Source organism: Streptomyces paludis (genome assembly GCF_003344965.1).
Classification (GTDB): domain Bacteria; phylum Actinomycetota; class Actinomycetes; order Streptomycetales; family Streptomycetaceae; genus Streptomyces; species Streptomyces paludis.
On sequence record NZ_CP031194.1, the window covers coordinates 3,899,685 to 3,956,051 of the forward strand.

Annotated in this window: 50 protein-coding genes and 1 pseudogene (2 of these 51 running past the window's edge); 24 read left to right on the forward strand and 27 right to left on the reverse strand. The window is 69.7% G+C overall.

Features of this window, described 5'->3' with window-relative positions; translation table 11 throughout:
* The 3 genes from purL to DVK44_RS17205 all read left to right on the forward strand — a co-directional run.
* A protein-coding gene (gene purL / locus DVK44_RS17195; protein WP_114660457.1) for a phosphoribosylformylglycinamidine synthase subunit PurL crosses the window boundary here: on the forward strand, window positions 1-1,863 show its 3' portion. It extends 396 nt beyond the left edge of the window; the window shows 1,863 of its 2,259 coding nt (coding positions 397-2,259); its start codon lies beyond the left edge, outside the window; the stop codon is at window positions 1,861-1,863.
* 1,097 nt (window positions 1,864-2,960) lie between these two features.
* A complete protein-coding gene (locus tag DVK44_RS17200) occupies window positions 2,961-3,548 on the forward strand; it encodes a winged helix-turn-helix domain-containing protein (protein WP_114660458.1) in 588 nt (195 codons plus the stop codon).
* Between the two features lie 43 nt (window positions 3,549-3,591).
* Window positions 3,592-4,443 carry a M23 family metallopeptidase gene (locus DVK44_RS17205; RefSeq protein WP_228447209.1) on the forward strand — a complete coding sequence of 284 codons (852 nt, stop codon included), beginning with the start codon at window positions 3,592-3,594 and terminating at the stop codon, window positions 4,441-4,443.
* Between the two features lie 77 nt (window positions 4,444-4,520).
* Here DVK44_RS17205 and DVK44_RS17210 read toward each other — a convergent pair whose 3' ends face one another.
* Both DVK44_RS17210 and DVK44_RS17215 read right to left on the reverse strand, forming a co-directional pair.
* Window positions 4,521-5,552, reverse strand: coding sequence for a medium chain dehydrogenase/reductase family protein (locus DVK44_RS17210; protein ID WP_114660459.1), 1,032 nt, complete (start codon window positions 5,550-5,552; stop codon window positions 4,521-4,523).
* Between the two features lie 199 nt (window positions 5,553-5,751).
* Window positions 5,752-6,627 (reverse strand): glycosyltransferase family 2 protein, encoded by an 876-nt coding sequence (locus tag DVK44_RS17215; RefSeq protein ID WP_228447210.1) that lies wholly within the window; start codon window positions 6,625-6,627, stop codon window positions 5,752-5,754.
* Between the two features lie 308 nt (window positions 6,628-6,935).
* On the opposite strand from DVK44_RS17215, the gene DVK44_RS17220 reads away from it, so the two are divergent.
* The 3 genes from DVK44_RS17220 to DVK44_RS17230 are packed head-to-tail and all read left to right on the forward strand — an operon-like array spanning window position 6,936 to window position 8,702.
* Window positions 6,936-7,796, forward strand: coding sequence for a helix-turn-helix domain-containing protein (locus DVK44_RS17220; protein ID WP_114660461.1), 861 nt, complete (start codon window positions 6,936-6,938; stop codon window positions 7,794-7,796).
* A 57-nt stretch (window positions 7,797-7,853) separates the two neighbouring features.
* A complete protein-coding gene (locus DVK44_RS17225; protein WP_228447211.1) occupies window positions 7,854-8,480 on the forward strand; it encodes an ArsR/SmtB family transcription factor in 627 nt (208 codons plus the stop codon).
* Between the two features lie 12 nt (window positions 8,481-8,492).
* Complete coding sequence (locus tag DVK44_RS17230; protein WP_114660462.1) at window positions 8,493-8,702, forward strand: hypothetical protein; 210 nt, start codon at window positions 8,493-8,495, stop codon at window positions 8,700-8,702.
* 104 nt (window positions 8,703-8,806) lie between these two features.
* Here the strand turns inward: DVK44_RS17230 and DVK44_RS17235 are convergent, their stop codons facing one another.
* The 8 genes from DVK44_RS17235 to DVK44_RS17270 form a co-directional block, all read right to left on the reverse strand.
* On the reverse strand, window positions 8,807-10,186 hold the full coding sequence (locus DVK44_RS17235) for a DUF3500 domain-containing protein (protein WP_114660463.1): 1,380 nt from the start codon (window positions 10,184-10,186) through the stop codon (window positions 8,807-8,809).
* 118 nt (window positions 10,187-10,304) lie between these two features.
* Window positions 10,305-11,291 carry an AraC-like ligand-binding domain-containing protein gene (locus DVK44_RS17240; protein WP_114665206.1) on the reverse strand — a complete coding sequence of 329 codons (987 nt, stop codon included), beginning with the start codon at window positions 11,289-11,291 and terminating at the stop codon, window positions 10,305-10,307.
* An 88-nt stretch (window positions 11,292-11,379) separates the two neighbouring features.
* Window positions 11,380-12,942, reverse strand: coding sequence for a sensor histidine kinase (locus DVK44_RS17245; RefSeq protein ID WP_114665207.1), 1,563 nt, complete (start codon window positions 12,940-12,942; stop codon window positions 11,380-11,382).
* A gap of 302 nt (window positions 12,943-13,244) precedes the next feature.
* A complete protein-coding gene (locus DVK44_RS17250) occupies window positions 13,245-13,997 on the reverse strand; it encodes a response regulator transcription factor (RefSeq protein ID WP_114660464.1) in 753 nt (250 codons plus the stop codon).
* Window positions 13,998-14,181: 184 nt separating this feature from the next.
* Entirely contained in the window at window positions 14,182-15,645 is a 1,464-nt protein-coding gene (locus DVK44_RS17255) for a flotillin family protein (protein ID WP_114660465.1), read from the reverse strand.
* Between the two features lie 156 nt (window positions 15,646-15,801).
* Entirely contained in the window at window positions 15,802-16,317 is a 516-nt protein-coding gene (locus DVK44_RS17260; RefSeq protein WP_114665208.1) for a hypothetical protein, read from the reverse strand.
* Between the two features lie 231 nt (window positions 16,318-16,548).
* Window positions 16,549-17,550, reverse strand: a complete 1,002-nt coding sequence (locus tag DVK44_RS17265) for a PucR family transcriptional regulator (RefSeq protein WP_114665209.1) — start codon at window positions 17,548-17,550, stop codon at window positions 16,549-16,551.
* A gap of 411 nt (window positions 17,551-17,961) precedes the next feature.
* Window positions 17,962-20,151, reverse strand: a complete 2,190-nt coding sequence (locus DVK44_RS17270) for a transketolase family protein (protein ID WP_408055327.1) — start codon at window positions 20,149-20,151, stop codon at window positions 17,962-17,964.
* Between the two features lie 193 nt (window positions 20,152-20,344).
* Between DVK44_RS17270 and DVK44_RS17275 the strand changes: the two genes are divergently transcribed.
* The 6 genes from DVK44_RS17275 to DVK44_RS36755 all read left to right on the forward strand — a co-directional run bounded on the left by DVK44_RS17275 (window position 20,345) and on the right by DVK44_RS36755 (window position 27,732).
* Window positions 20,345-21,073 (forward strand): GntR family transcriptional regulator, encoded by a 729-nt coding sequence (locus DVK44_RS17275; protein ID WP_114660466.1) that lies wholly within the window; start codon window positions 20,345-20,347, stop codon window positions 21,071-21,073.
* Window positions 21,074-21,191: 118 nt separating this feature from the next.
* On the forward strand, window positions 21,192-21,650 hold the full coding sequence (locus DVK44_RS17280) for a PTS sugar transporter subunit IIA (protein ID WP_114660467.1): 459 nt from the start codon (window positions 21,192-21,194) through the stop codon (window positions 21,648-21,650).
* Window positions 21,647-21,928, forward strand: a complete 282-nt coding sequence (locus DVK44_RS17285) for a PTS sugar transporter subunit IIB (RefSeq protein ID WP_114660468.1) — start codon at window positions 21,647-21,649, stop codon at window positions 21,926-21,928. Before DVK44_RS17280 ends, DVK44_RS17285 begins: the two co-directional genes overlap by 4 nt.
* A gap of 301 nt (window positions 21,929-22,229) precedes the next feature.
* The gene (locus tag DVK44_RS17290) at window positions 22,230-23,636 is read left to right on the forward strand and encodes a PTS ascorbate transporter subunit IIC (protein ID WP_114660469.1); all 1,407 of its coding nucleotides are present in this window, start codon (window positions 22,230-22,232) and stop codon (window positions 23,634-23,636) included.
* Between the two features lie 138 nt (window positions 23,637-23,774).
* Window positions 23,775-24,302: a hypothetical protein gene (locus DVK44_RS17295; RefSeq protein WP_162793891.1), complete on the forward strand. Its 528-nt coding sequence runs from the start codon at window positions 23,775-23,777 to the stop codon at window positions 24,300-24,302.
* A gap of 313 nt (window positions 24,303-24,615) precedes the next feature.
* On the forward strand, window positions 24,616-27,732 hold the full coding sequence (locus tag DVK44_RS36755) for a scabin-related ADP-ribosyltransferase (protein ID WP_181957475.1): 3,117 nt from the start codon (window positions 24,616-24,618) through the stop codon (window positions 27,730-27,732).
* 181 nt (window positions 27,733-27,913) lie between these two features.
* Here the strand turns inward: DVK44_RS36755 and DVK44_RS17310 are convergent, their stop codons facing one another.
* On the reverse strand, window positions 27,914-28,540 hold the full coding sequence (locus tag DVK44_RS17310; RefSeq protein ID WP_114660472.1) for an NADPH-dependent F420 reductase: 627 nt from the start codon (window positions 28,538-28,540) through the stop codon (window positions 27,914-27,916).
* Window positions 28,541-28,585: 45 nt separating this feature from the next.
* Window positions 28,586-29,023: pseudogene (locus DVK44_RS17315) on the reverse strand (SDR family NAD(P)-dependent oxidoreductase); the annotation flags it as partial.
* Here DVK44_RS17315 and DVK44_RS17320 point away from each other — a divergent pair.
* Complete coding sequence (locus DVK44_RS17320) at window positions 28,920-29,558, forward strand: TetR/AcrR family transcriptional regulator (protein ID WP_114660474.1); 639 nt, start codon at window positions 28,920-28,922, stop codon at window positions 29,556-29,558. The pseudogene DVK44_RS17315 and the gene DVK44_RS17320 sit on opposite strands and share 104 nt — an antisense overlap.
* Window positions 29,559-29,619: 61 nt before the next feature.
* Here the strand turns inward: DVK44_RS17320 and DVK44_RS36420 are convergent, their stop codons facing one another.
* The 4 genes from DVK44_RS36420 to DVK44_RS17335 all read right to left on the reverse strand — a co-directional run bounded on the left by DVK44_RS36420 (window position 29,620) and on the right by DVK44_RS17335 (window position 34,878).
* Window positions 29,620-30,660: a hypothetical protein gene (locus DVK44_RS36420; protein WP_162793893.1), complete on the reverse strand. Its 1,041-nt coding sequence runs from the start codon at window positions 30,658-30,660 to the stop codon at window positions 29,620-29,622.
* 43 nt (window positions 30,661-30,703) lie between these two features.
* Window positions 30,704-33,079 carry a hypothetical protein gene (locus DVK44_RS17325; protein ID WP_228447212.1) on the reverse strand — a complete coding sequence of 792 codons (2,376 nt, stop codon included), beginning with the start codon at window positions 33,077-33,079 and terminating at the stop codon, window positions 30,704-30,706.
* 95 nt (window positions 33,080-33,174) lie between these two features.
* Window positions 33,175-33,555 carry a hypothetical protein gene (locus DVK44_RS17330; RefSeq protein WP_114660475.1) on the reverse strand — a complete coding sequence of 127 codons (381 nt, stop codon included), beginning with the start codon at window positions 33,553-33,555 and terminating at the stop codon, window positions 33,175-33,177.
* A gap of 192 nt (window positions 33,556-33,747) precedes the next feature.
* Window positions 33,748-34,878, reverse strand: a complete 1,131-nt coding sequence (locus tag DVK44_RS17335) for a TetR/AcrR family transcriptional regulator (RefSeq protein WP_114660476.1) — start codon at window positions 34,876-34,878, stop codon at window positions 33,748-33,750.
* Between the two features lie 117 nt (window positions 34,879-34,995).
* Between DVK44_RS17335 and DVK44_RS17340 the strand changes: the two genes are divergently transcribed.
* The 6 genes from DVK44_RS17340 to DVK44_RS17365 all read left to right on the forward strand — a co-directional run bounded on the left by DVK44_RS17340 (window position 34,996) and on the right by DVK44_RS17365 (window position 39,993).
* Window positions 34,996-35,952, forward strand: coding sequence for an ATP-binding cassette domain-containing protein (locus tag DVK44_RS17340; protein WP_114660477.1), 957 nt, complete (start codon window positions 34,996-34,998; stop codon window positions 35,950-35,952).
* Complete coding sequence (locus DVK44_RS17345) at window positions 35,949-36,755, forward strand: ABC transporter permease (protein ID WP_114660478.1); 807 nt, start codon at window positions 35,949-35,951, stop codon at window positions 36,753-36,755. Before DVK44_RS17340 ends, DVK44_RS17345 begins: the two co-directional genes overlap by 4 nt.
* A 6-nt stretch (window positions 36,756-36,761) precedes the next feature.
* A complete protein-coding gene (locus DVK44_RS17350; RefSeq protein WP_114660479.1) occupies window positions 36,762-37,067 on the forward strand; it encodes an AsnC family protein in 306 nt (101 codons plus the stop codon).
* Window positions 37,064-37,690, forward strand: a complete 627-nt coding sequence (locus tag DVK44_RS17355) for a transcriptional regulator (protein WP_114660480.1) — start codon at window positions 37,064-37,066, stop codon at window positions 37,688-37,690. Before DVK44_RS17350 ends, DVK44_RS17355 begins: the two co-directional genes overlap by 4 nt.
* Window positions 37,687-39,336, forward strand: a complete 1,650-nt coding sequence (locus DVK44_RS17360) for a pyruvate, phosphate dikinase (protein ID WP_114660481.1) — start codon at window positions 37,687-37,689, stop codon at window positions 39,334-39,336. Before DVK44_RS17355 ends, DVK44_RS17360 begins: the two co-directional genes overlap by 4 nt.
* A 69-nt stretch (window positions 39,337-39,405) precedes the next feature.
* Window positions 39,406-39,993: a histidine phosphatase family protein gene (locus DVK44_RS17365; protein WP_114660482.1), complete on the forward strand. Its 588-nt coding sequence runs from the start codon at window positions 39,406-39,408 to the stop codon at window positions 39,991-39,993.
* Window positions 39,994-40,109: 116 nt separating this feature from the next.
* Here the strand turns inward: DVK44_RS17365 and DVK44_RS17370 are convergent, their stop codons facing one another.
* From DVK44_RS17370 to DVK44_RS17385, 4 genes are all read right to left on the reverse strand, one after another.
* Complete coding sequence (locus tag DVK44_RS17370; protein WP_114660483.1) at window positions 40,110-41,309, reverse strand: Gfo/Idh/MocA family protein; 1,200 nt, start codon at window positions 41,307-41,309, stop codon at window positions 40,110-40,112.
* A 54-nt stretch (window positions 41,310-41,363) separates the two neighbouring features.
* The gene (locus tag DVK44_RS17375) at window positions 41,364-42,695 is read right to left on the reverse strand and encodes an ABC transporter substrate-binding protein (protein ID WP_114665212.1); all 1,332 of its coding nucleotides are present in this window, start codon (window positions 42,693-42,695) and stop codon (window positions 41,364-41,366) included.
* Between the two features lie 99 nt (window positions 42,696-42,794).
* Window positions 42,795-43,781 (reverse strand): carbohydrate ABC transporter permease, encoded by a 987-nt coding sequence (locus DVK44_RS17380; protein ID WP_114660484.1) that lies wholly within the window; start codon window positions 43,779-43,781, stop codon window positions 42,795-42,797.
* A 91-nt stretch (window positions 43,782-43,872) separates the two neighbouring features.
* On the reverse strand, window positions 43,873-44,838 hold the full coding sequence (locus DVK44_RS17385; protein WP_114660485.1) for a carbohydrate ABC transporter permease: 966 nt from the start codon (window positions 44,836-44,838) through the stop codon (window positions 43,873-43,875).
* 194 nt (window positions 44,839-45,032) lie between these two features.
* Between DVK44_RS17385 and DVK44_RS17390 the strand changes: the two genes are divergently transcribed.
* Window positions 45,033-46,190: an ROK family transcriptional regulator gene (locus DVK44_RS17390; protein WP_114660486.1), complete on the forward strand. Its 1,158-nt coding sequence runs from the start codon at window positions 45,033-45,035 to the stop codon at window positions 46,188-46,190.
* A 41-nt stretch (window positions 46,191-46,231) separates the two neighbouring features.
* On the opposite strand, the gene DVK44_RS17395 is transcribed toward DVK44_RS17390, so the two are convergent.
* Complete coding sequence (locus DVK44_RS17395; RefSeq protein WP_114660487.1) at window positions 46,232-46,636, reverse strand: cupin domain-containing protein; 405 nt, start codon at window positions 46,634-46,636, stop codon at window positions 46,232-46,234.
* Window positions 46,637-47,806: 1,170 nt separating this feature from the next.
* Window positions 47,807-48,625: an IclR family transcriptional regulator gene (locus DVK44_RS17400; RefSeq protein ID WP_228447213.1), complete on the reverse strand. Its 819-nt coding sequence runs from the start codon at window positions 48,623-48,625 to the stop codon at window positions 47,807-47,809.
* 105 nt (window positions 48,626-48,730) lie between these two features.
* Here DVK44_RS17400 and DVK44_RS17405 point away from each other — a divergent pair, with 105 nt between their 5' ends.
* From DVK44_RS17405 to DVK44_RS17420, 4 genes are all read left to right on the forward strand, one after another.
* Window positions 48,731-49,522, forward strand: coding sequence for an SDR family oxidoreductase (locus DVK44_RS17405; protein WP_114660488.1), 792 nt, complete (start codon window positions 48,731-48,733; stop codon window positions 49,520-49,522).
* Window positions 49,523-49,581: 59 nt separating this feature from the next.
* Window positions 49,582-50,664 (forward strand): L-idonate 5-dehydrogenase, encoded by a 1,083-nt coding sequence (locus DVK44_RS17410; protein WP_114660489.1) that lies wholly within the window; start codon window positions 49,582-49,584, stop codon window positions 50,662-50,664.
* A gap of 94 nt (window positions 50,665-50,758) precedes the next feature.
* Complete coding sequence (locus tag DVK44_RS17415; protein ID WP_162793580.1) at window positions 50,759-50,938, forward strand: hypothetical protein; 180 nt, start codon at window positions 50,759-50,761, stop codon at window positions 50,936-50,938.
* 177 nt (window positions 50,939-51,115) lie between these two features.
* Window positions 51,116-52,624: an alginate lyase family protein gene (locus DVK44_RS17420; RefSeq protein WP_114665214.1), complete on the forward strand. Its 1,509-nt coding sequence runs from the start codon at window positions 51,116-51,118 to the stop codon at window positions 52,622-52,624.
* Window positions 52,625-52,693: 69 nt separating this feature from the next.
* On the opposite strand, the gene DVK44_RS17425 is transcribed toward DVK44_RS17420, so the two are convergent.
* The 5 genes from DVK44_RS17425 to DVK44_RS17445 all read right to left on the reverse strand — a co-directional run.
* Window positions 52,694-53,269 (reverse strand): phosphatase PAP2 family protein, encoded by a 576-nt coding sequence (locus tag DVK44_RS17425; RefSeq protein ID WP_114665215.1) that lies wholly within the window; start codon window positions 53,267-53,269, stop codon window positions 52,694-52,696.
* 62 nt (window positions 53,270-53,331) lie between these two features.
* Window positions 53,332-54,612: an MAB_1171c family putative transporter gene (locus DVK44_RS17430; protein WP_114660491.1), complete on the reverse strand. Its 1,281-nt coding sequence runs from the start codon at window positions 54,610-54,612 to the stop codon at window positions 53,332-53,334.
* A gap of 80 nt (window positions 54,613-54,692) precedes the next feature.
* On the reverse strand, window positions 54,693-55,304 hold the full coding sequence (locus DVK44_RS17435; protein WP_114660492.1) for a toxin: 612 nt from the start codon (window positions 55,302-55,304) through the stop codon (window positions 54,693-54,695).
* Window positions 55,305-55,338: 34 nt separating this feature from the next.
* Window positions 55,339-55,857, reverse strand: a complete 519-nt coding sequence (locus DVK44_RS17440) for a hypothetical protein (RefSeq protein WP_228447214.1) — start codon at window positions 55,855-55,857, stop codon at window positions 55,339-55,341.
* A 435-nt stretch (window positions 55,858-56,292) separates the two neighbouring features.
* On the reverse strand, window positions 56,293-56,367 hold the end of the coding sequence (locus DVK44_RS17445; protein WP_181957476.1) for a glycoside hydrolase family 9 protein. The gene runs 1,758 nt beyond the window's last position; the window shows 75 of its 1,833 coding nt (coding positions 1,759-1,833); its start codon lies off the right edge, out of view — the gene reads right to left on this strand; it ends in the stop codon at window positions 56,293-56,295.

The following is a 56,367-nucleotide window of genomic DNA, read 5'->3' on the forward strand; positions in this document are numbered from 1 at the left end:
ATGGGCGCCCGCCCGGTCGCCGTCGTGGACCCGCTGCGCTTTGGCGCGGCCGACCACCCCGACACCAAGCGCGTCCTGCCGGGCGTGGTCGCGGGCGTCGGCGGCTACGGCAACTGCCTGGGCCTGCCGAACATCGGCGGCGAGGTCGTCTTCGACCCCTGCTACCAGGGCAACCCGCTGGTCAACGCCGGCTGTATCGGGGTGATGCGGCACGAGGACATTCACCTCGCGCAGGCGTCGGGCCCCGGCAACAAGGTGATCCTGTACGGCGCCCGTACGGGCGGCGACGGCATCGGCGGTGTCTCGGTCCTCGCGTCCGAGACCTTCGAGTCGACCGGTCCGGCCAAGCGGCCGGCCGTGCAGGTGGGCGACCCGTTCCAGGAGAAGCTCCTCATCGAGTGCACCCTGGAGATCTTCGCGGAGAAGCTCGTCGCGGGCATCCAGGACCTCGGCGGCGCGGGCCTGTCCTGCGCGACGAGCGAGCTGGCGTCGGCCGGTTCGGGCGGTATGCGGGTCGAGCTGGACACCGTACCGCTGCGGGACGCGACCCTCTCGCCCGAGGAAATCCTCATGAGCGAGTCGCAGGAACGCATGTGCGCGGTCGTGGAGCCGCAGCACGTCGAGCGCTTCATGGAGATCTGCGAGAAGTGGGACGTCATCGCCACCGTCATCGGTGAGGTGACCGAGGGCGAGCGGCTGGAGATCTTCTGGCACGGCGAGCAGATCGTGGACGTACCGCCGCGCTCGGTGGCCCACGACGGCCCGGTGTACGAGCGGCCCTACGCGCGCCCGGAGTGGCAGGACGCGCTCCAGGCGGACGACGCGAACAAGCTGCCGCGCCCGGCGACGGCGGCGGAGCTGCGCGAGCAGGTGCTGGCGCTGGTCTCCTCCCCGAACCAGGCGTCGAAGGCGTGGATCACCGACCAGTACGACCGGTTCGTGCAGGGCAACACGGTGCTCGCGCAGCCCGAGGACGCGGGCATGGTCCGTATCGACGAGAACACCAACCTCGGTGTGGCCATGGCGACGGACGGCAACGGCCGGTACGCCAAGCTCGACCCGTACACGGGCGCGCAGCTCGCGCTGGCCGAGGCGTACCGCAACGTCGCGGCCTCCGGCGCCACGCCGCTCGCCATCTCCGACTGCCTGAACTTCGGCTCGCCCGAAGACCCGGCGGTCATGTGGCAGTTCGCCGAGGCGACGCGCGGACTGGCCGACGGCTGCCTCCAGTTGGGCACCCCGGTCACCGGCGGCAACGTCTCCCTGTACAACCAGACGGGCGAGACGGCGATCCACCCGACGCCGGTCGTGGCCGTGCTCGGCGTGATCGACGACGTCACGCGCCGTACGCCGATCGCGTTCGCGGAGGAGGGCCAGCTCCTCTACCTGCTGGGCGACACCCGCGAGGAGTTCGGCGGCTCGGCCTGGTCCCAGGTCGTCCACAACCACCTCGGCGGACTGCCGCCGGCGGTCGACCTCGACCGCGAGAAGCTGCTCGGCGAGATCCTGATCTCGGCCTCCCGCGACGGCATGATCGACGCGGCGCACGACCTGAGCGACGGCGGCCTGATCCAGGCGGTGACGGAGTCCTGCCTGCGCGGCGGACACGGCGCGCGACTGGTCGTCCCGGACGGCCTCGACGCGTTCACCTTCCTGCTGAGCGAGTCGGCGGGCCGCGCGATCGTCGCCGTACCGCGCAGCGAGGAGCTGCGCTTCACGGACATGTGCGGCGCACGCGGCCTGCCGGTGACGAGGATCGGCGTGGTGGACGGCGACGAGGTCGAGGTCCAGGGCGAGTTCTCCATCCCCCTGCCCGAACTGAGGACCGCACACGAGGCAACAATCCCGGCGCTTCTGGCGTAGCGGCGCGGATGCGGATGCGCGGGCCCTTGAGGTAGGGGCCCGCGCTTTTGCGTTGTGTTGTGTTGTGTTGCGTTGTGGGTTGTTATCTGCGGGTCAGTACCAAGAGGTAGACCGGGGTGGGCCGGGGGCGAGGTGCTGGGCGCTTGGTGCGGGGTGGGCCGCCCCTCCTCCTGTCAGTGTCGCGCCTCCAGGGGAGGTGTAAAGGGCGCTCCTTCGTCGCGTCGGCTGCGCCGACTCCGCTGCGCTCCGCCCTTGACACCTCCCCTTCCGGCGCGTGTACGGGAGAGGGGGGGGCGGCCGGGGGGAGGGGGCCCGGGGGGTGGTGCCGTGCTGCCACTCGGCTTAGGGGCTGGCGGGCGGGTGGGCCCTGCGGGGCGCGCGGTAGAGGAATGGGGTGACTCGGCCCCGTCTCGGCGGCTGACGGTCCGCTGTTTGCTGAGACTCAAGCCCCGCTGGTCACCGGGTGTGGGTTGTGGGATTTCTGGGACGCGGGTGGCGGCAAGTGGGCCTCTGAAGGCCGTCCATGCGTCCTGGAGTGCCGCTAACGCACCTGAGGACACATATGCCGCCCGAGAAGACCCCCAACGGGCTTCCAAACCGCCCCATATGGGGCGGATTGGCGGGAGTATGGCCCGCAGACCCGAACCGGACAGCAGGACCCGTCCGCCTTCCGGGCACCACAACGCAACGGTGACCAGCGGGGCTTGAGTCGCAACCAGCAGCGGACGGTTGGCCGCTGAGCCGGTGTGGGGCCGCCCCATTCCTCTGCTGCGCGGCCCCGCAGGGCCCACCGGCCTGCCAGCCCCTGAGCCGGCCGGCAGTGCGGCGCCACCCCTTGGGCCCCCTCCCCCCGGCCGCCCCCCCTCTCCCGTACACGCGCCGGAAGGGGAGGTGTCAAGGGCGGAGCGCAGCGGAGTCGGCGCAGCCGACGCGACGAAGGAGCGCCCTTTACACCTCCCCTGGAGGCGCGACACTGGCAGGAGGAGGGGCGGCCCAGCCCGCACCCGGCGTTCAGCTGCTCGCCCCCGTACACCCCCGTCTGCTTCTCATCGCTGGACCCTTGCAAAGGGATTACGTAATTACGTAAAGTCGTTCGTATGGAGCTTGTTGAGCGGGTCGCTGCTCTGGAGCGGCGGCTTGCCGCGTTGGAGGCCGTGGGGTGTGGCGGTGGTCGGGAGTCAGAGTCCGGGGGAGGTGAGGACGGGCCTGGGGAGGGTAGGGCCTTCTGGGCGTTGCAGGGGCTCAAGGAGGAGCTGGCCGCTAGTGATGCCGGTGAGGTGGCCGGTGGGGGCGTCCTCTATACGGGTGCCGTGCGGCTTGCGACGGGGGAGCGGTACGAGTGGCAGTACGGCGCGTTCACCGACGCGCTTCTCGACGCGGGAGCGGCCGGCGTGACGGCCGGGGGCGCGGATGACGGCGGGGCCGGCTGGGGTGTGGCCGCTGAGTCGTTTGCCGCGCTGGGGCATGTGGTGCGGTTGCGGTTGCTGCGGGAGATCCTCGGCGGCCGGCGCACCGCCGCCGAACTGGCCGAGCTGGACGGGCTCGGTACCACCGGGCAGATCTACCACCACCTGCGCCAACTCACCGGCGCGGGCTGGCTGCACCCGGCCGGGCGCGGCCGGTACGAGGTGCCGGCCGCTCGGGTCGTACCGCTGCTGGTGATGTTCAGCGCGGCGCGCCCGTAGCGCGTGGAAGTACCGCAATGACAAATGGGGGAAGGTGACGGCAATGGCCGTTCGCAGTGTGTCCGTTCGCAAGCTGATGATGGTGGCCCTCCGGCTTACCTGGATGGTCTACGCCGGGCTGATCGTGGGCCGGCTCGCCGGGCTGCCCCTCTCCTGGTGGGTGGTCCTCTCTCCTCTGGTCGTCCTGCTCGCCCTGAGCCTTGGTCAGAGCAGCGGCAGGGGACGAGGGAAGCGGGGTCTGCGGGCGGGGCCGCCCCCGGCCGTCGAGGTGGCCGTGCCGGTCGCCGGGCGGTGGTCGGTGCTCAACAGCCCGGCGGACAAGGTGCCCAGCCACGGCACACACGGCTACGGCCAGACCTACGCCATCGACATCATCGCCGAACCCGCCCCCGGCGCCCGCCCGGCCTTCGCGTGGTTGTGGCCGGTCGCCCGCCGCAATGAGGACTTTCCCGCCTTCGGGCAGCCGCTGTACGCGGTGGCCGACGCGACCGTGGTCCACGCGGACGACCACCGGCGTGACCACCTCAGCCGTAACTCCCTTGCGGGCGTGGCTTATCTGCTGCTTCTGGAGAGCGCCGTGCGCGAGATGGGCGGTGCCGGTCTCATCGTCGGCAACCATGTCGTCCTCGACCTCGGGGACGGTACGTACGCGATGTACGCCCACCTCCAGCGAGGCTCTCTCCAGGTGCGGGCGGGGGACCGGGTGCGGGCGGGGCAGCTCCTGGCCCGCTGCGGGAACTCCGGCAACTCCTCCGAGCCCCATCTCCACTTCCAGCTGATGGACCACCCGGACCTCGATGTGGCAAGCGGGATCCCGTTCAGCTGGCGTGGCATCGGTGTTCCGGCGAACGGTGAGGTCTTCCGGGCCGGAGACGCGTCGCTCAGCCCACCTTGAGCTGGGTGAGCAGGTCCAGTGTGTCGCTGTTGACCCAGTACTCCACGAACTTGCCGTCCATCATCGCTGGGCCTGGGTTACGGGTTCAGCACGATCTTTCCGGCCACCGTCCCGGACTCGGCCAGCGTCATCGCCTCGGCCACGCGGCTGAGCGGCAGTTGGGCCGCGATCCGGGCGCTGATCTCACCGCGCTGGACGGCCTCGAAGACCTGGGTGAGGTCGGCGTGCAGCCGGGCCCGGAAGCGGTTCTTGGCGAGGCCGCGGCCGGCCCAGAAGTTGTAGAAGTAGGCGCGCCGGCCGTTGGGCAGTGTGTTCCACAGCCACACCTGGCCGAGGATCTTCATCACGGGCCACTGCTTCGAGCCCTCGTCGTCCCGGGTGGAGGCGCTGCCGTACGAGACGAGCGTGCCGCCGGGGGCGAGGAGGCGCCAGGAGTCGGTGGTGCTCCGGCCGCCGAGGTGGTCGAAGACGGCGTCCACGCCGCCGGGGGCGAGTTCGCGGACGCGGGCGGGGATGTCGTCGGTGCGGTAGTCGACGGGGGTGACGCCCTGGGCGCGCAGGGTGTCGTGGTGGCGTACGGACGCCGTGCCGATCACCTTGACGCCCGCGAGGTGGGCGAGCTGGACCAGGACCGAGCCGACGCCGCCGTTGGCGCCGTGCACCAGGATCGTCTGGCCGGCGCGGATCCGTGCCTTGCGGTGGAGCATCTGCCAGGCGGTGATGCCGTTGACCACCATGGTCTCCGCCTCCGCCGCGCCGATCCCCTCGGGGACCCGTACCGCGTCCGCCGCGTCGACGCGTACATGGCTGGCCCAGCCGCCGACCTTGACCACCGCCGCCACCCGGGCCCCGGTCAGGCCGGGCTCGACGCCCGCGCCGACCGCCGCCACCCGGCCGACCAGGTCGTAACCGGGCACGAAGGGGAACGCCGGCTGGTCGTAGTACCGGCCGCGGCGCATCTGCTGCTCGGCGAACGAGACGCCGGTCGCTTCCATCCGGATCACGATCTCCCCGGGGCCCGGTACGGGGACGGATCCGTGCCGGAGCTGAAGCCCCTCCGGCGCCACCTTGCCCGGCAGGACGACCTCGACGAGTCCCTCGGCGTTCATGACTACCTCCGCTTGTCCGATTGTTACGCGTCCTCGTGTTCGTTATAAGTTCTAACGCACGGGCGGAGTGAGTGTCAATACTTTTCGCTATACCCTCTAACTAGTGGGCGCGGTGGTCGGCAACGTGAAAAAGCCGGTGCCGACGTCTCTAGCGACGTCAGCACCGGCAACAACGCAGGGCCGTCAGCGGCGGGCGGGGTCAGATGACCGGCGGCCTGCCCAGCCGCGTCATCCGCCACACCGTCCGCCACCGCATCGGCCGCCGCGGGCCGCACGGTGTCCGTACGCCCTCGAAGAACCCGCCGAACCACGCCTTCAGCCCGCTCACCGAGCGCGTACGGGCCAGGGTGAGCAGGATCCACGTACCGAGGTACGCCGGTACGAGCGGCGCGGGGAGGTGGCGGCGGGCCAGCCACACCCGGTTGCGGGCGGTCATCCGGTAGTACTCGGCGTGCCGGGCGGGTGATGTACGGGGGTGCTGGAGGACCAGCTCCGGCGTGTAGAGGATCCGCCAGTCCGCGTCCAGCGCGCGCCACGCGAGGTCGGTCTCCTCGTGCGTGAAGAAGAACGCGTCGGGCCAGCCGCCGGTGCCCTCCAGCATCCGCATGGACAGCGCGTGTCCGCCGCCGAGGAAGGTGGTCACCTCGCTGCCCTGCATCGGGTCGCCGACGCGCAGCCGGGGGACGTGCCGGCGCTGGGTCAGCCCGGTCTCGTCCGCGATCCGGAAGCTGACGATGCCGAGGCGGGGGTCGGCCTCGTACAGATCGGCGATACGGGTGATCACATCGGCCTCGATGAGCAGCCCGTCGTCGTCGAGGTCGACGAGCACGTCCACGTCACCGCTCTCCCGGAGCCTCTCCATGGCGACGTTGCGCCCGCCGGAGACGCCCAGGTTCTCCGGCAGTTCCACGCCGATGACGCCCTCGGGCAGTTCGGGCAGCGGCGCGCCGTTGCCGACCACCACGACCCGTGTCGCGGCCTCCTGCTGCTTGGCCACGGAATCCAGCAGGGCCCGCAGCTCCACGGGCCGGTTCCCCATGGTCAGCACGGCCACACCCACACGCGGTCGGGACACGTCCAGATCACTCCAGCAATCAGTAGGGCGCTGTCGGCGGGGCGGAGAGCGGTGCCACAGCGGGAAATCGATGCTATCCGGCGGTTGTCGCCCTCTTGTCATCGGAAGATGTCCGGGCGGACGTCCGTGGTTCATCTCGGGCCGCGTGTTTTGCCCGGACGCCTTGCCCGGACGCCTTGCCCGGGGCCGCGATCTTTGCAAAGGACACACGATTCCGTGATCGGTACGCGACCCAGAGCTATGTCCGAGAGCGCTTTCCCTGTGACACACTGCGGCGCATGCTGGTGCACGGGGGACAGGTGTGAGGTGTGAGTGAACCGCGGCCTGCCGCGACGATCGGCCAACTGGTCCTGAGCAGACAGCTCCAGGCCCTTCGCGAGCGCGCCGGGTTCAGCCGCGGCCAGGCCGCGAAGCTGCTGCGGGTGGCCCCCGCGACCGTACGGAGGATGGAGACCGCCGAGGTCGGCCTGAAGATCCCGTACGTGGGGGTGCTGCTGCGGGCGTACGGTCTGCCCGAGGACGAGGCGGCGGTCTTCCTGCGGCTCGCGGACGAGGCCAACAAGCCGGGCTGGTGGCAGCGGTTCCACGATGTGCTGCCGGACTGGTTCGGCGGCCATGTCAGCCTTGAGGAGGCCGCCCGCACGATCCGGGGGTACGAGCCGCACTTCGTGCCGGGGCTGCTCCAGACCGAGGACTACGCGCGCGCGATCCTCACGTACGGCGAGGTCGGCCCGCATGACCCGCGGCGGATCGAACGCCTGGTGGCGCTGCGGATGGCGCGCCAGGCGCTGCTGACGGGAGCGGACGCGCCCAGCTTCTGCGCGGTCCTAGACGAAACGGTTCTGCACCGCCGGGTCGGCACGCCGGCCGTCATGCGGGCGCAGCTGGACCGGCTGCTGGCCGCCGCCGAACTGCCCAACGTGACGCTCCGGATAGCCGAGTTCGCCGCCGGCCACCACCCCGGCACGTACGGCCCCTTCGTCCTCTTCCGCTTCGCCGTGCCCGAACTCCCCGACATGGTCTACGTGGAGCACCTGACCGGCGCGCTCTACCTCGACCGGACGGCGGAGGTGGCGGCGCACGCGGAGGTGATGGACCGCATGGTGGCGCACGCGGGGTCGGTGGGCCGGACGAAGGAGATCCTGACGGCCTTCCGCGACGCGTTGTGAGTGGCGGGGAGGAGCGGGGCTCGTTTCGCAAAGAAGTCGTTGCAAAGGTTTCTTTGCATGGCTACTCTTGTGTACATGAACGCGCCCAACGACCCGGACCAGGACCCGCGGGTCCGTAGTCTCGATGCCCGCTCCCTGCGCGGGCTCGCGCACCCGCTGCGTATGCGGCTGCTCGACGCGCTGCGCTTCGGCGGTCCGGCCACCGCGTCCCGACTCGCCGAGAAACTCGGTGAGTCGAGCGGTGCCACCAGCTATCACCTAAGGCAGCTCGCCGCCCATGGCTTCATCGAGGACGCCCCCGAGCAGGGCACGGGGCGGGAGCGGTGGTGGAAGGCCGTTCACCAGGGGCTGCGTTTCAGCGACACCTTGTTCGCCGACGACAACCCGGAGGTGCGCGGCGCCGCCGATATGTATCTCCACCAGGTCGCGACCGCTCATACCCGGGACCTGTCGACCTGGCTGGGCAACCGTCAGGCGTGGCCGGCGGAGTGGAACAGCGCCTGGGACATGAGCAGCGAGACGCTGCGGCTGACTCCGGAACTCACCCAGGAACTGGTCGCGAAAATGCACGCGCTCATGGAGTCCTACCGCGATCGGGCGCTGGACGAGGGCGCGGGCGCGGACGGTACCGGCGCCGAGCAAGTGCGTTTCCATACCCATGCGTTCCCCCTCATCACGGAGTGAGAGGCCCAGTCCATGCACGCCGAGAGTTACTTGGCCCTGCACCATGTCCACGCCGCCGGACTCCGGGCCGAAGCCCACGCCCACAGCCTCGCCGCCGACGCCGCCGCGGCCGGCACACCGCCCCGGCGGCCCCGCGGCCGTGGCCTCCGCGCGCGGTTGGGGTGGCGGCTTGTGGAGGTCGGTCTGCGGCTGGCCACCGCGCCCGGGGCCGGGGCCGCCTGAGCGGCAGCAGTCGCGGCGAAGGCCGCGCCTGGGTGGGTGCGGCCTTCGCCATGACAGAGAAAACGCGGTAGTTGATGTGTCGCCTCAGTGCCGCTTCAGCGCACTCAGCGGTGGTGGGGCGACGTCAGCAGGTGCTGTCGAAGAAGCTCCTTCCCGTAGTCGTTGCCGTTCGGCGTGCGGACCACGCAGTGGAGGTGCTGCTGCGTGGGCGCGCCACCGTTCTGTTCGCCGTACAGGGATCCGAACGCGAACGGGGACTGGCAGTCCACCTCGATCCAGATGACCGGGCTCTGGACGCGGCAGTAGAACGCCGACGTGGCGGCCGTACCGCCCATCCAAGCGAAGTGGGTGTCCTGGAGGTGCTTGCGGACCTCGGACATCTGGACCTTGGCGACGTCGTTCTTGGCCTTGCCCACGAACAGCTCGATGAGCGCGAGCAGTTTGGTCCGCTGTACGGACGTCAGCCGGTTCGCCCGGATGCCCGTGTACTCCTGGACGGCGTTGTCGGAGAACGCGCCCGCTATCAACTCCTCATTGTCCTTCGTCGACTTGAGGATGGCGGCGGAACGCTGAGCGGTGTCGAGGGAGTTGACGGCGGCGAGCGCCGCCTTGATCTCGTCCTGCATGACGTCGACGGTCTTGTTGTCGATCTCCATCGACGTCGGCTCGCAGCCCCAGAAGCAGGGGCTCATCACGACCTGGTCGCCGAGGACGAAGTAGTTGATGACCAGGTGGTGGCCGTCGAACTGGAAGCCCCAGGGCTCGGTGGCGGACGGGGTGCCCATCACCGTCCAGTAGTACGCCTCCGCGTACTGCGTCTGGTTGATCGCCTCGCACGCCGCCTTGTTGATCCGGCGGGTGAGCTGGGTGGTCTCCAGCCCCTGCGCGCTGAGCGCGGCGGTCAGCAGGGCCTCGCCCAGCGCGTTCTGCTCGGCGGAGAGGTTCTCGATGGACACGCCCTGGCGGGTGTACGCGTCGATGTTGCTCCACAGCCGCCACTCGGTGGAGTGCAGGGAGAACTGCGCGTCGGACCGCTCGGTGTCGCTGAGCCCGGCGAGGAACGCCGTGGCGGCGGCGATCACCGGGGCGGTCTTCACGCCCTGGGAGTGGACGGTGTAGAGGTCGTCGATCCGCTTGCCGTCCGTGGTGACGCCGAAGAACTCCTCGGTGATCCCCTCGTTGCCGGGGCCGCCGGCGCCGCCGCCCGGGCCTCCCGGGCCGCCGCCGGGCGCGCCGCTCGGGTCGGTGGTGGCCGTGTCGGTGGCCGAGGGGTCGGGGGCGGCCGTACCGGTGTCGTCGTCGGCGAGCGCGGTCCACGCGCCGGCGCCGCCCATGGTCGCGACGGCCGTCGCACCGCCGGCGAGGAAGACCTTGCGCATGAACGTACGGCGGCTCGCGTGGGCGCGGCGTCCGGTCTCGGCCCGTACGGCGGTGTCCTGTGTGGCCCCTGCGGTCCCTGCGTCCCCGGTGTCGAGTTCGGTCATCGTCGCCGGCTCCTCTCGTCATGGGCACGTCCCTCGTGGACGGCCGTGCGAGACGACTGTGGGGCAGCAACCTGAGTCCCACCTGAAGCCGGTGGAGTGGAGAGCGGGAAAGCGGCGTTCAGCTCGGCTCGGACAGTGCCCGCAGCCGGTGCTCCTTCGGCGAGAGCCCGTACGCGGCCCGGAACGCGTGGGTGAGTACGGAGGCGTCGACGATGCCCCAGCGGGCGGCGACGGCGTGGATCGGGGTGGTCCGCAGCGCGGGGTTCTCCAGGTCGCGGCGGATACCGGCCAGCCGCTGGCCGCGGATCCAGGCCGCCACCGTCTCGCCCGGCGCGCGCTGCTCGAAGAGCCGGTGCAGATAGCTGAGCGAGATGTGGTGGGCGGCGGCGATCACGGGCGGCTTCAGCTCGGGGTCGTGCAGGTTCTGCCGGATGAACGCCTTGACGCGTTCCGTCATGGCCTGCTGGCGCGTCTCCGGCGGCAGGGCGGCCTCGGCGTCCAGCGCGCGGGCGAACCACGCCGCCACCAGGTCGAGTACGACCGTACCCAGCCGTGGCGCGTCGGACGGCTGGAGGGTCTCGGCCTGCCGCTCCAGACTGATGAGGAACTCCGAGAGCAGGGCGCCCATGCCCTCGCGCCCCGACAGCCCCCGGCCCAGCAGGTCCCGTACCCGGTGCGGTGGCAGGGGCAGCAGCGCCTTGGGGAAGTCGACGCCCACTCCTCGTATGACACGGCACCTCCCGTCGTCCGCCGACCGGACATCGTAGGGCGCCGAGCTGTCGGCCATATGCAGGTCACGGGGACCGAACGTATTCGTCCGCCCGGCGCTGTCGATCGCCAGTCCGCCGTCGAGCAGCAGCGTCAGGTGGTACAGCTCGGGGTCCGACTGGCGCACCATCTTCGGGCTCCGCCGGTAGCGGGTCGGCAGGAAGGACGTCGGCCATACGGTCACCGGCCCCAGCTCCATCAGCCGTATCTCCGCGCGGAAGTCGGAGTGATGGACGCTGATCATGTCGCTCGACCGGGTGCGACCGACCAGTTCCCGCCAGTAGTCGAACCTGTCCGCCGCAGGCAGGTCCTCGCTCCGGAACACGGTTCCGATCATCATCGTGCCCACTCTCCGTCGTGCCACCGAGTACTGCTTCGCCGACGGCCTCGCACTGGTTCCTGCCGTTTTACCGTCCGCAGCGGGATTAAAGCTCAAGCGGGGAGTCGGTCATGGCCCCGGGGGTGGGGTGAGGGACGGACCGGGGAGCGGACCGGCGAGCGGACCGGGGAGGGCCGGAAATCGCTGGGTGAGCCAACGTCGTTTCCGTACAGGGAAGTTCGTTGCGAGGTGCTTCGGCGCTGGGTGCTTCGATGGCGGGCAGGTCGATGCCGGGCAGGTCGGTACAGGGCAGGTCGACCGTGAACGCCGTACGGCCCGGTTCGCTCTCCACGCCGATCCGGCCGCCGTGCGCCGCCGTGATGGCCGCGGCGATGGCGAGACCGAGGCCGGCGCCGCCGCCCGCGCCGCCCGAGGTACGGGAGCGAGAGGCGTCGGCGCGGGTGAAGCGTTCGAAGACGGTGGGGAGCAGCCCCGGCGGGATGCCGGGGCCGTCGTCCCGTACGCGGATGACGCAGCGCCGTGGCGCGGCCGTCTCGACGGAGGCGACGACCGTGGTCCCGGCGGGGGTGTGGGCGCGGGCGTTGGCCAGCAGGTTGGCCACCACCTGGTGCAGGCGCGCCTCGTCGCCGGTGACGAGGGCCGGGCCGTCGTCGAGGAGCAGCACGAGCTGCCAGTCGTGTCCGTCGCCCGCCGCCCGCGCGTCCCACACCGCCTCGGAGACCAGGGCCGCGAGGTCCACCTCCGCGGACTCCAGCGGCCGTCCGTCGTCGAGCCGGGCGAGCAGCAGCAGGTCCTCGACGAGCCCGGTCATCCGGGCCGACTCGGCGGAGACCCGGCGCCAGGCGAGGCCGGGTTTGATCTTGTGGGTGCCGCGGTTCATGAGTTCCGCGTATCCGGCGATCGAGGCGAGCGGGGTACGGAGTTCATGGCTGGCGTCGGCGAGGAACCGGCGCATCCGCTCCTCGCCGCGCTGGCGTCGGGCGAGCGAGGACTCGACGTGGTCGATCATCCGGTTGAGCGCGGCGCCGACCTGGCCGGCCTCGCTGCCGGGGTCGGTGTCGCGCTCGGGGACCCGGAGGAGGCCGGTGACCTCGCCGCTGCCGAGCGGCGAGCGCGACACGGCGACGGCGGTCGCGGCGACCCGGCCCAGCGGGCGCAGCTGGCGGCGGATGACGACGGCGCAGACGCCGCAGGCGAGGGCGAGCCCGGCGGTGGCGACCGCCGCCTCGACCACGACCAGACCGTTGAGCATGGTCCGTACGTCGTCCATGGGGAGCCCGATGAGGACGTAGAGCCCGTCACCGCCGAGGACGGCGATCCGGTACGTGCCCAGGCCGGGGACGGTCCGGGTGTGCAGGGAGCCGTCCGCGCCGATACCGGCGAGGGCGGCCCGCTGGTCGGCGGTGACGGCCCGCGGCCGGCCGTCGGGCCCGATGACCTCGGCGGCGGTGACGGTCCCGTCGGTGGCGTCGAGCCGGGCGGCGAGCGTACCGGCGGCCTGCCCCTGCTCGTTGAGGAACGCCAGGTCGGTGTCCGTACGCGGGCCCACCTTGACGCCGCCGAGGCCGCGCTCGGCGGCGTTGGTGACGCGCTCGTCCAGATTCCCGAGGAGGTAGGCGCGCTGTACGCAGATGGTGGTGAGCGCCATCGCCGCGCACACGACGACGAGGGCGGCGCCGATGGAGAGCACCAGCCGGACGCGGAGCGAGCGCCCGCTCGACGGGTGTACGCGACGACGACGGAGCGGCCAGTGTCCGCGCGGCCAGTGCGCACGCGGCCAGTGTCCGGGCGGCAAGTGTCCCTGTAGCCGTAGCCGTAGCCGTAGCCGCAGCCGCTGAGGGCGCGTACGTACCCAAGGCCGTTCCCAGGCCCGTGGCCGGGTCGGGGGCCTCGGGTGCGGTCCGGCCGGGGGGCGGCCCGGGGGCCGGGTCGGGTCGCCGCCGGGGGCCCTCATCTCGCCTCCTCCGCCGCGCGGATCGCGTACCCCACACCGCGCACGGTGTGGATCATCGGTGCCCGGCCCCTGTCGATCTTCCGGCGCAGGCTGGAGATATAGACCTCGACCAGATTGCCGCCCCCGTCGAACGAGCTGCTCCACACCCGGTCGAGGATCTGCGCCTTGCTCAGCACCTGGCGCGGATGGCTCAGCAACAGGCTGAGCAGGTCGAACTCCTTCGCGGTGAGCCCGACGCGGGCGCCGTCGCGGTGCACCTCGCGGGTCCGCTCGGTCAGCACGAGTCCGCCGAGCACCCGCACCGGGTCGTCCGTCCGTATCTCCTCGGCGCCGGTCCGGCGCAGCAGCCCGCGCAGCCGCAGCACGACCTCCTCCAGGGAGAACGGCTTGGTCACGTAGTCGTCGGCGCCCGCCGAGAGTCCGTCGATGCGGTGTTCCAGCGCGTCGCGGGCGGTGAGCATGAGGACGGGCAGCTTCGGGTTCTCGGACCGCAGCCGGCGCAGCACCTGAAGTCCGTCCAGATCGGGGAGCATTCCGTCGAGGACGACGACATGCGGTGCGCAGCCGCGTGCGGCGCGCAGCGCGCTCTCGCCGTCACCGGCCGGGTACGGGCGCCAGCCGGCCTCGGTGACGGCCACGGACAGCAGCTCGGTGAGTCCGGGCTCGTCGTCGACGATCAGGACGCGGACCCGCTCGCGGGTACGGGCCCCGGTGCTGCTGGGCGTGGCGCGATCCGTATACCGGTCCATGTACGGATCGTGTCCCGGTCGGCTGGGTGAATCCTGTGTTCCACCTGGGTCCTGGCCGTGGGTCGCGGAAGCCGGAAGCCGGAAGCCATGAGGCGGACACGCGGAGGGCCCGCCCGGTGTCCGTCACCGAGCGGGCCCTCCGTCGTACAGGCGCGCGTTTACGTGCGTGCGTCCGCCGGACCGGTCAGTCCGTGACCTCGACCCGGCCGTTGTTGACGGTCGTGCCGCTGGTCGTGCCGTTCGTCGTCTCGGCCGCCGGCGCGGGGACGACCGCCGTGCCCTTGCCCGCGGTGATGCCCTTCAGCAGCTCCGCCAGGTCGACACCGGTGGTCGAGCTGAGCAGCTCGACGCCCTGCGCGACGTTGTCGGTGACCGTACGGGCCAGCTGGCTCGCGCCGTCCGTGGAGATGACCGTCAGCTTGTCGATGGCGCTCAGCGGCTCCGACGCCTTCGCGACGACCGACGGGAGCACCTCGACGAACATCTGGAGAACGGCCGCGTCGCCGTAACGGGCGAAGGCGTCCGCCTTCTTGTGCATGGCCTCCGCCTCGGCCGCGCCCTTGGCGCCGATCGCGGCGGCCTCCGCCTCACCCTCGATCTGCACGGCGGCGGCGAGCGCGGCGCGGTGCGCCTTCTCGCCCTCACCGGTCAGACGCGAGCGCTCGGCGTCCGCCTCGGCCTCCTTGACCAGGGCGACACGACGCGCCTCGGCCTCCTGCTCGGCCTGGTAGCGCGCGGCGTCGGCGGGCTTACGGACCTTGGTGTCCAGCTCGCGGTCGGTCAGCGCGGCCTGGCGCTCGGCGACCTTCTCCCGCTCGATGAGGACGTCCTGCTCACGCGCGGCCTGGGCCAGCGGGCCGGCGGCGGCGGCGCGGGCCGACGCCTCGTCCGTCTCGGCCTTGATCTCGGCCTGCTTGAGCTGGAAGGTCCGCTGCGCGATCGCGATCTCTTCCTCGGCCTTCAGGCGCGCCTGCTCGGCGGCCCGACGGGAGACGGCCTCCGCGATGTCGGCCTCCTGCTTGGCCCGAGCGGCCTCGGGACGGCCGAGGTCCTCCAGATACGAACCCTCGGTGGTGATGTCCTGGATCTGGAACGCGTCGAGCACCAGGCCCTGCCCGGAGAGGCTGGCCTCGGCCTCCTCCGCGACCTGCCCGGCGAACGCGGCACGGTCACGGATGATGTCCTCGACCGACATCCGGCCGACGATGGAACGCAGCGCGCCCGAGAGCACTTCCTGCGTGAAGCCGACGATGCCGCCCTGCTGCTGGAGGAATCGCTGGGCCGCCGCGCGGATGGAGTCGTCCGTGCCGCCGACCTTGACGATGGCGACGCCTTCGAGGTTGGCCTTCACCCCGCGCAGCGTCACCGCGCCGCGCACGGCGATCGGGATGTGCCGGCTGGACAGGTCCAGCGTGAACTTCTGCTGGACGAACGGGACGACGAAGACGCCGCCGCCCACGACGACCTTCTGGCCGCTGTTGTCGACCGAGACCTGACCGGTGGTCGGGTCGGTCGACTTCTTGCCGCGCCGTCCGGTGACGATGAACGCCTCGCTGGGCCCCGCGACCTTGTAGCGCGTGATGACGACAAGGGCCAGCAGGACGACGAGTACGACGACCCCCAGCACTGAGATGACAACTGGACTCATAAGGCTCTCTCCCTTGCCTCCCGGGGGGATGGCAGTTGGAACGGTTCGCGCGGGATCCCCCGCGCAACGTGCAGGTCGATGTGTCGGAGCTGTCGAGAAGGAAGAGGGAAAAGGGAAGAGGAGACAGGGATACGCGATCCCCGGGCCCGCGTTCCGTCAGCGTTCTACCTTGCGCACCCTGACGGAGCTTGCCGACAGCGTCTCCTCGACCCAGATCTCCGTGCCGTACGGCACGGCCTCCGCGCTCTTCGCCGAGAACTTCATCGGCTGGCCGCCCAGCCGCAGCAGCACCTCGCCGTACCCGGAAGCCGGAATCGCCGTGACCACGGTCCCCGCGCTGCCCACCAGGTCGGACCCGCGCGGGGTCGTCGCCGTCTGGTCGCGCATCAGGACCTTGCTGAACTTCCAGGTCAGCCACCCGGCTCCGACACCTGCCGCCACCCCCGCGGCGGTGGCCGGCGCGGTGCCGAGATTCGTGGTCCCGAGGACTATCGCGGCACCGAAGCCGAGCATTGACATGAAGCCCGCGATCACGGGCAGCGAAAACAAGCCGTCGAACAGGCCGTCCAGCACATTCACACCACCGAAGAGCCCCTCGATCACCCCGTCGAAAATCAGTGACAGGACGAGCAGGACAAGCCCCGCGATGCCGATTCCCAGAAACAAGGTCATCGGATCCACCTCCCCCTACGCCGCAGCTTCCTCGGCCAGGACTCCATAGTGACATCCCGGTCTGACATTCGGCACTGCCGATTCCCGGCAGTCTTAACGCGCTCTTGATGCCGACCCGCCACGGGACCTCCACGGCTCCGCCGCGTGACCGGCCCGGGACCTGCGCCGAATCCGATACCAGATCGGCGCGGGCGCCGGGCCGAGTCTCGGCGCGCAGGCCGAAATCCGTTGTCAGAACGTTTTTTCGGGCCAGCCCATCAGCCTCGCCCCGATCACGGCCGTCTGCAAGGTGTAGCGGTGTGTGGGATCCGCCGGATCGGCCCCGGTCAGCTTGTGGATCCGCTCAAGGCGGTACGTCAGGGCCCGTACGCTCAGTGACAGCCGCCGCGCCGCCTCCGCCGCCACGCACCCCGCGTCGAAGTAGACCGTGAGGGTTTCGAGCAGCGGCTGGGCGCCGCCCCGGGCGGACTCCAGCGGGCCCAGGGTGTTGAGGACCAGCTCCGTCATGGCGTGCCGGTCCCGGGTGAGCACCGGATAGACCAGCAGATCGGCGGCGCGCAGCACCGGTTCGTCCATGCCGAGCCGCTCGGCGAGATCGAGGACGTTCAGCGCCTCCTCGTACGACTGGACGACCCCGCCCACGCCGGGCTGCGGCCGGCCGACCGCGACCCGGCCGCCGTCCGTCGCCGCGTACGCCCGCTTCGCGAAGTACGAGAGCACCTCGGCCTGGTCGCCCGGCGCGACGCACACCATGCGGCCGGCCTTCGTGGTGAGCAGCACACTGCGGTCGCCGAACCGGCCGAGCAGCGCCTGCTCCACGGCGCGCGGCACGGCGTCCTCCTCGTCGTACGCGACGAAGCCCTCGGCGACGGCGACGGCGTGCTCGTACGAGAGGCGCAGCCCGAACCGTTCGGCGCGCTCGGCCAGCCGGCCGAGGTCGCTGCGGCCGTACAGCAGGTCGTCGATGAACTCCCGGCGCGCGGCGGTCTCCTGCCGTACGGCGAGGCGCTGCGCGCGCTCGTACCCCTCGGCGAACGCGTCGACGGCCTGCTCGACGGCGGCCAGGACGCTGTCGGGGTCGCCGGCCTCGGGCCAGTCGGCGCGGGCGGCGGCGAGGTGCGCGCCGACCAGCGCGCGCAGTTGGAGGCCGGCCTCGGCGGCCTGCTCGCCCAGGGTGCGGCGGGAGAGGATCTCCGCGCGGGTGAGGCGGCGGCCGGTGAGCGAGGCGGCCATGAGGATGGAGGCGTACCCCTCCAGATACTCCCCGGGTATGCCGTGCTCTCCCGGGGAGCCGCCGTTCGGCCCGCCGCCCGGCCCGGTCCCGCCCGCTCCGGCGCCGCTCGGTCCGCCGTTCCCCGTGCCTCCAGCGCTTGCTGTGCTTCCCGTGCCGCCGTCTGTACCTCCCGCGCCGGCGGCGCCGCCGCCGCTGCCGTTGCCGCTGCCGGTTCCGACTGCCACGCGTACGCTCCCGGTCGCTGGTCGCCGGCCCCTGGTCGGACCGGTCCCGCCGAACGTAACCCATGGCGCGCGGGGTCCCGTCCGCCGCACGCGTTCGGGCTGCGGGCACGGTCGCGAACCGGACAGCGCGGCCGGACGGGACTCAGCGACTCGGCAGCTCAGGGACCATCAGGCACACGCGGCCGATCAGTGGGATCCCACCGCGCCGAGCGATTCCAGCGCCGCCGCGACCACCGCGTCCGCCGTCATCCCCTTCGCCGTCATCGCGTCCGACGCCGACGCCGACAGCCCGAACCCGTCGATCGTCACGGCGCGTCCCGCGTCGCCGATCAGGTCGTGCCAGCCGAAGACCGACGCCGCCTCGACGACCACGCGCGCGCGGACCGACGGCGGGAGCACCGCGTCCCGGTACGCCGCGTCCTGCTCGGCGAACCAGTCCTTGCACGGTACGGAGACGACGCGCGCGCCGATCCCGCGCTCCGCGAGCGCCGCCCGCCCGGCGAGTGCCAGGGCCACCTCGCTGCCGCTGGCCAGCAGGATGACATCGGCCGTCTCACCGGCCCCTGCCACCACATACGCCCCGCGCGCCACACCCTCCCGTACCGCCTCGGCGGGTGTCGGCAGCACCGGCAGACCCTGGCGCGCCAGCACCAGCCCGACCGGCCCGGGGCGGCCCGCGCCCGGCCGCGCCAGGGCGCTCAGCCAGGCGGCGGCGGTCTCGGCGGCGTCGGCCGGGCGGACCACGGAGAGGCCCGGCATCGCGCGCAGCGAGGCGAGGTGTTCGATCGGCTGGTGGGTCGGGCCATCGGCGCCGAGCGCCACGGAGTCGTGCGACCAGACGTGGACGACGGGCAGCCGCATCAGGGCCGCGAGGCGCAGCGACGGACGCTCGTAGTCGCTGAAGACGAGGAACGTGCCGGCGAAGGGGGTGTCGTAGCCGACGATGGCGATGCCGTTGAGCGCGGCGGCCATGGCGTGCTCGCGTACGCCCCAGTGAATGTTGCGCCCGGCGGGACCGCCGTTCTGCTCCTCCCCTACGGGGAGGAAGGAGCCGCCGTCGGCGATGGTCGTACGGTTGCTGTCGCCCAGGTCGGCGCTGCCGCCCCACAGGCGCGGCAGCCGCGCGGCGAGCGCCTGGATGACCTGGCCGGACGCGTCGCGGGGCGCGATCGAGGCGCCCGTCTCGAAGGCGGGCAGCGCGGCCTCGGCGCCGGCCACCTCCGCCGCGTCGAGCGGCCGGATCGCGCGCTCGCGCGCGGCGGCCCGCTCCGGGTGCGCCGCGCTCCACTCGGCCAGCGCCTTGTCCCAGGCGCGGTGCAGCTCGGCGCCGCGCCCCAGGGCGGCCCTGGTGTGCTCCAGGACGTCGGCCGGTACGGTGAACGGCTCGGCGGCCACGCCCAACAGCGCCTTCGTGGCGGCGACTTCGGCCGCGCCGAGCGGCGCGCCGTGCGCGGCGGGCGTGTTGACGGCGTGCGGCGCGGGCCAGGCGATCTGCGACTTCAGCACGATCAGGCTGGGCCGGCCCTCGGTGGCGTGCGCGGTGGAGAGCGCGCCGTCGAGCGCGTCGGTGTCGATGTCGCCGTCGGCGCCGAGGCCGACGGTCTGGACGTACCAGCCCTGCGCGGCGAAGCGGGCGGCGGTGTCCTCACGGGTGGTCAGATCGGTGGAGCCCTCGATCTGGATGCTGTTGTCGTCCCAGACGACGACGAGGTTGTCGAGGCGGTGCCGCCCGGCGAGCGCGCCGGCCTCGTACGAGATGCCTTCCTGGAGGTCGCCGTCGGAGCAGAGCACCCAGACGGTACGGGCGGGGATCCCGGTGCCGTCGCCGGCATTGTCCCCGCTGCCGCTGCCGCTGCCGCTGCCGCTGCCGCCGCTGTCGCCCGTGAACCGGCCCTCGTCCCGCTTGAGCGCCATGGCCATGCCCACGGCGGTGGCGACGCCCTGCCCGAGCGGCCCGGTCGTCATCTCGACGCCGGTGGTGTGCCCGAGTTCGGGGTGACCGGGCGTCAGGGAGCCGAGCTGCCGGAAGCTTCGCAGGTCGTCGAGGTCGAGCCCGTACCCCGTGAAGTAGAGCTGGGTGTACTGGAGGATGCTCGCGTGCCCGCAGGAGAGCACGAACCGGTCGCGCCCCTCCCACGCCGCGTCCGCCGGATCGTGCCGTATGTGCCGCTGGAACAGCAGATGCGCGACGGGCGCGAGCGCCAGCGCGGTGCCGGGGTGGCCGGATCCGGCCGACTCGACGGCGTCCATGGCGAGGGCACGGGCCACGGCGATGGCGCGGCGGTCGTTCGTGCCGAGCGCGGGGCTGGTCGTACCGGGAGCGGGGCTGGTCGTACGGGGAGCGGGGCTGGTCGTACCGACGGCGGGGAGGGTCACGGCGGGCTCCTAAGAGATCATGTCGTCATGATGACTCAGGACAACGTAACCCACCGCTGATTCCGCGCCAGGGGCCGATCTCATGGGCCTGAGGGAGGCCGGAGTGTTACAAGCGAATTGCCTATTGACGTCTTCTGGGGTTGTGGTCATTATGACGTCTTGATGACACAAGGACTCGACGAGGAGACCCCGGATGGCCGAGCACAAGTACGCCCAGGTGCGCGACCATCTGCTGCGCCGGGTCAGTGATCTCCCCGTGGGGGGCCAGCTTCCTCCGGAGGCGGCGCTCTGCGAGGAGTACGCGGTGAGCCGCATCACACTGCGCCGCGCGGTGGAGGAGCTGGTCAATGACGGCCACCTCATCCGCGAGCACGGCCGGGGCACCTTCGTCACCCGCCCCCGTTACGCGCTGAAGCACCGGGAGCGGTTCGTCAGCGAGGTCACCGGCTTCTTCACCCAGATGAGCCGGCAGGGGCACACCGTCACCTCCGAGGTGCTCGCCCAGAAACGGGTGCGGGCGGGCGCGCGGCTCGGCGCCGCGCTCGACATCAGCCCGGCCGCGTCCGTCATCCGGCTGGAGCGGCTGCGCCGGGTGAACGGGGTGGTGCACCACCTCGCGGAGTCGTATGTGGAGGCGGAGCGGTTCGAGTCGGTTCTGACCGCGGACTTCTCCTCCACCTCCCTCTACGCGTATCTGCGCGCGCACCACGATGTGCTGCTCGCGCGGAACGAGATCGTCGTCGGTCTGCACGCGTGCGACCGGCGAGAGGCGGAGCTGCTGGGGGTGGAGGGGGGCTCGCCCCTGCTGCTGGCGACGTCGAGGGTGTTCGACCTCAACCGGAAACCGGTGATCCACGGGACGTCGAAGTTTCTGCCGCAGACGGCGGAGCTGTCGTTCGACATCATCGCGGACGCCGAGTAGCGGTCGTCAGCGAGCCGCGGTAGTCCATGGCGCCGCGGTAGTCCATGGCGCCGCGGTAGTCCATGGCACCGCGGTCGCCCACGGAGTAGCGGTCCTCTTCAACCTACGGAGAACAGAAATGCTCAGCGAACTGCTGACGGCGGAGAAGATACGTTTCTCCAGCGACAGCCTGACCTGGCGGCAGGCCGTGACCCAGGTCGCGGAACCCCTCCTCGCCGCCGGCGACATCACGGCCGGCTATGTCGACGCGATGATCGAGTCGATCGCCGCGGGCGGTACGTACATCCACCTCGGTTACGGGATCGCGCTGGCCCACGCGCGGCCCGAGGCCGGTGCCGTACGGACGTCGCTCTCGATGCTGCGGCTCACCGAGGGTCCCGCCCCGCTGCTGGACCTGCCGGAGCACGCCGTCGACCTCTACTTCTGCTTCGCGGCGGTCGACGCCACGGCGCACACCACGGCGATGTCGTCGCTCGCCCGCATTCTGTCGGACACGGAGACCCGCGAGGCGCTGCGCGCGGCGGGCTCGGCGGCCGAAGTCACCACGTTGATCAAGCGATTCGAGGAGGACCGATGAAGTTCCTGGCCATGTGCAGCACCGGGCTCGGCAGCAGTTTCATGGTGCGGATGAACATCGAGGACATCGTCCGTGAGCTTCAGCTCCCGGATGTCTCGGTGGAGCACTGCGACATCAGCTCGGCCGGTCCGGACAGCGCCGACGTCTTCTTCGTCGCGAAGGATCTGGAGGAGGCGGCGGCCGGGCTCGGTGATGTCGTCGTACTGAACAGCATCATCGACAAGGACGAGCTGCGCGAAGCGGTGAAGGCCGCGGCGGTGAGGCACGGGGCGCTCTGACCGTGCGCCCGGCGCGCTCGGGCGCCCTCCCCGACCCTCCCCGTCCCCCCTTATTACGTACGTCCCCATCAACACCCCCGTCCCCATCACTACCCCCGCACCACCCCCTTCAAGGAACGTCCTGACCCGCCCCAGCGTCCGACCCTCTCGCCAGCGCCAGCTGTACGAGGCCGACGGAGACGGGGGGCGGGAGCGCGGATCCCCCTGCCCGCCGACGTCCTGCCCCCAGTCGTGCCCGTAGACACACGCCCACGCCCGCGCCCCGTCGGGCGCAGTCGTGCCCGCAGAGAGGCGTATCCCCGTGAACAGCGTTCTGAATACCTTCGTGGACATCTTCCGCGAGCCATCCGTGATCATCGGACTGATCGCCCTGCTGGGGCTCGTACTCCAGCGCAAGTCCCTGTCGGACACCCTCAAGGGCACGATCAAGGCGTTTGTCGGCTTCCTGGTGCTGGCCGCCGGCGCGGGGGTGGTGTCCGACGCGCTGACGCCGTTCGGCGAGATGTTCCAGCACGCCTTCGGTGTGCAGGGCGTCGTACCGAACAACGAGGCGATCGTCGGCAAGGTGCTGACGGACTACGGCTCGCAGGCCGCGTTGATCTTCTTCTTCGGCATGGTCGTCAATGTGCTGCTGGCGCGGTTCACCCGCTTCAAGTACATCTACATGTCCGGCCATGTCGCGCTCTACCTCGCCGCGATGATCGCCGTCATCCTCATCGCCAACGGCTTCAGCACCTGGCAGGCGATCCTCTGGGGCGCCCTGGCGCAGGGCCTGGTCACCACGCTCTCCCCGGCCCTCGTACAGCCCTGGATGCGCAAGGTCACCAAGCAGGACAACGTGGCGCTCGGTCACACCGGCAACTTCGGTATCGCGACCAGCGGTCTGGTCGGCAAGCTGGTCGGTGACACGAAGAAGTCCACCGAGGACCTCAAGATCCCCAAGAACCTCGGCTTCCTCCGTGACACCACGGTCGTCATCGCGGTCTCGATGGGCATCATCTACCTGCTGGTGACGCTGGTGGCGGGCCCGGGTTACGTCGAGTCCGAGCTGAGCGGCGGCCAGTGGTTCCTGCTGTGGGCGGTCATGCAGGCCGGTAAGTTCTCCGCGGGTGTGTTCATCATCCTGGCCGGTGTACGGGTCGTCCTCGCCGAGATCATCCCCGCCTTCAAGGGCATCTCCGAGAAGCTGGTCCCCAACGCCAAGCCCGCGCTCGACGTCCCGATCGTCTTCACCTTCGCCCCGAACGCGGTCCTGATCGGCTTCCTCGCCAGCTTCGTCGGCGGTCTGATCGGGATGGGCATCCTGGTCGCGGTCGGCGGCACGATCATCATCCCCGGCATCGTCGCCCACTTCATGACGGGCGCCGCCTCCGGTGTCATCGGCAACGCGACGGGCGGCCGGCGCGGCGCGGTCCTGGGCGCCATGACCAACGGCCTGATGATCACCTTCCTCCCGCTCCTCGTCCTCCCCTTCCTGGGCGATGTCGGCCTCGCCAACTCCACCTTCTCCGACGCCGACTTCGGAGTCTCCGGCTTCCTCCTGGGCAGCGCGGTCCGCTGGGGCCACGCGGCGGTCATCATCCTGATCCTGGCCTCCCTGGTCGCGGTGGTCGTGGGCAGCGCGATCACCACGCGCAGAGAAACAGCGAAGGCGGCGGCGCAGCCAACGGACACGGACGACACCCCGGCCGAGCAGCCGGTGGCCTGAGCAACTGGTGTCCTGAGCGGCCGGCGGCCTGAGCGGCCAGCGGCCTGACACCATGCAGACGTAACGCCCGAGTGCGGGCCCCCTTTCCCTCTCTGGGGAAGGGGGCCCGCACTCACTTATCGCGGAGGGGCCACGTCCATGACCACGTCTACGTCTACGTCTACGTCCACGACCACGGCGCGGCGCCGGGCATGGTTGCTTGGTTCGGCCTTTGTTTTCCTTCCCTTGCTGACGTCCTGCACCGCGGATTCCGGCACCGGTCCGGGTGAGAGCGAGGCGCCGCGGACGCCCCATGCATCCGTATCCGAAACCTCCTCCGCACAGGAGGAGAAGAAGCTCGGAGACCGGGCGCGTGCCGCGATCGAGGCCACGGCATCGGGAGAGAAACTGGTCGAATCGGGGCTGGAGCGCGTGACCGACGGCGCTCATACGCAGCCTTCGTTCAACAAGGACAAGAAGTACCGACTGACTGTGGTGTGCGTCGGGCACGGAAGCGTGGCGGTCACCTTCACGCCCACTGTCGGCATCCCGAAGAAGACCATCGCATGCGATGAATCCTTGGCCTCCGAACGATTCACGGTAGCGGAGACACAAATGGTCCGCTTCGACATTGTGGGTGGTGACGGGGCGTCAGGAATGGTCGCCTGGCGGATCGGTGAGATCTGACCGATACGTCGTCAAGGTCTCTCTTCACGCAAGACGGCCCTCGCTTTTTCGTGCGTGACGGGCCGTGTCGGGTGCGTGTTTGGGCCCACGTGTGGGCCCACGGGCCCTGTCCTCCGGGGCGGGCAGGGCCTAACGTGCCGGAACGTATGTGGGGGACCACGGGGGAACGCGTACGAGGGAACACGCAAGGCACGAGTGGTCGAGAAGCAGTGCGGCGGCCCTGGCGAACGGATGTGAGCGCTGCCGGCCCGACCCGCATGTGCCGTGTGTGCTGATCAATTCAGTTGCAGACGAGCCACGTTGGGTGGGGCACTTGTCCGGACTCGGTCTCCATGCGCATACCGGCGTTGCCGCGCACACGGGCAACCAGGCGCCGTCCAAGGGCGATCGGCGCGCGTTGCCCGCGTCGCTCAGGGCCGCGTGGGTGCTGCTCCACGTGCTGTTCGCGCTCACCTGCCTCGGCGTATTCGGGGTGATCACCGGGTCCGCCGCCGGCGGGGTGATGTCTCCGGGGCTCGTCGCCATCGCGCTGTACGCGGCCGGGCCGGGAACGCTGTCCTGGCTGCTCGCGTGGTACATCCCACAGCGCCCGCGCGGCCCGCGTGGCCGACGGGTCTGGGGCGGTCTGGCCGCACTCCAGATATGGCTGGTCGTCAGCAGCCTGCTCAACCTCGCCGCCGGTTCGTACCGCGGCCTCAGCCAGCTGCTGCTGCCGGTGATGATCCTGACGTTCCTCTCCCGGCCCGAGAGCCGCGAGTGGTTCGGGGTGCCCGTACGGACGGAAAGCCCACGCGAGCTGTTCGCCCGGTTGCTCGCCCGGCTCTCGCTCTCCCGCCTACGCGTCCGACGGCGCCAGCGGGGGCAGGCGACCGTGGAGTACGTGGGGCTGGTCGTCCTCGTCGCCCTGATCATCGCGGCCCTGGTCACCGGCGGCGTGTCGAACCGCGTCGGGGACGGGCTCAGGACGGTGGTCTGCAACATCGTCGACGCGTCGTGCGGAACGGCCGGCGGCGGGGGAGGCGGCGGTGGTGGCGGTGGCGGTGGCGGTGGTGGCGGCGATACGGGTGGTACGGGCGGTACCGGCGGTACGGGGGGCGCGAGCGGCGGGGCCAACGGCGGTACGGGCGGCGGCGACAACGGCGGTACGGGTGGCACTGACGGCGGTACGGGTAGCGCCAACGGCGGCGGTGACAACGGTACTTCCGGTTCGGGCGGTGCGAACGGCGGCGTTGACGGTGGCGGTGCCAACGGTGGCGGCGACGAGGGCGCGGCCTCCGGCGGCAACAACTCGGGCGGCGGCGGAGGCGATGACGAGGGCGCGGCCTCCGGGGGCACCAACTCGGGCGGGGCCGCTTCGGGAGGCTCGAACTCCGGTGGCAGTAACGGCAGTAGCGGTAGCGACGGCGGCAACGACAACGGCGGAGGGTCCGTCGTGGGCGGGGCCTCCGGGGGTTCCGGCTCCGGGGGTAGTAGCGGCAGCGGCGGTACGTCCGGCGGTACGTCCGGTGGTACATCCGGGGGGACGTCCGGAGGCACGTCGGGCGGCTCCAGCTCCGGTGGGAACAACGGCGGGAGTACTACATCCGGTGGGAGTGCTTCCGGTGGCAGTAGCGGTGGAAACGACGATGACGACGACGGAGGAGCTGCCGCTGTAGGCGGTTCCAGCTCCGGTGGCTCCAGCTCGGGCGGTTCCAGTTCCGGCGGTTCCAGTTCCGGCGGTTCCAGCTCCGGTGGCTCCAGCTCGGGTGGTTCCAGTTCCGGCGGAAGCGACGGTGGAAACGACGACGGCGGAGGCGCGGCCGTAGGCGGAGCCTCTGGTGGCTCTTCGGGCGGTTCGAGTTCCGGTGGTTCAAGTTCGGGCGGCGCCAGTGGCGGCAGCAGCGGTGGGGCTTCGGGCGGGGCTTCGGGCGGTTCGTCCGGTGGCTCCAGCTCCGGCGGCTCCAGCGGCGGTTTGTCCGGTGGTTCGAGTTCGGGCGGCGCTAGCGGCGGCGCCAGCGGCGGCAGTAGCGGTGGTTCCAGCTCCGGCGGTTCAAGTTCCGGCGGCAGCAGCGGTGGTTCGTCCGGCGGCTCGTCCGGTGGTTCCGCCTCGGGTGGCTCGGGCGGCTCAGTGGGCGGTGCCGTTGGAGGTGCCGTAGGTGGCGCGATAGGTGGCTCTTCGGGCGGCTCCAGCTCGGGCGGCTCCAGCTCCGGCGGGAGCAGTGGCGGCAGCAGCGGCGGTTCCTCCGGCGGCGCGTCAGGCGGTTCCTCCGGCGGGAGCAGTGGCGGCAGCAGCGGCGGTTCCTCCGGCGGCGCGTCAGGCGGTTCCTCCGGCGGGGCTTCGGGTGGGGCTTCAGGCGGTTCTTCAGGAGGGGCTTCAGGCGGCTCCTCGGGCGGGTCCAGCAGCAGCGGCAAGTCCGACGGGGAGCCCGACCCGGATGACTCGGAAGACCCGGACGATCCCGATGACCCGGATGATGACCCGGACGAGCCGGACGACGATTGCGATCAGTCCGCCAAGTCCGGGAACCGCTCCAGCGGCCTCACCTCATCGGTCCCGTACTCCAGCGGCCGGATCATCCTGGCCGCCGGCGCCAGTGGCGGCGTCGGCTCCACCACGGAGCAAGTGCAGTCCGCCATGGCGGTGTTCGCCGCTACCTCCCTGTCCGTCAGCAGCGCCGCCGTCCCCGGTTTCGACACGTATCAGGACGCCGAGGACGCGGCCAAGAACGCCTGGGACGGGAACAGCGGCGGCAGCAACTCCGCGCTCACGCCGGGCGGGGGCAGCAGCTGCGACACGGACGAGGAGAAGCGGCTCAAGGAGCTGCTCGACAAGGCGGCCAAGGAGAAGGAGAAGCAGGAACAAGAGGCCAAGGAGAAGCTCGAAAAGGCCGTCAAGGACCTGGAAGCCAAGCAGAAAGAGGCCGAGAGGGAAGCCCAGGAGAAGCTCGACAAGGCGGCCAAGGACAAGCAGAAGGGGCCGAAGCCGAACCCGCACCCCGAGGTCGCGACCGACCCGGACGCGGATGTGTCGGGTATCCCGGACGAGGTGGTGTGGCGCGAGTCGGACGAGACGCTCTACCGCTTCGACGACCGCCCCCCGGAGGACATCTTCCTGAACGGCTTCGAGCCCAGGGATCCGAGCTACTCGAACCTGTACGACTACGTAGTGTCGAACACGGGATCGTCCTTCGTCGGGACGACGACCAATACCGAGCCGGATCTGCTCTACGAGAGCGCCCAGTACCGCTACGACATCGTCGCGCCGGGCGGTATCGACGTGAACGCCACCTTCGGCAGTGACAGCCGCTGGGCCAGCGAGAACGAGATCGCGTTCCCCGGCGGCATCGACTCGGGGTACATCAGGGGCGTATGGAAGCTCCAGCCGGACGGTACGTGGGGCGAGTACCAGGCGAACGAAGAGTGGTACATCGAACCGCACGAACGAGACTGAGGGCGGCAACGGGGAGCCGGGGGAGGGGAGTTGGGGCACAGCTCCCCGGCTCCCCGCGCGGCGCGGGCGAGCAGACGATCGCGCCACGACCGACGGTACGTACGTACGACACGTACGTACGACACGTACGGCACGAACCGGCGAAGCTGCCGCAGTGCGGGCCGGGCCGGGCCAGCGCGGCTCAGGCGGCGGGAAGTTCCGTAACGCCGAGGGCGAAGTCCCAGCCCCCCACCCCGTGGCGGGCGAGGCCCATCGTGAGCACACCCGCGCCCTCCAGCCAGTGCGCCATTTCCAGGCCACCGGCGTCCAACGGGCGCATTCCGAGGCTCCTGACGAACGCCTCCACACCGGCCTTGGCCTGCGCGTTGTCGCCGGCGATGAAGATGTCGGGCCGGCCGTTCTCCAGGACATGACGGAAGACGGTGTTGAATCCCTTCACCACACTGGCGCCGGCCGGGGCCACCTTGGCGACTTCCCGCGCGATCGAGGTGACCTCGCGGTGGGCCAGGCCGTCGGACGTGGCATTGAAGGGGTTGCTGATGTCGACGATGACCTTGCCCGCGAGGGCGTCTCCGTAGTGTGTGACGGCCGGAACGACACCGTCGGACAACAGGGCGACGATGACGAGGTCCCCGGCCGGGACGGCGCCCCACTCTCCCGCCGTGGCGCCGCCGCCGAGAGCCTTGGCCAGGTCGGCGGACTTGGTGTGATCGCGGCCCATGACCTCGACGGTGTTGCCGCCGGCCAGCGCCAGTGTGCCGAGGGCGCGGGCCATGTTTCCCGTACCGATGATGGTGATGCTGCGCATGAGACGGTCCTCTTCCTCAACCTCTGTACCGGTGTGTCCGTCCGCTCAGATCACCGTGGTGCCGCCGTCGGTGGTCAGCTCCAGCCCGTTCACATAGCTTGAGTCGTCCGAGGCGAGGAACAGCGCGACCGCCGCGATCTCCTCGGGGCGGCCCATCGCGCCCCGCGGGATGAGGGACTCGAACTGCCGCTTTGTCTCCTCGTCGAACAACTCCGCCTGCTTGGCTGTGGCGACCTGGCCGGGGGTCAGCACGTTCACCCGGATCCGCCGGTCCCTCAGCTCGTTCAGCCACACCCGGGCCCACGCCTGCTGCACGGCCTTGCTCCCCGCGTACACACTCCACCCGGGGAAGCCCTTGAGGGAGGCGTTCGACCCGGTCATGAAGACCGAGCCACCGTCGTTGAGCAGCGGCAACGCCTTCTGTACGGTGAACAGTGTGCCGCGCGCGTTCAGCGAGAACGCGCGATGGAACTGCTCCTCGGTGGCTCAGGGCATCAACCGCACCGGCATGGACCAACTCTGCGCAGTGGCCCAGGTCTCGAAGCGCACGGCCTACCAGCACTTCAGCGGCAAGGACGACCTGGTCGCCGAGTATCTGCGCCGGTTCGACCCCGACGTCATGGCCGGCGTGTTCGACCGTACGGACCTCACCCCCCGCGAACGGCTCCTCGCCGTCTTCGAGGTCCCCACGTCCGGCCCGGAGGAACTCACGCCCCTGTGCCCCTACATCGCGGCGACCGTCGAGATCCACGACCCCGAACACCCCGCGTCCCAATACGCGCGCGACTACAAACTCGCCATCGCCGCACGGCTCGCCGAAACCGCCCGCGAAGCCGGCGCCCCCCACCCCGAACAACTCGGCGAACAACTGGCGTTGCTCCTCGACGGCGCCTCCGCCCGCACCCGAGTCCTCAACGCCGAATCCTTCCCCACCGCCGCCGCCATCGCCACCATCCTCATCAACAACGCCCTCCCCACACCACCCTGGCCCCAGAAAAGCAAAACCACAACGGCGTGACCCTTGCCGCCGCCCCTTCCGGCGTGCGACCGCCCCTTCCGCCCCGCTGCTCAGTAGTAGTTCAGTAGTCCTCGGGGATGACTACCGTGGGGCAGCTGTATTGCTTTCCGGCTGAATCGATGTAGGACTGAAACAGCGCTCGATGTGCTTCGGCGTAGGACTTCTTGTCCTGGTCCAGCAATATTCTTGAATATTCTGGATAGAACCTCATTCCAAAGTACACATCGACTCCAGCACAGTTCAATACCATCCTGCCGTCGTGGATCCGTCCGACTTTCTTGGGAAGGTCCGAGAGCGAGTCCATGTTCTTGACGTTTTCGACTATGTTTGGATCGGTGCTGACTGCGAAGGATGTCTTCAGTTCGCCCGGGCCTCGGAAATGCAAATCACAGGCCCATGACTTTGAGTTTCTGTCGCCGTATTGTTCCGATCCTGGCTTGGCCTTGTTGTTTACGAAGACGCTCCCGGGAAGCTTGAAACCTTCGATTCCGCATGCATTGTCTGAATCGGTATCGCTGTCGGAACTTTCGGGATGGGAGAGTTGAGGAGCGTCCGTCAGCTTGATGTCTGGACAGCCCGCTGCGGAAGACTTGTTCTGAGCAAAATGCAGGAGAATCCTGGCCAGGTCCTCCCGGCCGGACGTACCCTCCTCCATTTTCACCTGGACCGTTCTGACTCTTTCTCGCGTGGGCGTGGCCGGCTCCGATGTATCCCAGCAGGAGTTCGGGAGGATTATCCATCCTCGGGTGTCCGAGACCGCTCCAGATATTTCACCAGAGAAATAAGACATGGTTGACGGTTCCTTCCAGACGTTTGTCTGGAATTGGAAATCCGGATAATCGAGCGAGGTTGCGAACGAGATTCGAGCATCAGTCGATCCGCTGAATCTACTTGTTCGCTCAATTGTGCAACTCGGAGGGTTGACGGCGGAGATACGGCCTCGCGTGTCGAGTGTAGACTCCAGATCGGGCAAGGAGACTTGCCCGTCGCAGAAGTCGGATTTCCCAAGAATATTCGTGTCCGACCAGAGGAACATTCCGGCGGTTGCCGCGACTGAGCCTGCCAGGAAAATGGCGACGACTTTCTTTCTGGATATGTGCATCTTCGGCAAGGTGGGCCTCTCTGTTGTTGTCGTCGTTCTTTGGTTAGGGCTGCACCAGCGCCGAATAGGCCGCTGCGCGCCCCTTCGTGTAGCTCTGACCCGCCTCGCCTATGGCATCCGCCAGCGTGGACTTATCGATATTATTGGCATTGCCCCATTTCTCGAAGTAATTCTCAAGGGCGTCCTCTGCGCTGTCGTTAAGATCACTCAGTCGGCCTCTGGCGAGCATTCCCTGCTCAGCGGAGACAGCCGACTGCCATTCATTCAAACCGATGTCGAGCGTTCGTTGCGCAGCATCCCCGAAGAAGGGTATGGCTCCTATTATCACTCCGCCGGCGTGATAGCCGTAGAACCGAATGTCGCTCGCATTCGACGTTACGTCATCGCCGGAAATAAGTGCTAGATCGCCACCGAGGGACGTGAGTGCTCCGTAAACCTCGCCAACCCTCCTTGCGCGGATCCTGAGAGCTGCTTCATCCGAGTAGTCCTCGGTGCTGAGCTGCTCGGTCATATAGCCTTGTTGGGCCTGGTAGAGAAGATCGAAATTTCTTGACTCCTCGGATCCAGCAGGAACATCCGAGAGGCCGCGCATAATTCTTAGTATGCTGCCTCTGCTATTTTGAATCTTTGACTCGGTTCCGTCCGACAGTTCAGTTTCGTGGCCTGCCTTGCGTGCTGCTCCTTCACCTGTAATGATTTCGACCGTGTCCGGTGCATATGAAGCAAGGGCTCGCGCGAGTGGGTCTCGAAGATTCGCATATTCATCGCTTTTGAGAAGTGCGTCCCCTCTTCCGGGTTGGCTATTGTTTCCCTTTGTCCCCTGGGCGTCGCCGTAGTCAATGAGGTTGATTGTCTCGTGCATGATGCGAGCTTCTGCTTCGGAGTGACGGCCGAAGCGCTCGCCGGGAGCCCCTGACTCGGTTCCCCGGGTAGCTGCTTCCAGGGCCTGTCCCAAGCCTGCGCGCACGTCTTTTTCAAAGAGGTGATGTGAGCTGGTTATCTCGGAATTTCCCATCCATTGAGTCGTTTTCACCGTATCCCAGTCGCGATCCTTCAGCAGATGCTCCAGACGGCCGTTTCCGCCATCGGCCGCAGAATCGAGGTATCCGGTGGCCGCCTCAGGGTTTTTGCTCATGAGTCCAAGAATTCCGTCGACCGGGTCGTTGGCGAACCAGCCGTCATCCTTCCCCTCGAAGCGACCGTAGAGCTTCCAGATGTTCTTGTCCTTCTTTTCCGCGTCAATCATGTCGTCAGCGATGTCGCCGAGGAACTGCGGAGAGTAGCCGCTCCCTTCTTGCATGAGAGTGACAAGGCTCTGATATCCGTTTACCTGTTGATCGTGGCCATATTTGCTGACATTCTTGGGCACCTTGTTCCCCGCCGCATCGAGGTCGTACCTTTCGGTGCCGGCCTTTTTGAGGCCCTCTCGCCACTCGTTATAGAATTTTGCGTCAGAAGTTCTGGACCATGCGGCGAATGATTTTTCGTAACCCTCGGTCCCATACTTGTAGGGCTTTGAATTCCCTTTTGAGTCCTCGTATGTGAAATTTGGTACATGCGTGGCGGTGGCCAAGGTTGTGGCCAAGCCTTTTCCTAGATCGCGGTACGCCTCCCTGGTTCCTGCCTTTCCGGAATGCGAAAAATTGCTCATTTGGTTACTAAATTTTATGACATTCGAGGGTCCCAAGGTGCTGAGGAAGGATTGCGAGAATTCCTTGTTGGTTGCGTTGTCGCGGAAGACTCGCTGGAGTTCGGCCAGTTCTGCTGGGGAGATTTTCTCGCCCGCGTTGAGGCGGGTGGCGATGTTGGCGGCGTTCTCGGCTTCGTAGAGTTCGATGTCGCCCTTGGCGTGGCCGTTGAAGCCGGTGCCTAGGGTGTCGTCGTTGGGGTCGCCTATGGAGTCCAGGGTGACGGCTTCGAGGGCGAGTTTGACGCCCTGGTCGTGGTCGGTGACAGCGCGGACGATGTCGTGGATGCGGTCTGTCCAGGGCTGGGTCAGGCTCTGGACGTATCCGGGCTCGTGGCGCAGGGCGTTGCGTTCGCCCTCGGTGAGTTTGGTGTGGTCGACCGTGACGGTGCCCTGCTCCGAGACGTTCATACCGGCGGCTATGGCCGCGTCACGGGCCGCTGTGAGGTTCTTCCTGAGTGCGATGAACTGCGTATGGGCATCGCGCAGGAGGGAGCCCGTCGCTTTGGCCTGGGTCTGGGCCGCCTGGTACTCGTAGCGGGTCGCGGCGAAGTTGGTGTGGGCCGCGATCGCGCTGTCACCGATCCAGTGGGGGCCCATGGTGATCTTCTGGACGCTGTCGCGGTAGCTGCCCTCCACCTTCTTGAACTCGCCTGCCATCTCCTCCCACTTGGCCGCGGCGGTGGTGAGATGGCCGTAGTTCATCGTCATGATGTCGTAGTAGCTCAGCATGTGAATATCCCCCGCAAAAGCGCGGCTTCGGCCGCTGGGTGCTGTTGTGGTGCTGTTTTGGTGTGCGTGTGTACGTGTGTGCGTGTGTGGGGGTGTCAGTATTCGTTGAACGGTGAGTTCACGGGGATGGCGTTGATCTGCGACCTTGGCAGGAGGTCGGCGCCCTGGAGGTCCCCTGCCGCGCGCAGGAGTTTGCCTTCTTCTCCCTGAAGGCGGTCTGTGAGGGTCTTGACCTGGGCCTCCCAGGTCTCCTGAACTTTCTTGAGCCCGGCGCCGGTGTCCCAGCCGCCGAAGGCGGATCCGGCCTTCGCGGTGCTCTCGTGGGCGTGGTCGCCTGCCTTCTTGGTGTCTCCCAGCAGGGTGTTTCTGATGGCCGCCGCCGCGGCTCGCTTCTCGGCCGGGGTCGAGACGAGGCTCGGGGTGCCCGGGCCGGCCCGCAGTTCGGGCTGTTCTGGCTTTTCGTTGTCAAAGGCCATATTTTGCCCTCCTGTTGTGGTTGCTGGGTTGGGATTTAGTTTGCCATGGGGAACTTTTGGGGCTCGGGCATGGGGAAGCGCCGCTGCCCTTGGGGCAGCGGCTGTGACACGGGCGAGGAGAAGCGGCTCAAGGAGCTGCTCGACAGGCAGTCAAGGACGAGCAGAAGGGGCCGAGGCCGGGGCGGCGGCCGTTTACGGCTCGTCCGCGGGCCTTCGTGGGCTCGCGCCGTCATCCTGGCGGCGGTGTTCGCGGGTGGTGTGGGTGGTCACGGCGTGGCCGGCGCCGCGGCCTTCCGCGCGGGCCACGATCAGCCCGTCGCGTACCCGGATCGCCACCTCGGTGAGGTCGTCGGCCGGGGGCTGGCCGAGGGCCGCCGGAATCGCGCCGTCGTAGTCGAACACAATGCGCGGCCGGGGCAGTTCCCCTGCCGCGAACACCCGGCGCAGCGAGCCGGCGAGATCGACGATACGGAGCCGGGCCAGTCGGCCGGTCTCGGCGGGGTCGCTGGTCACGACGGCGATTGTCACCGCGTCGCGCAGCCGCGCCGCGGACACCGCCTCCTCGGCCGCCGACAGCCGTCCTACGCCCAGGACGACCACTACGCCGTCGTCGCCGAGGTCGACGCGGTCGCCGGTGATCTCGTCGCGCAGTACGCAGGGCGTCGTCCACGGGTCTTCCGCCGGCCGCGCCGGAGCGACGAAGGGGAGGTGTGCCGGTTGTCCGTCGTCGGGGAGGGTGATGCCGGCCAGGTGCTCGGCGGCGCTCGCCAGGTCGAACGGATCGCTGATCCCGGGGGCGTTCTCCGCGAGACCGGCCGCTCCGTTGAGCAAGGTCAGGGCCAGCTCGGCCAGTCGTATCGTCGAGCGGCGTACGGCGGTGTGCGGCTCCAGCGCCAGGGCGAGCAGCAGGGCCTCGAACCGGAAGAGTTCGGCCAGCGCGGTCCGGGACGGCTCGGAGTCGAGCACTCCGGACAGGGAACGCAGCTGAAGATGGCCGCTCCCCGGGGTGTCGCCGGTGAGGGGCAGCCGTTCGAGCCAGACCCTGGCGAAGGCGCCCAGGGCCCGCCCGGTGGAATCGGGTGATTCCACCGGCGGCTCGGCGGCGGCCCATGCCTGTTCGGCGGCGTCGGCGAGTACGGCGAGATACAGCGCGCGCTTGCCGGTGAAGTTCGAGTAGACCGCGCCCCTGGTCAGTTCGGCCCGCTCGGCCATCCGGTCGATCTTGGCCTCCGCGTAGCCGTACTCGGCGAACTCCTGCCGGGCCGCCTCCAGCACGGCCCTACGGGTCCGCTCCTGCTGCTGTGCACGGGTCAGTCTCGCCACCGTGTCCCCTTTCCGCTTCCGCTGTGCCATGATACGCCCAGTATCCGAATGGTGTCATCATCTGGATGATGTGGGCATCGGAGAGTTTGAGTGGGTGACAGTGTGGGTGACAGTCGAGTGGGTGACAAGGGATTCGAGGTCGAAGGGCTTGTCAAAAGATTCGGCCGGACGACAGCGGTCGACGGAGTGAGCCTCTCGGCTCCCCGGGGACATGTGCTGGGAGTGCTGGGGCCGAACGGCGCGGGCAAGACGACCGTGGTCCGCGTGCTGGCGACCCTGCTGCGCCCCGACGCGGGCCAGGTGCGGGTGGCGGGGATCGACGTACGGCGGGATCCCGCTCAGGTCCGTCGGCGTATCGCGCTGTCGGGGCAGCACACGAGTGTCGACAACGAACTGTCCGGGCGGTCCAACCTGGTCATGATCGGCCGGCTCCTCGACCTCGGACGGCATGACTCCCGACAACGGGCGGACGAGTTGCTCTCCCGTTTCGGCCTCGACGACGCGGCGGACCGGCGCGCCGCCACCTACTCGGGAGGGATGCGACGCCGGCTCGACCTCGCCGCCAGTCTGGTGGGACGGCCGGAGGTCATATTCCTCGACGAGCCCTCGGCCGGGCTGGACCCCGGGAAGCGCGACGAGTTGTGGCAGATGATCCGGGGGCTCACCCACGACGGTGTGACGGTGCTGCTCACGACGCAGTACCTCGAAGAGGCCGACGCCCTCGCCGACGAGATCACCGTCATCGACCACGGACGCGTCCTCGCCTCCGGCACCCCCGCGGATCTCAAGCGGGAGGTCGGCGGGCACACCATCGTGCTCCGCCCGGCCGACGCGGGCGACCTCGGCCCGGCCGCCGCGATCGTCGCCCGGGTCGCCGGGCGTGAGCCTGACCGGTCACGCCGCCATGAACTCGTCGTACCGGTCGCCGGCGACGCGGAGTTCTACGAGATCACCGCCGAACTCCGGCGCCACGGCATCGATGTCGGCGAGTTCGCGTTCCGCCTTCCCAGCCTCGACGAGGTCTTCCTCTCCCTGACCGGGGCCCCCACCGCCGACGCCAAGGACGCAGCATGACCGCCGCCCTCCCCCCGACAGCGCGGACCGCCCGCCCCCGGGGCTTCGCCACCATCCGGCACAGTGGGATCCTCGCCCGGCGCAGCCTCGTCAAGTCCGCCCGGAACCCCGGCCCGGTGGTCAACGGCGTCGTCACCCCCGCACTGTTCATGGTTCTTTTCCTCTATCTGTTCGGCGGCCCGGTCGCCGGTTCCACCGCCGAGTACGTGCAGTACCTGTTCCCCGGGATCCTCGCCATGGGCGCCGGCCTGGCCGGCATGATCTCCACCGGGTCGGCCATCAACCTCGACCTGAAGAACGGCGTCACCGACCGGTTCCGCAGCCTTCCGGTCAGCCGTACGGCGCCGCTGCTCGGCTCCGTGGCGGCCGACCTCCTCCGTTACCTGGTCGCCGTGTCGGTTCTCTTCGTCATCGGCGCACTGCTCGGATTCCGTATTCAGGGAAGCCTCCTCGCCGCACTCGGTGCGACCGGACTCGCCATCCTGTTCGGGTTCTGCCTCAGCTGGGTCATGGTGTTCATCGGGGTCCTCGTCAAGAGCGCCGACGCCGTCCTGTCGTTCAGCTTCATCGCCTTCCTGCCGCTCCAACTGGGCAGCAGCCTGGGCGCCCCGACCGACACCCTCCCCGGATGGCTGCGTGCCTGGGCCGACATCAACCCCGTCACCCACGTCATGGACGCCTGCCGCGCGCTGCTGAACGGAACACCGGACGACGGGAGTGTCGGCCTCACACTGCTGTGGTCGGCCGTCCTGTTCTGCGTCTTCTGCCCGCTCGCGGTCCGCGCCTACGGTCGCCGGGAGTGAGCGCCGATGCCGACCGACAACACCATCCCGGCATCCCTCGGCCCACTGATTTCCGAAGTCGTCTCGCAGGACCCGGAAGCGTCCGAGATCCAGCGCGTCGCCAGGGCCACCGCTCTCGCCGTGGCCCTGGACCACACCGCCGCACAGCTTGTCGAGCACTTCGTCGAGAACGCGCGCCGCGAAGGAAGGTCATGGCGCGAGATCGCGGCGGTCCTGGGCGTGTCCAGGCAGGCCGCACACAGCAGATTCGCGATACGCACCACCGGCAGCCGTCCTGCCGGCCGAACCGCACACCCGGGAGACACAACATGAACCGGCCCGAAACCCGAACGGCGGACCCCGGCCTGCTGGTGCTGCACGCCCTGCGCTGCGTCGGTGCCACCGGTCCCGCCCGCCTCCGTCTGGTCACCGGTCTCGACGAGTCCGATGTCGAGTCCGAGCTGATCGATCTCGGGGTCGCCGGACTCGTCGCGCGCACCCCCGGCCCCATGTCCGGCTGGTGGCTCACGGACGCCGGCCGCGCCGCGGACGCCGAACTGATCACCGACGAGCTGGAGTCGGCCGCCGCCCGCGGGGCCGTGACGGCGGCGTACCACCGTTTCCTCGTGCTCAACCCGGAGCTGCTCGACCTCTGCCGCGCATGGCAACTCCGCACTGTAGAAGGCGTCGTGAGCGCCAATGACCACAGCGACGCCGCCTACGACGCCAGGGTCCTCGACCGGTTCGCCGACCTGGACCGCCGTGCCGGCACGGTCTGCGCGGAACTGTCCGCGGCACTGCCCCGGTTCGGTATCTACCGCGTCCGCCTCACCGGGGCCCTCGAACGGGCCGGCTCCGGAGCGCTGGAGTACGTGACCGACAGCACCGCGTCGTACCACACCGTCTGGGCGGAGCTGCACGAAGACCTGCTCTCCACACTCGGGATACCGCGATGAGATGGATCCGTACGATCTCCGCCGAGACCGAGGAGGGCGCGGAGACGCTGGGGGGCAAGGCACGTGGCCTCGTCCTTCTGCACCGTCTCGGGCTACGCGTGCCGGACGGCTTCGTCGTCACCACCGAGGCATGCCGCGCCTTCCTGCGGGACGGACGTCTTCCCGACGGCCTCGACGCGGAGCTGACGGCGGCCGTGGCCGGCCTCGAACGCTCCACTGGGCGCGTTTTCGGCGGCTCGCGGAAGCCGCTGGCGGTATCTGTCCGGTCCGGGGCCAGAGTGTCGATGCCCGGCATGATGAACACGATCCTCAACCTCGGCCTGACCACCGGAGCCACCACGGGCCTGACCGCCGAGACGGGCGACGGGACGTTCGCACTGGACTCACGGCTCCGCTTCCTGTCGGGCTTCGCCGCCGCGGTGACGGAAGCGGACGGCGCGGGAGCCGCCCAGGGACGGGATCCCGTGCCGGTGAACGAGGGAGGGGAAGCGCGCCTCCGTGAGGCGGCGAAGGCCGTCGAGGACTTCGTACGGGAACGGTGCGGCCGGCCCGTCCCGGACGACGCGACCCGCCAGCTGGAGTGGGCGGTCGAGGCTGTGTTCTCCTCCTGGAACACACCTCGCTCACGGACCTACCGCGCGCTGAACGACATTCCGCACGACCTCGGCACAGCGGTGATCGTCCAGACGATGGTGTTCGGGAACCGCGACGAACACAGCGGCACCGGGGTCGCGTTCAGCCGCGATCCCAACACCGGCGAGAACATCCCGTACGGCGAAGTCCTCTTCGGGCACCAGGGAGAGGACGTCGTTTCCGGCAGCTCGACGACCCGGCCGCTGCGTGAACTCGGCGAGCGGGAGCCCGCCGTGTGGCGGGAGCTGCTCGACGCCCTGGGCCGGATCGAGAAACACCACCGTGACGCCTGCTACGTCGAGTTCACCTTTGACTCCGGCGAGCTGTGGTTCCTCCAGGTCCGGACCGGCCGGTTCGTCGGAGGCGCCGCCGTCCGCGTCGCCACCGAACTCGTTGACGAGCGGGTCATCGGACGCGAGGAGGCGCTGTTCAGGATCTCACCGCAGCACCTCCGGCACGTCCGTACGCCGCGCGTCGCGTCGTCCGGCGAGGCCGACATCTTCGCCCGGGGGATCGGTGCCTGCCCCGGCGCGGCGGTCGGCAGAGTGGCGACCACGGCGGACAGCGCCGTACGCATGGCCCGGGACGCCCCGGTCATCCTCGTACGCCCGGAGACCTCCCCCGCCGACCTGCACGGACTTGCCGCAGCCGCCGGAGTCGTGACCGCGCGCGGGGGGCCGGCCAGCCATGCCGCGGTGGTCGCGCGAGCCATGTCGAAGCCGGCGGTCGTGGGTGTCAGCGGTCTCACCGTCGACACCGACAACGGCACCGGCACCGACACCGGCACCGGTTCGGTGGCGGTCGCCGGTCGCACCATCGGCGAAGGCACCCTCGTCACCATCGACGGAACCAGCGGCGAAATCGCCCTCGGCCGTCTCCACATCGTCGCGAACGCGGCCGACGACCACCTTGACCGCTTGCTCGGCTGGGCCGACGACATCTCGGGCGACCACTCCGTACGCGAGGAATCCCGGCGCCTCGAAGCGGCCCGTGCCGTACTGCGTCGCCGCTGACGCGCGGTGAGCCGGAGAGCACCGCACAACTCATCGACCCCACAAGCTTGTCCTGCGAGGAGACCTGTGATGGCAACACGGCACGTGTATCTGGTGAGGCACGGAGCGGCCGACCCGTTCGGCGAACTGACCGACGTCGGACAGCGGCAGTCGGAACTGGTGGGGCGGCGCCTGGCCGCTCTTCCTGTCGACGCGGTGTGGCACTCGCCCCTCCCGAGGGCGGTGCGGTGCGCGCGGATCATCGGCGAGCACCTGCCGGGAGCCGCCGTACGGGAAGCGCCCGAGCTGATCGACCACATACCGTACGTACCGGAGGAGGCGCCGCGGGACTGGGCGCCGTTCTTCGACGGGTACGGTGCCGAGGAGGCCGCCGAGGCGGAACGCCGCTCCGACGCGCTGACCGCCAGGTTCGCGCGCCCCGCCGAGACCGAGACCCATGAGGTCCTGATCACCCATGCCTACCCGGTGGCCTGGCTGGTCCGGCACGCCCTCGACGCGCCGCGGGAACGATGGCTCGGTCTGAACTGCGGCAACACGGCGATCACGGCGATCGAGTACCGCGACGGCACAGCGCCGACGCTGCTGTCGTACAACGACATGGGCCACCTGCCGGCCGACCTGAGGTGGACGGGCTTCGCGGCGGGCACCAGGCTGTGACCCGGCCCCGCCGGTGAGGCACCGTCGCACCGGGCATGGGGAAGCGCCGCTGCCCTGGGGGCGGCGGCGCTTGGGTGGGGGTGGGGGTGGTTTGGTGGTGGGTGGGGTGGGGGCGATTAGTTGGGGGCGTCGCCGAAGTCGGGGATGGGGAGGCGTTCGCCGTTCTTCAGGGCGGATTCGTGGGCGATGATGCCGGGGAGTGTGTAGCGGGCCGCCACCCAGGCGTTCACCGGGGGGAGTGTGCCCGTGTTGACCGCGGTGACGAAGTCGTCGGCCAGGTAGTGGTGGCTTCCCTCGTGGCCGTTCGACACGTTCGCGAACTCCGCCGGCAGCCGGGTGCGGTCGTGGACCGGGGCCGAGCCGGAGGTGAAGGCGTCGCGGAGGGCGGGGGCGACATGTTCCAGGGAGGGGTCGTCGGGGGAGAGGGTGGGCTTCGGCTGGAGGTGGTCGGTGACGTCCTCGACACCGTTCTTGTCCTGCCAGAGGCTTACGGTGGCAAGCTGTTCGAGGCTGCCCTCCGTACCGAAGAAGCGGAACCGCGACTCACGGATGTGCGACGGGTAGCCGACCCTGCGGAACTCGTTCGTACGGAACGATCCGCCGCCCGCGACCTCGAACAGCGCCGTCGCGTTGGAGAAGTCGTTGTCGAACTGGCTGACGTCCTTGTCGAAGACCCCGTCCCCCCGGTCGTCCTTCACACCGATCGCCGACACACTCACCGCGTGCGTCTGCCACGCGCCCAGCACACCGCCCACCGAGTGGGTCGGGTAGAGCAGCGGCGGGTAGCTGGCGGTCGACTTCCACTGCTCGCCGCCGCTGTACTGGTACGCCTCGTAGAAGCCCAGGTCCATGTCGTGGACGTAGTCGCCCTCGGCGTGGAAGAGCCGGCCGAAGGCGCCCGCGGCGATCTGGTCGCGGGCGTACACCGTGGCCGGGTTGTACTGGCTCGTCTCGCCCATCATGTACGTCAGCCCGGTCTCCCGTACGGCCTCGATGATGGCCGCGATCTCCGCCTCCGAGATCGCCATCGGCACCGCCGAGTACACATGCTTTCCGGCGCGCAGCGCCTTCACCACCAGCGGGCCGTGTGTCCAGCGCTGGGTGAAGATGGCGACCGCGTCGATGTCAGGCGACTCGATCGCGGCCTCGAAGGACGGGAACGTGCCGGTCAGGTCGTAATCGGCGACGAGCTTCTCGGCGCGCTCGGGCAGCAGGTCGGTGGCGTAGATGTCGCCCACGCCCGGGTGGAGCGCCCAGAGCTTGGCGAACTGTCCCGCGAACTGTCCCGCTCCGACTATGGCGAGTTTGAAGGTCATTTGGGGGGTCTCATTTCCGGTTGCTTGTGAGGTGGGAGGTTGTTGTGTTGGGGGTTATTTGGACTGGCCCAGGATCAAGTTGATCTGGCTGTTCGTCTCCGTCAGGCCGCTCGCCGGCTTCCCGTTCGCGTACACGTCCTGCATCGCCGGATTCATCAGCGCCGCCACATCCGCCGCGTAGTCCGTGATCGGGAACGGGAACGTCGTCCCGTCGGCCACCGGCTTCGTGAACGCCGTCACGTCGATTCCGTCCTTCTTGTACGCCGCGATCGCCGCATCCGTACCCGACTTCGTCGCCGGGAAGACGATGCCGAACGTGCCCACCGTCTTCTGGCACTCCTCCGAACCCAGATACGCCACCCACTTCTGCGCCGCCGGTTTGTCGGCCGCGCGCTTGGTGAGGGAGTCGGCCAGGCCGTTGAGCATGGTGGCGCGCTTGCCGGAGGGGCCGATGGGGGTCAGGGCGGTGCGGGCCTCGATGCCTTTCAGGCCGTAGAACGTCTTCGTCATCCACGAGCCGTGCAGCGCGATCGCCGCCTTGCCCGCGCCGAGTTGGATGTCGGGGCCGTTGGAGCGGGAGAACTCCTTGAAGGGCGCGAGATACCCCTTCTCCGCCAGGCCGAAGTACCACTCGATCGTGGACTGGAAGGCCGGGTCGTCGTAGTTGTAGTGCGTCCCCCACGCCTTCTTGTCCGTATAGCTCCAGCCCGCCGAGCCGGCGAAGGCGCTCCACTGGGTCTGGCCGTCGGCCGATCCTGCGTCGTTGGTGGCCAGGCCGTACGTCGCGACGTTGTGTTTGTCGAAGCCGGGTTCGTCGCCGCGGCGGCCCTTGGTGTCGATGGTGAGGTGGGCGAGTGTCTTCTCGAAGGTGCCGCCGTCGTCCGGGTTCCAGGCGAGGCTGTTGAGTGTGTCGGCGGAGACGCCCGCGGCATCGGTGAGCTTCTTGTTGTAGAACATCGCGACCGTGTCCCAGTCTTTCGGAGACCCGTAGCGGTGACCGTCCTTGCCGACCCAGGAGGCGGCCAGCCCCGGCTGGTAGTCGGAGTCCTTGATGCCCTTGGTCGCGGGGAGTTCGTCCAGCGGCGCGAGCACGTTCAGGTCGGCGAACTGCGCGAACTTCGTGATGTGGTCGGTGAACACGTCCGGTTCGGTGCCCGCGATCATGCTGGCGGTGAGCTTGGTCCAGTAGTCGTCCCAGCCGATCTGGGAGATATCGACCTTGAGCCCGGGGTTCCCCTTCTCGAACTGCCGCGCGCACGCCTCGTAACCGGGCAGCTGGTTGGCGTCCCAGAGCCAGTACGAGACGGTCTTGGCCGCAGCGGCGTCGGCGACGGAGGAGTCGTTGCCGCAGCCGGCGGCCAGCAGGGACAGGGATACGGCGCCGATGGCGGCGGCGAGCTGCCGGCGGGGGCGGGAGGGGGTGGAGGGGGTGTGTCGGTGGGTGTGCGCGTCTACTGGTGCGTTCCTGGGCACAGTTACCTCTCCCTACTTGATTCCGGTGAAGCCGATGGAGTTGACGATCCGCCGCGCGAACACCCCGAAGAGCAGCAGCATCGGCAGCGCGGCCACCAGCGTCGCCGCCATCAGCCCGGCCCAGTCCGTGCCCGACTGCGGGGTCTGCGAGCGGAAGATGTTCAGCGCCACCGTCAGTACGCGGGAGCTGTCGCTGTACGACACCATCAGCGGCCAGAAGTAGTCGTTCCACGCGGTGATGTACGTGAGGATGCCGAGCGTCATCATGGGCGCGGCGGCCGTGGGCAGCAGGAGCTGGAAGAAGATACGGACCTTCCCGGCGCCGTCCAGCAGCGCCGCCTCCTCCAGCTCCCGGGGCAGGTTCATGAAGAACTGGCGGAGGAAGAAGACCGCGAACGGGGTCATGAACATCGTCGGCAGGGCGATCCCGGTCAGGGTGTCGATCAGCCCGAGTTGCTTGATCAGTACGAAGTTCGGCAGCAGGGTGAAGATGGCCGGCACCATCAGACCGGCGAGGAACAGCCCGAACACCTTGTCCCGGCCCCGCCAGCGCAGCCGCGCGAAGGCGTACGCGGCCATCGCCGAGAACATGACCTGACAGACCGTCACCATGGTCGCGACGATCGTGGAGTTGAACAGATAACGCCAGAAGTTGAGCGAGCCACCGGAACCGCCCTGGGCGAGCGCCTCCTCCGTGCTCTGGAGCCCGAAGACCCGCTCGAAGCCGCCCCAGCTGAAGTCGACGGGCAGCGGGGAGGACGGGTCGGTGGTGAGCGCGGTGTTGGAGGACAGCGCCGTGCGCACGATCCAGTAGAAGGGCAGCAGGGTGATCAGCACGATCCCGCCCATGACCGTCCAGGCGAGCATCCGGCCGGGGGAGGGCAGGGTGCGGCGGGTACGGCGCCGTACCTCCGCGGTGGTTCTCGGCGCGGGCTCGGGGGCGGGCTCGGGGGCCGGCGCGGACGGGGATGTGGGGGGCGGCGGGGTCAGTACGGACATGGCGTAGCTCCTTGCTCCTGCGTACGCGTTCGTGTACCCGTGCATGTACGGGCGCGGCTGCGGGTACGGGCGGTCACGGTCATGTCCGTACTCATCCGAGGTCGCTCTCGCCGGCCCGCGTGAGCCGGTACTGGACGATCGTGATCACACTCAGTACGGCCAGCAGCGCGACCGACATCGCGGACGCGTAGCCGAACTGGAAGCGCCCGAACGCCGAGCTGTAGATGTAGAGCTGGAGCACATTGCTCGCGTTGGCCGGGCCGCCGGGGCCGGGTGTGGCCACCGCCACCGTGTCGAAGACCTGGAACGATCCGATGACCGTCATGATCATCACGACCGCCAGCACCGGCCGCAGCAGCGGCAGCGAGATCTTCCAGAAGGTGCGCAGCTCACCGGATCCGTCGACCCGCGCCGCCTCGTACACATCGCCCGGTATGGCCTGGAGCCCGGCGAAGAGCAGCAGCGCGGTGTAGCCGACATGCCGCCATACGTTGATCAGCGCGATGCTCGGGATGACCCACTCGTTGCTGGCCAGGAAGGCGACGTGGTCGAAGCCGAGCGCGCCGAGGATCTGGTTGCCGATGCCGAGCTGGGTGTCCAGGATCCACAGCCACACCACACCCGCGACGACGTTCGAGACGAGGTACGGGGTGAGCACGATGCCGCGCAGGAACGAGGACTTCGTGAGCCGCTGCATCAGTACGGCGATGCAGAGGGCGGCGACCGTCTGGACGCCGATGTTGATGAACACGTACTCGACGGTGACGCGCAGCGAACTCCAGAAGATGGGGTCGTTGACCATGCGCCGGTAGTTGTCGAGGCCCACCCACTCGGCGGGGGTGAGGAGGTTGTAGCGGGTGAAGCTGAGATAGATGCCGCGCAGGGTGGGCCAGGCCAGGAAGACCACGAAGCCGAACATGGCGGGAGCGATGAAGAGCGCCGCCAGGAGGCCGTCGCCGCGGTCGGCGCCGGCGGGCTTGGAGCCGCCGTCGGCGTCGGCATGCTTGGAGCCGTCGGCGGGCTTTCTTTTTGTCATCACCGTTGAGGCGACAGTCATCAGAGACTCCCTTGTCCATGACTCGTCCTCGGGAGGTTTACTTTTGACCTGAAAGAATCGTCGCGTCAAGGGGTGGGGCGGAACTGGTTTACGGCCGGGGATGTGGCGGTGGTGGTGCGGTGAGGGGGTGGGCGCGCCTCGATCGTGTCCCCGCAGGGGCTGACATTATTTTTGGAGTGGAATAAAGTAAGCCCATGCTTGCAGCCAGTTGGGCGCCACTGAGCCCCGCCGAACGCGCCGTCGCGATCGAGGTACTGACCCATGGCCCGGTCTCGCGCACGGAGATCGCGCGGAAGCTGAATCTCTCCGCGGGCAGCCTCACCCGGCTCACCAAGCCCCTGATCGAGTCCGGCCTCCTGATCGAGGAGCCCGCGCCGGTCCCGGCGGCCACGGCCACCCGGCAGGGCCGCCCCTCGCAGCCGCTCGACATCGTCGCCGACTCGCGCTACTTCGCCGGGTTCAAGATCACCGCGGATACGGTGTACGGGGTGGTGACGACCCTCAGGAGCGAGGTCGTCGCCCAGCGCACCGTCCCGCTGCGGACCCGCGACCCCGAGGACGTCGCGGACCTCCTTGAGGAGCTGACCAGGGACTTCCGCGCCGAGTTCCCGCGTCTGGCCGGGATCGGCGTCGGCATCGGCGGGCAGGTGGAGCGCTTCGCGCGGGCGGTCGCGTCGCGGTTCCTGGGGTGGCAGGACGTACCGTTCGCGGAGCTGGTGGAGCGGCGCACCGGGCTGCCGGTCGTCGTCGAGAACGATGTCGCGGCCCTGGTCGAGGCCGAAGCCTGGTTCGGCGCGGGGCGCGGCCTCGACCGCTTCGCGGTGCTCACCATCGGGGCGGGGATCGGGTACGGCCTGGTCATCGGCGGCCGGCTGGTCCGCTCCGCCGACGACGGCCGGGGCATCGGGCGGCGCTGGATCGTCAACCCGTACGGGCCGCTCACGCCGGACGGAGAGCGGGGCAGCGCGGTCTCGCTGCTGACCGTGCCGAACATCCGCTACCAGGTCGCGGCCGGGACGGGCCGGGACCATACGTACGAGGAGATCCTGACCCTGGCGGCGGCGGGCGACCCGCTGGCCTCGCGGGTGATGGACGAGGCGGCGCACGCGCTGGGGACGGTGGTCGCGCAGATCGCGAACTTCGCCATGCCGGAGAAGATCCTGCTGGCGGGGGAGGGGATCGGGCTGATGGACATCGCGTCCGAGCGGGTCTGGTCCACCGTACGAGCCAACCGCGACCCGCTCGCGGAGCCGGTGGTCCTGGAGACGAAGGTCTCGGACTTCAACGACTGGGCACGGGGGGCCGCGGTGCTGGCGATCCAGATCCTGGTGCTGGGGAGACCGCGGGAGTAGGGGGCGGGGGTGTGGGGGTGTGGGGCGTGCCCTGGCGCTGGTCAGCCCAGTGCTTCGGCGGCCTTGGTGAGCGGGCCGCCCGCGTCGCCGGTGTTGAGGGTGCCGGCCGGCTCCAGCAGGAGGATGGCGGTCTCCTCGTCCGCGACGGGACAGTGCTCAACACCCCGGGGTACGACGAACAGCTCCCCCGCTTCCAGTACGACATCACCGGACCGGAGCTGAAGGGTGAGCCGCCCGCTGACGACGAGGAACAGCTCGTCGGTGTCCGGGTGGGTGTGCCAGACGAACTCGCCCTTCAGCTTGGCGAGTTTGACCTCGCAGTCGTTGACGTCGGCGATCTTCTTCTGGGACCACAACTCGCTGAACTGGGAGAGCTTGTGGGCCAGGTTGACGGGGGTGGTCGCGGGGGTGGGTGTGGGAGTGGTGTGTTCGGTGTGTTCGGCCATGTGGAGAGACTGCCCGGGCGACGGGCGGGAGTCTTGTACGTTTTTAGCGTGGGTGCGGGGGGCGTGGGGTTGTCGGGTGCGGGTTAGAGCGGCGTTGAGTGGGGTGTGCCGGTGGCGGGGGTTGTTGGGTGTGGGGCCGCCCCTCCAGCCTTTGAGTGTCGCGCTTGCGGGCCGGGAGTCAAGGGCGCTCCTAAAGTCGCGTCGGCTACGCCGATTCCGCTGCGCTCCACCCTTGACACCCGTCCCTCCAGCGCAAGTGCGGGTGCGGGAGGGGCGGCCGGGGGGGAAGGGGGGCCCAGGAGGTGGTGCCGTTCTGCCACTCGGCTCAGGGTCCGGCGGGCGGGTGGGCCCTGCGGGGCTGCGCGGCAGAGGAGTGGGGTGGTCCGACACCGGCTCGGCGGCCGACCGTCCGTTGTTTGCTGAAACTCAAGCCCCGCTGGGCGCCGTTGTGTGGGTTGTGGGGTTTCGGGGACGTGTGTGACAACAAGTGGGCCCCTGAAGGCCGTCTATGCGTCGTGGAGTGCTCCTAACGCACCTGAGGACACATGTGCCGCCCGAGAAGACCCCCAATGGGCTTCCAAACCGCCCCATATGGGGCAGATCGGCAGGAGGGTGGCCCGCAGACCCGGCCGCGCCGCAGAACCCGTCCGCCTTCCGGGCACCACAGTGCGACGGTGACCAGCGGGGCTTGAGTCTCAGCAAACAGCGGACCGTCAGCCGCTGAGCCGGTGCCGAGTCACCCCATTCCTCTGTCGCGCAGCCCCGCAGGGCCCACCCGCCTGCCAGCCCCTGAGCCGAGTGGCAGAACGGCACCACCTCTTGGGCCCCCCTCCCCCCGGCCGCCCCTCCCGCACCCGCACTTGCGCTGGAGGGACGGGTGTCAAGGGTGGAGCGCAGCGGAATCGGCGTAGCCGACGCGACGGAGGAGCGCCCTTGACTCCCGGCCCGGAAGCGCGACACTCAAAGGCTGGAGGGGCGGCCCCACGCCCGACAACCTCCGCCACCGACCCACCCCCGACAGAGTTCCGCTCTGAGCCGCACCCGACAGCGCGACGGTGACCAGCGGGGCATGAGTCGCCCAACCGGCGGCCGTCAGCCGCCGAGGCCAGCCCGGCAGCCCCAATCCCTCTGCCGCGCGCCCCGCAGGGCCCACTCCCCCGCCCGCCGCCCTCACCTTGTCGGCAAGCGTGCGCCCAGTTCTGTTGCTGCTGATTGGAGTAGGGGGACCAGGGCGATCAGGTCGGGCAGGGTGCGGCGGAAGGCGGGGGCTGCGGTGGAGAGGGCGGCGAAGACTGTGCCGTCGGGGCGTAGGACGGGGACGGCTACGGCGCGCAGGCCCGCGTGGTGTTCCTCGTCGGCGGTGGCGTAGCCGTTCTCCCGGGCCAGGCGTACCGCCTCGCGCAGGACGGCGCGGTCCGTGATGCTGTTCGGGCCGTACGGGGTGAGGTCGACGCGGGCCAGCAGGTCGGTCCGTACCTCCTCCGGCGCGAAGGCCATCAGTACCTTCCCCATCGACGTGCAGTGCAGGGGGCCGTGCCGGCCCGGTTCGCTGCGTACGCCTACCGGCAGTGGGCCGTCCACGTAGTGGACGTACAGATGGCGGGTGCCGTCCAGGACGGACAGCAGTGTCGCCTCCTCCGTCCGGTCCGTGACCCGCTGCATGACCGGCAGGGCCGTTCCGGCGAAACCGTAGGCCAGGCCCGCCTGTTGGCCGAGCTGGAAGAGGCGCAGGCCGGGGCGGTAGCGCTTGCCGCTCGGGTCGAAGTCGACGAGGCCCTCCCGGCAGAGCGAGTTGACCAGCCGGTGGGACGTGCTGACCGGTACGCCGCTCTCCCGGGCCAGCTCCGACAGTGTGATCCCGTGCGGGTGCTCGCCCACCAGGACCAGGAGGCGCATCGCCCGGCCCACGACGTCCGCCGGGACCGCCGGGACTCCGGCCGCTGCGTCGCCGGTGGTCTCCGTGTCGCTCCTGTCGTCGTTGGTCTGCACGCCGACAAATTACCTCAGTGGTTGACATCCGCTGCCCCAGATGCCAACCATGTTTCCATTGAATGGATTACTTTTCCACTCAGTGGAAAGAATGGAGCTTCCGGCATGGGGCACGGTCATCCGCTTTTCTCTATCGAGGGGCGCGTCGCCCTCGTCACCGGCTCCAGCCGGGGCATCGGCCGCGCCCTCGCCCAGGGGCTCCTGGAGGCCGGGTGCACCGTCGTGCTCAACGGCCGTGACGCCGCCGCGCTCGAACGCACCCGGCTGGAGCTGACCGAGGTCGCCGAGGCCGCCGGTGCCGGCGGCACCGTGCTCGCCGAGGCGTTCGACGTCACCGTGCCCGCCGCCGTCGTCGACGGCATCGCCCGCGTCGAGGACCGCGCCGGGCCCATCGACATCCTCGTCAACAACACCGGCGCACAGCACCGCGCGCCCCTCGCGGAGTTCGCTGACGACGACTGGTACCGGCTGCTGGACACCAACCTCACCAGCGCCTTCCTCGTCGGCCGCGAGGTCGCCCGCCGGATGATGCCGCGCGGCCACGGCAAGATCGTCAACGTCTGCTCGCTCCAGAGCGAGGTCGTGCGCCCCGGCATTGCCCCGTACGCCGCGACCAAGGGCGGGCTCAAGATGCTCACCAAGGGCATGTGCGCGGACCTCGGCCCCTCCGGCATCCAGGTCAACGCGCTCGGCCCCGGCTACTTCCGTACGGAACTGACCTCCGCGCTCGTCGCGGACGAGGAGTTCAGCTCCTGGGTACGCGGCCGTACCCCGGCCGGGCGCTGGGGCGAGGTCGAGGACCTCGTCGGCGCGCTGGTCTTCCTCTCCTCCGCCGCCTCCGACTTCGTCAACGGACAGATCCTGTACGTCGACGGCGGCATGACGTCCGTTCTGTGACCTGTTCTGTGACCTGTTCTGTGACCCGCAACCACCCACAAGACACGGAGGCTTCTCCTATGCGCGCATGCGTTGCCCACGGTGCCAAGGACCTGCGGGTCGAAGACCGCGACCCCGGTGCCCCCGGCCCCGGCGAGATCGCCGTCGCCATCTCGTACGGCGGGGTCTGCGGCTCCGACCTGCACTACTACCACCGTGGCGCGGTCGGTGACTTCCGGCTCCAGGAGCCCATGGTGCTCGGCCACGAGGTCGTCGGCCGGGTCTCCGCGCTCGGTACGGGTACGGACGCGCAGGCAGACAGCGGTACGGGTACGGGTACGGGTACGGGCGCGCTCGCCGTCGGTACGCCCGTCGCCATCCACCCCGCCACCCCCTGCGACAACTGCCGCGAGTGCGCCGAGGGCCGCCGCAACATCTGCGCCAACGCCCGCTACCTGGGCAGCGCCGCCCGTATGCCGCACGTCCAGGGCGGTTTCGCCCAGGGTGTCGTCGTCCGCGCCGACCAGGTGCGCGCCCTGCCCGAGGGGCTGACCGAGCGGCGCGCCGTACTCGCCGAGCCGCTCTCCGTCGCGCTGCACGCCGTACGCCGCGCGGGCGACGTGGCCGGCAAGCGGGTGCTGGTCACCGGCGCCGGGCCCATCGGGCTGCTGGTCGTCGCGGTGCTGCGGCACTTCGGCGCCGCCGAGATCATCGTCAGCGATCTCCTCGACGAGCCGCTCGCCCTGGCCACCCGGGTCGGCGCCACCGCGACCGTACGCGCCGACCGCCCCGAGGAGCAGGAGCGCGCGCAGGACGCCGACCTCGCGATCGAGGCGTCCGGCGCGCCGGCCGGGCTCCGTACCTGCGTGGAGCTGGTACGGCGCGGTGGCACTGTCGTCCTGCTGGGGCTGCTGCCGCCCGGGGAGATTGGCTTCCCGGGGAACGTCGTCGTCACACGCGAGATCCAGCTGCGCGGTTCCTTCCGCTTCGACGCGGACTTCGACGACGCGCTCGCCCTGCTCGCGGACGGTATCGACGTCGACCCGGTGATCACCCACACCTTCCCGCTGGCGCGGGCCACCGAGGCGTTCGAGCTGGCGGGGGACCGCTCGCGCGCGTCCAAGGTGCTGCTGGACCTGGTGGCGGTCGACGCCGCCGAGTAGGACGCGTACGCCGTGGCGGGGGTGCGGGGTGGGGTGCGGTGGGGTGTGGCGGGGTGTGGCGGGGTGTGGCGGGGTGTGGCGGGGTGTGGTGCCGGTGTGGACAAGACCGCGCAACACACCCCCTCCCCCCGTCTCCGACCCCGAGCAGCTCATGTTCGGCGGCCCCCTCCGCTACGACACGGGCTGGAGCAAGCACGAGGACGCCTACCTCCAGCTCGGCCTGCGCGCGCTGGCCACGCCGGTACGGGACGGCTGGAGCCGAAGGTCCAGCTGAATTGAGGTACCGGTTTCTGTGATCGGCGGCCGTCGGCTCCGTCTCCTGTGTGCAGAGGCGGATTCCGACAGGAGCGATTCAGTGAGTCAGACGGGTCAGAAGAGCAGCGCGAGGCACAGCGCGAAGACCGACGCGCGGACCATCAGCCGGCGCACCGCGTTGCGGGCCGCCGGTGCGATGGGTGTGGTGGGGGCTGGCACGGGCGCGCTCGGGGGCGCGGTCACCCCGGCCGCCGCCGCGCCTGTCGCGCCAGCCGCACCCGCCTTCGCGCACCCCGGACTGCTGCACACCCAGGCCGACTTCGACCGGATGGCGGCCAAGGTGAAGGCGGGCGCGGAGCCGTACCTCGCCGGGTTCAACAAGCTCGTACGCAACGGCCGCGCGCAGAGTTCCTGGCGGGCGCGCCCGCTGGAGCGGGTCGTACGCGGCGGGGAGGGCGACAACGTCGCGCAGTTCTACCTCGATGTGCACGCCGCCTACCAGAACGCGCTGCGCTGGAAGGTCACCGGCGACACCGCCCACGCGGACACCGCCCGGGACATCCTCAACACCTGGTCGGCGTCGCTCACCACCCTCGACGGGAACGCCGACCGGTTCCTGGCGGCCGGTATCCACGGCTACCAGTTCGCCAACGCCGCCGAGATCATGCGCGGTTACGAGGGTTTCGACCTCGCCCGCTTCCAGAAGATGATGCTGACCGTCTTCTACCCGATGAACGACTCCTTCCTGACACACCACAACGACGCCTTCATCACCAACTACTGGCCCAACTGGGACCTGGTGAGCATCGCCTCCGTCCTCGCCATCGGCATCCTCTGCGACGACCGCGCCAAGGTCGACCAGGCCGTCACCTACTTCAAGTCCGGCGAGGGCAACGGCTCCCTCAAGAACGCCATCTCCGTCATCCACCCCGGCGGCCTCGGCCAGTGGATCGAGGCCGGCCGCGACCAGGGGCACGCGCTGCTGGGCATCGGACTGGCCGCCACCATCTGCGAGATGGCCTGGAACCAGGGCATCGACCTGTACGGGCACGACGACAACCGCTTCCTCAAGGGCGCCGAGTACGTCGCCAAGTGGAACCTCGGCGAGTCCGTCCCGTTCAGCCCGTACACCTGGCGGAAGGGCGCGCCCGGCAAGTGGTCGGGTACGGAGACGTTCACGGCCGCGTCCGGGGCGGGCCGGGGGCAGGTCCGGCCGATCTGGGAGGGCATCCACAACCACTACGTGAAGCGCCGAGGGCTGGCCGCGCCGTACGTGACCGCCATCAACGCCCAGGTACGGCCCGAGGGCGGCGGCGGGGACTACGGCTTCGGGGGCGGCGGCTTCGACCATCTGGGCTTCGGCACACTGGCGTTCACCAGGGACGCGGCCCCGGCGGCAGCCCCGGCAGCGAGCGGGAGTACGGGTACGGGCGCGGTCTCCGGCGTCGACTCAGGATCAGGCGCAGGATCCGGCTCCGGCTCCGGCTCCGGTACGGGTACGGGCGCGGCCCCGACCCCGGCCGAGACCCCGACCCCGACCGAGTCATCCACCCCGTCATCCACCGCCTCGCCCCAAAGCGGCATCGGCGAAGACCTCGCCGCCACCGGCGCCAGCGGTATCGCGACGGCCCTCATCACCGCCGGGGCCGCCCTCACCGGCGGGTTCCTCCTGATCAGCAGGCGCCGCGCGGGCCGGGGCGCGTAACGCCGTAACGCCGTCGCCGTGCTCCCCGGCCGCCGGTCGGGGAGCACGGCGCGCCCACGGGCCGCCGCGTCATACGAACAGGAACGCCGCCGCCGAAGCCGCCCCCAGTCCCGTGCCCGCCACCGTCTGCGCGACCGTGTGGTACTTCAGCGCCACCCGTGACCAGCACACCGCCAGCGTCATCGCGTACCCGAGCAGCCACCAGGGCGAGTGCGCGGCGGCGAGCAGTGCCACGACGCCCGAGCCGACGGTCGCGTCCACCGAGATCTTCCACACGGTGTTGACGGCCAGCAGGCCGACCGTCATCGCCCACAGCCCGAGCATCGCCGCGAGGATGCCGGCCGGCGCGCCGCCGAGGACCATGATCAGGGACCCGGTGCCGATGGAGCCGAGGATGACGAGGAAGATCGGCGCCCGCTTCGTACGGTCGACGACGTGCCGGTCGCCCCAGGCGCCCCGCTTCCGCCGCCATTCGATGTAGCCGGCGGGGATCAGCCCGGCGCACAGGGCGGCGAGCAAGCCCCACGGCAGCCCGGTCCAGTCGCCCGCCGCCGCCCAGCCGACGCCGGGCATGCAGACCAGCAGGAGATTGCGCGGCTGGAAGACGTTGGTGACCGTACGGGCGGCGGTGAGACGGGGACTCACGGCCTCCGCGTCCGTATCCGCATCCGCCTCCGTATCCGCCTCTACCTTCGTGTCGACCCTGCTCACGCTGTCCTCTCCTTGCCCCCGGTCTTCAGAGTCTCCAGGGTATTCAGTACGTCCCGCACCCGGTCGTCGGTGATCGTCCGGTACGCGCTCGCCACCCGTACCAGCCAGGCCACTTCGCCGTCCTGGTCGGTGGCGTGGTTCGCCTCGATGGCCGCCGCGCCGCCCGCCGGCGCGCCGCCGTTCTTCGCGGCCAGGGCGGACTTGATCCAGTACGCGTCGGCCAGCGGCCCCTCGCCCGACGCACCCGGGCCGTCGGCCGCAGCGGCGGCGGCAGCCTCCTTGGCCGCCGGGACGAGGCCGTCCGGTACGTAGTGCCGCAGCTTCTCCACCGCGTCCGCGATGTCGGCGGCCCACCGGTCGATCCGCAGGTCCACCGGGGTGTCGAAGCGGGTGAGTTCGCGCGCCAGCGACCTCGGCGGTTCGAAGGGCTGGTCGGGGAAGGCCGTCATCAGCTCGTGCCACAGCGGGTGCAGCCGCGCCTGCGCCCGGCGCAGCTTCAGCCGGCGCCAGCCCGTACTGAAGGCGGGAAGGGAGGCGCCGAGCGCGAAGAAGGCGAAGAGGACGAGCTGAGCGGCCTCGGTGATCTGGTCGAAGCGGAGCGCGAAGTGCTCGCTCGGGGTGTCGACCACGCTGATCCACATGAAGAGCGTCCGGCTGACGGTGTAGCCGACGCCGATGAACATCGCGAACGTCATCATGCCCAGCCCCACCCGCAGATGGCGGCGGGTGGCCCCGGCGGTGGCCAGCGCCCACTGGTACGCGCAGACGGCCGACGCCGCGCCCAGGTAGAGGTAGAAGACGCTCATGTAGAGCGTGGCGCCCCACTCGCCCGCGTGATCGGAGACAAAGCGGTCCGAGGGGACGGAGCGGTCGACCACCGTGAAGAACAGCGCGGTCAGCAGGGCGAGTGTGGCGACGGCGGTCCGGGCCGCGAGACGCTGGACGCGGCGGGCGAACCGTACGTGCCGGGGGATGTCGCCGTCGGTCGGGTACTGGCCGTAGATGGCGACGATGTAGCTGAGGATGGCCAGGATCGCGATGGTCGCCGTGTAGTGCTTGATGAGGACGGCCAGGTCGGTGACGGGGCTGTTGTTGAGCCCGATCCGTACGGCGCTGGTCTTGGTCCAGAGGGCGATGGCGAATCCGGCGTAGCAGCCCCAGAGGGCGCGCCGGCGTCTGTCGTCCTCGTCGCCCCACAGGGCGGCCGGCATGCGCCAGAGGGCGACGGCGGTCATCAGGGCGGCTATGAGGTAGCCGGCGAGGTCGAGCGCGCTCACGGGTGGGGTCCTTGGGGGGTGGCGGGGTGGCGGGGTTTGGTAACGGACGTAACGGACGTACGGGCTTACGGACGTACGGCTTACGGGCGGAAGAAGCCGCCGCCGCCACCGATGCCCCGGCGGCGGCGTGCGACCGGCCGGGAGAGCGAGTTGGCCAGTCGGCCCACCATGTCATCTGTGGACATGTCCCTGACCATCTGGGGGATGAGTGACGCACCGAATTCGGCCACTCGCTCATCGTGGGTGTCGTACTGCGCGCGTGCCTGGATCGTGGTCGGCCGGTTCGCCGGGTTCGCCGGTTCTGCCGCATTCGCGGGCTGCGCCGGGTCCGTCGACAGCATCCGGCCGATCAGCGACGGGTCGAAGACGGGCAGCAGCCGCGAGAGTTGCTCCGCGTCGAGCGTCGTGCCGTGGTCGAACCACTCGTGGCACAGCTCGTGCAGGATGACGTGCTGGGTCTGGTACGCGGTCGGGCGGCGCCGGTAGAGCACGAGGCTGGTGGAGCCGGAGGCGAGGCGCAGCCCGCAGGCGGCGTTCACGCGGGCCAGCTGGTCGGGCAGTTCGTGCAGCACGATCGTCCGGCCCCGGGCCGCCTCCATGTTCGCCACGAGCCCGGCGACGCTGAACGGTGTGGGGAGGGGGAGGTCGGCCAGGCCGGCTTCGCACTCCCGCCGCAGTTCGCGCAGAGACATCGAGGACCTCTTGGTCGGTCGGGGCGGTGGCGGTCTACGGCTCGGAGCCCGTGCCGGCGCCCGTAACGGGGCCCGCGCCCGTGCCCGTACCCCCGCCGGCGCCCGTGCCCCCATCGGCACCCGTACCGCCGCCCGAGCCCTTCGCCTGGGCCTCCTCCAGCAGGGACATCGCGAAGCGCAGCAGCTCGGGCGGGAGTCCGCTCTCGTCCACCCCGCGTCCCGCCACCCCGCTGATCTCGCCGGTCCTGCGCTTCGCGAGGAACTGGAGACCGGCGACGACGTCGTCGACGACCTCGGACTCCTCCTTGAAGAAGCGCCAGTCCACGCCGAATCCCAGCCCGAGCGCCCGGAGGATCTCCTCCGAGGGGTGGGTGACCTTCCCCGCGAGGATGTTGGAGAAGTAGCTGTGGGAGAGGGCGCCGCCGCGCTCCTTGACCAGGTCGGCGAAGAACCGGCCCGAGACCTTCTGGTCCGGGAAGGTCGTCTCCACCATGTACTCGACCTTCTGCCGCAACGTCTTCAGCTGCGGCGCGTGCTCTCCGCCGTTGTCCATCCACGCCCCCACCGCGATCCGGGTCCGCCGTACTTTAACGGACCCGTCCCATGAATGTCCGGTGCAGGAATCGGTGCCGAGCTTGCGGAAACACTCTGCGTCACTGTTAACTCAAAAAAACACGGGCAAGGAGCCACGAGGGGAGTTCCTTGCCCGTGCGAAGCGCGCGCTGAAAGTGCGTCGGAGCACGCCGGAAGTGCGTCGAAAGCGCACCGGCATTCACGCGCGAGGGGCGCGAGAGGCTTGTGGGGCGCGGGAGGAAAGGGGTGTAGCCCTTCGCGACGGGGGATGCACGAAGGGCTACGAGAACCATTATGACACCTTGTCAGTGATGGCGGAAAGCCGAGAGACCCCATTGGTCGATTTTCTCGGTTGCGGATGGCTGAAAATGATCCCTCGGCATACGGTCCTGAACGGGCTTCGGAGGCGCGGTCGTTACGGGCGCTCGGCCGCGAATTGGGCCGCCCAGGCCAGCGGGGCGTTCCAGTTGACGGCCACTTCGTTCGTGGA

What these genes read in the sequence shown, in the direction of transcription:
- DVK44_RS17330 (WP_114660475.1), bottom strand. Translation starts at nt 33,555, where the DNA reads ATGGCCTTTGACAACGAAAAGCCAGAACAGCCCGAACTGCGGGCCGGC.
- DVK44_RS17200 (WP_114660458.1), top strand. Translation starts at nt 2,961, where the DNA reads ATGGAGCTTGTTGAGCGGGTCGCTGCTCTGGAGCGGCGGCTTGCCGCG.
- DVK44_RS17250 (WP_114660464.1), bottom strand. Translation starts at nt 13,997, where the DNA reads ATGGACCGGTATACGGATCGCGCCACGCCCAGCAGCACCGGGGCCCGT.
- DVK44_RS17420 (WP_114665214.1), top strand. Translation starts at nt 51,116, where the DNA reads ATGGGTGTGGTGGGGGCTGGCACGGGCGCGCTCGGGGGCGCGGTCACC.
- DVK44_RS17435 (WP_114660492.1), bottom strand. Translation starts at nt 55,304, where the DNA reads ATGTCTCTGCGCGAACTGCGGCGGGAGTGCGAAGCCGGCCTGGCCGAC.
- DVK44_RS17280 (WP_114660467.1), top strand. Translation starts at nt 21,192, where the DNA reads ATGCTCAGCGAACTGCTGACGGCGGAGAAGATACGTTTCTCCAGCGAC.
- DVK44_RS17320 (WP_114660474.1), top strand. Translation starts at nt 28,920, where the DNA reads ATGAAGACCGAGCCACCGTCGTTGAGCAGCGGCAACGCCTTCTGTACG.
- DVK44_RS17230 (WP_114660462.1), top strand. Translation starts at nt 8,493, where the DNA reads ATGCACGCCGAGAGTTACTTGGCCCTGCACCATGTCCACGCCGCCGGA.
- DVK44_RS17405 (WP_114660488.1), top strand. Translation starts at nt 48,731, where the DNA reads ATGGGGCACGGTCATCCGCTTTTCTCTATCGAGGGGCGCGTCGCCCTC.
- DVK44_RS17345 (WP_114660478.1), top strand. Translation starts at nt 35,949, where the DNA reads ATGACCGCCGCCCTCCCCCCGACAGCGCGGACCGCCCGCCCCCGGGGC.
- DVK44_RS17410 (WP_114660489.1), top strand. Translation starts at nt 49,582, where the DNA reads ATGCGCGCATGCGTTGCCCACGGTGCCAAGGACCTGCGGGTCGAAGAC.
- DVK44_RS17295 (WP_162793891.1), top strand. Translation starts at nt 23,775, where the DNA reads ATGACCACGTCTACGTCTACGTCTACGTCCACGACCACGGCGCGGCGC.
- DVK44_RS17210 (WP_114660459.1), bottom strand. Translation starts at nt 5,552, where the DNA reads ATGAACGCCGAGGGACTCGTCGAGGTCGTCCTGCCGGGCAAGGTGGCG.
- DVK44_RS17370 (WP_114660483.1), bottom strand. Translation starts at nt 41,309, where the DNA reads ATGACCTTCAAACTCGCCATAGTCGGAGCGGGACAGTTCGCGGGACAG.
- DVK44_RS17390 (WP_114660486.1), top strand. Translation starts at nt 45,033, where the DNA reads ATGCTTGCAGCCAGTTGGGCGCCACTGAGCCCCGCCGAACGCGCCGTC.
- DVK44_RS17360 (WP_114660481.1), top strand. Translation starts at nt 37,687, where the DNA reads ATGAGATGGATCCGTACGATCTCCGCCGAGACCGAGGAGGGCGCGGAG.
- DVK44_RS36420 (WP_162793893.1), bottom strand. Translation starts at nt 30,660, where the DNA reads ATGCACATATCCAGAAAGAAAGTCGTCGCCATTTTCCTGGCAGGCTCA.
- DVK44_RS17325 (WP_228447212.1), bottom strand. Translation starts at nt 33,079, where the DNA reads ATGCTGAGCTACTACGACATCATGACGATGAACTACGGCCATCTCACC.
- DVK44_RS17225 (WP_228447211.1), top strand. Translation starts at nt 7,854, where the DNA reads ATGGCTACTCTTGTGTACATGAACGCGCCCAACGACCCGGACCAGGAC.
- DVK44_RS17285 (WP_114660468.1), top strand. Translation starts at nt 21,647, where the DNA reads ATGAAGTTCCTGGCCATGTGCAGCACCGGGCTCGGCAGCAGTTTCATG.
- DVK44_RS17385 (WP_114660485.1), bottom strand. Translation starts at nt 44,838, where the DNA reads ATGACTGTCGCCTCAACGGTGATGACAAAAAGAAAGCCCGCCGACGGC.
- DVK44_RS17255 (WP_114660465.1), bottom strand. Translation starts at nt 15,645, where the DNA reads ATGAGTCCAGTTGTCATCTCAGTGCTGGGGGTCGTCGTACTCGTCGTC.
- DVK44_RS17355 (WP_114660480.1), top strand. Translation starts at nt 37,064, where the DNA reads ATGAACCGGCCCGAAACCCGAACGGCGGACCCCGGCCTGCTGGTGCTG.
- DVK44_RS17205 (WP_228447209.1), top strand. Translation starts at nt 3,592, where the DNA reads ATGGCCGTTCGCAGTGTGTCCGTTCGCAAGCTGATGATGGTGGCCCTC.
- DVK44_RS17245 (WP_114665207.1), bottom strand. Translation starts at nt 12,942, where the DNA reads ATGGCGCTCACCACCATCTGCGTACAGCGCGCCTACCTCCTCGGGAAT.
- DVK44_RS17265 (WP_114665209.1), bottom strand. Translation starts at nt 17,550, where the DNA reads ATGGCCGCCTCGCTCACCGGCCGCCGCCTCACCCGCGCGGAGATCCTC.
- DVK44_RS17240 (WP_114665206.1), bottom strand. Translation starts at nt 11,291, where the DNA reads ATGATCGGAACCGTGTTCCGGAGCGAGGACCTGCCTGCGGCGGACAGG.
- DVK44_RS17395 (WP_114660487.1), bottom strand. Translation starts at nt 46,636, where the DNA reads ATGGCCGAACACACCGAACACACCACTCCCACACCCACCCCCGCGACC.
- DVK44_RS17310 (WP_114660472.1), bottom strand. Translation starts at nt 28,540, where the DNA reads ATGCGCAGCATCACCATCATCGGTACGGGAAACATGGCCCGCGCCCTC.
- DVK44_RS17350 (WP_114660479.1), top strand. Translation starts at nt 36,762, where the DNA reads ATGCCGACCGACAACACCATCCCGGCATCCCTCGGCCCACTGATTTCC.
- DVK44_RS17260 (WP_114665208.1), bottom strand. Translation starts at nt 16,317, where the DNA reads ATGACCTTGTTTCTGGGAATCGGCATCGCGGGGCTTGTCCTGCTCGTC.
- DVK44_RS17365 (WP_114660482.1), top strand. Translation starts at nt 39,406, where the DNA reads ATGGCAACACGGCACGTGTATCTGGTGAGGCACGGAGCGGCCGACCCG.
- DVK44_RS17275 (WP_114660466.1), top strand. Translation starts at nt 20,345, where the DNA reads ATGGCCGAGCACAAGTACGCCCAGGTGCGCGACCATCTGCTGCGCCGG.
- DVK44_RS17440 (WP_228447214.1), bottom strand. Translation starts at nt 55,857, where the DNA reads ATGGACAACGGCGGAGAGCACGCGCCGCAGCTGAAGACGTTGCGGCAG.
- DVK44_RS17235 (WP_114660463.1), bottom strand. Translation starts at nt 10,186, where the DNA reads ATGACCGAACTCGACACCGGGGACGCAGGGACCGCAGGGGCCACACAG.
- DVK44_RS17380 (WP_114660484.1), bottom strand. Translation starts at nt 43,781, where the DNA reads ATGTCCGTACTGACCCCGCCGCCCCCCACATCCCCGTCCGCGCCGGCC.